This window comes from Flavobacterium denitrificans DSM 15936 (genome assembly GCF_000425445.1).
Classification (GTDB): Bacteria; Bacteroidota; Bacteroidia; order Flavobacteriales; family Flavobacteriaceae; genus Flavobacterium; species Flavobacterium denitrificans.
In genome coordinates this window covers 346029-403699 of sequence record NZ_AUDL01000004.1, presented here as the reverse complement: position 1 = coordinate 403699, position 57671 = coordinate 346029, and the positions used below count along the sequence as shown (strand labels likewise).

At 33.2% G+C, this 57671-nt stretch carries 47 protein-coding genes and 1 pseudogene (2 of these 48 cut by a window edge); 23 read left to right on the top strand and 25 right to left on the bottom strand.

Translation table 11 applies throughout. The features are described from left to right. From H600_RS0101775 to H600_RS23020, 14 genes and pseudogenes are all read left to right on the top strand, one after another. A protein-coding gene (locus H600_RS0101775; RefSeq protein ID WP_026727172.1) for an HlyD family secretion protein crosses the window boundary here: on the top strand, positions 1 to 1022 show its 3' portion. The gene continues 115 nt to the left of window position 1, outside the view; the window shows 1022 of its 1137 coding nt (coding positions 116-1137); its start codon lies beyond the left edge, outside the window; the stop codon is at positions 1020 to 1022. Between the two features lie 6 nt (positions 1023 to 1028). Further along, positions 1029 to 3179: a peptidase domain-containing ABC transporter gene (locus tag H600_RS0101770; RefSeq protein WP_026727171.1), complete on the top strand. Its 2151-nt coding sequence runs from the start codon at positions 1029 to 1031 to the stop codon at positions 3177 to 3179. Between the two features lie 141 nt (positions 3180 to 3320). After that, positions 3321 to 3449 (top strand): bacteriocin, encoded by a 129-nt coding sequence (locus H600_RS22660; protein ID WP_084157330.1) that lies wholly within the window; start codon positions 3321 to 3323, stop codon positions 3447 to 3449. A gap of 10 nt (positions 3450 to 3459) precedes the next feature. Continuing rightward, a complete protein-coding gene (locus tag H600_RS23220; protein ID WP_280648012.1) occupies positions 3460 to 3594 on the top strand; it encodes a hypothetical protein in 135 nt (44 codons plus the stop codon). A 164-nt stretch (positions 3595 to 3758) separates the two neighbouring features. Beyond that, positions 3759 to 4997, top strand: coding sequence for a hypothetical protein (locus H600_RS0101755; protein WP_157509863.1), 1239 nt, complete (start codon positions 3759 to 3761; stop codon positions 4995 to 4997). A 193-nt stretch (positions 4998 to 5190) separates the two neighbouring features. Continuing rightward, positions 5191 to 6261 carry an NADH:flavin oxidoreductase/NADH oxidase gene (locus H600_RS0101750; RefSeq protein WP_026727169.1) on the top strand — a complete coding sequence of 357 codons (1071 nt, stop codon included), beginning with the start codon at positions 5191 to 5193 and terminating at the stop codon, positions 6259 to 6261. Positions 6262 to 6451: 190 nt separating this feature from the next. Next, positions 6452 to 7492 (top strand): Gfo/Idh/MocA family oxidoreductase, encoded by a 1041-nt coding sequence (locus tag H600_RS0101745; RefSeq protein WP_026727168.1) that lies wholly within the window; start codon positions 6452 to 6454, stop codon positions 7490 to 7492. A 292-nt stretch (positions 7493 to 7784) separates the two neighbouring features. Beyond that, positions 7785 to 9005 carry an MFS transporter gene (locus H600_RS0101735; protein ID WP_026727166.1) on the top strand — a complete coding sequence of 407 codons (1221 nt, stop codon included), beginning with the start codon at positions 7785 to 7787 and terminating at the stop codon, positions 9003 to 9005. A 220-nt stretch (positions 9006 to 9225) separates the two neighbouring features. After that, the gene (locus H600_RS0101730; protein ID WP_026727165.1) at positions 9226 to 12042 is read left to right on the top strand and encodes a carboxypeptidase-like regulatory domain-containing protein; all 2817 of its coding nucleotides are present in this window, start codon (positions 9226 to 9228) and stop codon (positions 12040 to 12042) included. An 18-nt stretch (positions 12043 to 12060) separates the two neighbouring features. Then, entirely contained in the window at positions 12061 to 13401 is a 1341-nt protein-coding gene (locus H600_RS0101725; protein ID WP_026727164.1) for a DUF5689 domain-containing protein, read from the top strand. A 122-nt stretch (positions 13402 to 13523) separates the two neighbouring features. Then, positions 13524 to 14384 (top strand): hypothetical protein, encoded by an 861-nt coding sequence (locus H600_RS0101720; protein WP_026727163.1) that lies wholly within the window; start codon positions 13524 to 13526, stop codon positions 14382 to 14384. Positions 14385 to 14534: 150 nt separating this feature from the next. After that, a complete protein-coding gene (gene hflX, locus H600_RS0101715; RefSeq protein ID WP_026727162.1) occupies positions 14535 to 15764 on the top strand; it encodes a GTPase HflX in 1230 nt (409 codons plus the stop codon). A 75-nt stretch (positions 15765 to 15839) separates the two neighbouring features. Next, positions 15840 to 16424: pseudogene (locus H600_RS21760) on the top strand (ATPase). Next, on the top strand, positions 16411 to 16566 hold the full coding sequence (locus H600_RS23020) for a hypothetical protein (protein WP_167330289.1): 156 nt from the start codon (positions 16411 to 16413) through the stop codon (positions 16564 to 16566). The pseudogene H600_RS21760 and the gene H600_RS23020 overlap by 14 nt, the downstream one beginning before the upstream one ends. A 252-nt stretch (positions 16567 to 16818) precedes the next feature. On the opposite strand, the gene H600_RS0101700 is transcribed toward H600_RS23020, so the two are convergent. From H600_RS0101700 to H600_RS0101675, 6 genes are all read right to left on the bottom strand, one after another. Continuing rightward, positions 16819 to 17769 (bottom strand): DUF3078 domain-containing protein, encoded by a 951-nt coding sequence (locus H600_RS0101700; RefSeq protein WP_026727161.1) that lies wholly within the window; start codon positions 17767 to 17769, stop codon positions 16819 to 16821. 77 nt (positions 17770 to 17846) lie between these two features. Then, on the bottom strand, positions 17847 to 18356 hold the full coding sequence (locus H600_RS0101695; protein WP_026727160.1) for a DUF2480 family protein: 510 nt from the start codon (positions 18354 to 18356) through the stop codon (positions 17847 to 17849). Between the two features lie 162 nt (positions 18357 to 18518). Beyond that, the gene (locus H600_RS0101690) at positions 18519 to 18842 is read right to left on the bottom strand and encodes an SUF system Fe-S cluster assembly protein (RefSeq protein ID WP_012023258.1); all 324 of its coding nucleotides are present in this window, start codon (positions 18840 to 18842) and stop codon (positions 18519 to 18521) included. A 131-nt stretch (positions 18843 to 18973) separates the two neighbouring features. Beyond that, on the bottom strand, positions 18974 to 19399 hold the full coding sequence (locus H600_RS0101685) for a SufE family protein (RefSeq protein ID WP_026727159.1): 426 nt from the start codon (positions 19397 to 19399) through the stop codon (positions 18974 to 18976). Positions 19400 to 19401: 2 nt separating this feature from the next. After that, positions 19402 to 19827, bottom strand: a complete 426-nt coding sequence (locus tag H600_RS0101680; RefSeq protein WP_026727158.1) for a protein kinase family protein — start codon at positions 19825 to 19827, stop codon at positions 19402 to 19404. 6 nt (positions 19828 to 19833) lie between these two features. After that, positions 19834 to 21048: an aminotransferase class V-fold PLP-dependent enzyme gene (locus H600_RS0101675; protein ID WP_026727157.1), complete on the bottom strand. Its 1215-nt coding sequence runs from the start codon at positions 21046 to 21048 to the stop codon at positions 19834 to 19836. A 221-nt stretch (positions 21049 to 21269) separates the two neighbouring features. Between H600_RS0101675 and H600_RS0101670 the strand changes: the two genes are divergently transcribed. Continuing rightward, positions 21270 to 22619 (top strand): serine hydrolase domain-containing protein, encoded by a 1350-nt coding sequence (locus H600_RS0101670; protein ID WP_026727156.1) that lies wholly within the window; start codon positions 21270 to 21272, stop codon positions 22617 to 22619. A 156-nt stretch (positions 22620 to 22775) separates the two neighbouring features. Here the strand turns inward: H600_RS0101670 and sufD are convergent, their stop codons facing one another. The 8 genes from sufD to H600_RS0101630 form a co-directional block, all read right to left on the bottom strand. Then, positions 22776 to 24092, bottom strand: coding sequence for a Fe-S cluster assembly protein SufD (gene sufD / locus H600_RS0101665; RefSeq protein WP_026727155.1), 1317 nt, complete (start codon positions 24090 to 24092; stop codon positions 22776 to 22778). Positions 24093 to 24211: 119 nt separating this feature from the next. After that, on the bottom strand, positions 24212 to 24580 hold the full coding sequence (locus tag H600_RS0101660) for a four helix bundle protein (protein ID WP_012023264.1): 369 nt from the start codon (positions 24578 to 24580) through the stop codon (positions 24212 to 24214). Positions 24581 to 24627: 47 nt separating this feature from the next. Beyond that, the gene (gene sufC, locus H600_RS0101655; RefSeq protein WP_008466070.1) at positions 24628 to 25374 is read right to left on the bottom strand and encodes a Fe-S cluster assembly ATPase SufC; all 747 of its coding nucleotides are present in this window, start codon (positions 25372 to 25374) and stop codon (positions 24628 to 24630) included. 11 nt (positions 25375 to 25385) lie between these two features. Continuing rightward, complete coding sequence (locus H600_RS0101650; RefSeq protein ID WP_026727154.1) at positions 25386 to 25874, bottom strand: flavodoxin family protein; 489 nt, start codon at positions 25872 to 25874, stop codon at positions 25386 to 25388. A 6-nt stretch (positions 25875 to 25880) separates the two neighbouring features. Continuing rightward, entirely contained in the window at positions 25881 to 26153 is a 273-nt protein-coding gene (locus H600_RS0101645; RefSeq protein WP_026727153.1) for a Txe/YoeB family addiction module toxin, read from the bottom strand. Continuing rightward, positions 26144 to 26341, bottom strand: a complete 198-nt coding sequence (locus H600_RS0101640; protein WP_026727152.1) for a DUF2683 family protein — start codon at positions 26339 to 26341, stop codon at positions 26144 to 26146. The genes H600_RS0101645 and H600_RS0101640 overlap by 10 nt, the downstream gene beginning before the upstream one ends. Positions 26342 to 26355: 14 nt before the next feature. Continuing rightward, on the bottom strand, positions 26356 to 27804 hold the full coding sequence (gene sufB / locus H600_RS0101635) for a Fe-S cluster assembly protein SufB (protein WP_026727151.1): 1449 nt from the start codon (positions 27802 to 27804) through the stop codon (positions 26356 to 26358). A gap of 91 nt (positions 27805 to 27895) precedes the next feature. After that, positions 27896 to 28225, bottom strand: coding sequence for a HesB/IscA family protein (locus tag H600_RS0101630; RefSeq protein WP_026727150.1), 330 nt, complete (start codon positions 28223 to 28225; stop codon positions 27896 to 27898). 366 nt (positions 28226 to 28591) lie between these two features. On the opposite strand from H600_RS0101630, the gene H600_RS0101625 reads away from it, so the two are divergent. The 4 genes from H600_RS0101625 (at position 28592) to H600_RS0101610 (ending at position 33516) form a co-directional block, all read left to right on the top strand. After that, positions 28592 to 29512: a hypothetical protein gene (locus H600_RS0101625; protein WP_026727149.1), complete on the top strand. Its 921-nt coding sequence runs from the start codon at positions 28592 to 28594 to the stop codon at positions 29510 to 29512. Between the two features lie 79 nt (positions 29513 to 29591). Next, entirely contained in the window at positions 29592 to 30449 is an 858-nt protein-coding gene (locus tag H600_RS0101620; protein WP_026727148.1) for an MBL fold metallo-hydrolase, read from the top strand. A 277-nt stretch (positions 30450 to 30726) separates the two neighbouring features. After that, entirely contained in the window at positions 30727 to 31869 is a 1143-nt protein-coding gene (locus H600_RS0101615) for a hypothetical protein (RefSeq protein WP_026727147.1), read from the top strand. A 6-nt stretch (positions 31870 to 31875) separates the two neighbouring features. Continuing rightward, positions 31876 to 33516: a hypothetical protein gene (locus tag H600_RS0101610; protein WP_026727146.1), complete on the top strand. Its 1641-nt coding sequence runs from the start codon at positions 31876 to 31878 to the stop codon at positions 33514 to 33516. A gap of 60 nt (positions 33517 to 33576) precedes the next feature. Here the strand turns inward: H600_RS0101610 and H600_RS0101605 are convergent, their stop codons facing one another. From H600_RS0101605 to H600_RS23150, 5 genes are all read right to left on the bottom strand, one after another. Further along, on the bottom strand, positions 33577 to 34596 hold the full coding sequence (locus tag H600_RS0101605; RefSeq protein WP_026727145.1) for a DUF481 domain-containing protein: 1020 nt from the start codon (positions 34594 to 34596) through the stop codon (positions 33577 to 33579). Positions 34597 to 34735: 139 nt separating this feature from the next. Further along, positions 34736 to 35437: a fibronectin type III domain-containing protein gene (locus tag H600_RS0101600; RefSeq protein ID WP_026727144.1), complete on the bottom strand. Its 702-nt coding sequence runs from the start codon at positions 35435 to 35437 to the stop codon at positions 34736 to 34738. Positions 35438 to 35439: 2 nt separating this feature from the next. After that, complete coding sequence (locus tag H600_RS22455; RefSeq protein WP_051234344.1) at positions 35440 to 42075, bottom strand: T9SS type A sorting domain-containing protein; 6636 nt, start codon at positions 42073 to 42075, stop codon at positions 35440 to 35442. 175 nt (positions 42076 to 42250) lie between these two features. Continuing rightward, a complete protein-coding gene (locus tag H600_RS23275) occupies positions 42251 to 42325 on the bottom strand; it encodes a hypothetical protein (RefSeq protein ID WP_425337359.1) in 75 nt (24 codons plus the stop codon). Next, positions 42295 to 42663 carry a leucine-rich repeat domain-containing protein gene (locus tag H600_RS23150; RefSeq protein WP_026727143.1) on the bottom strand — a complete coding sequence of 123 codons (369 nt, stop codon included), beginning with the start codon at positions 42661 to 42663 and terminating at the stop codon, positions 42295 to 42297. The genes H600_RS23275 and H600_RS23150 overlap by 31 nt, the downstream gene beginning before the upstream one ends. Before the next feature lie 282 nt (positions 42664 to 42945). Here H600_RS23150 and H600_RS0101580 point away from each other — a divergent pair, with 282 nt between their 5' ends. Together H600_RS0101580 and H600_RS0101575 are read left to right on the top strand one after the other, a co-directional pair. After that, positions 42946 to 44580: a S8 family peptidase gene (locus H600_RS0101580; protein WP_026727142.1), complete on the top strand. Its 1635-nt coding sequence runs from the start codon at positions 42946 to 42948 to the stop codon at positions 44578 to 44580. Between the two features lie 62 nt (positions 44581 to 44642). Then, positions 44643 to 46523 (top strand): M1 family metallopeptidase, encoded by a 1881-nt coding sequence (locus H600_RS0101575; RefSeq protein WP_026727141.1) that lies wholly within the window; start codon positions 44643 to 44645, stop codon positions 46521 to 46523. A 61-nt stretch (positions 46524 to 46584) separates the two neighbouring features. On the opposite strand, the gene H600_RS0101570 is transcribed toward H600_RS0101575, so the two are convergent. Further along, positions 46585 to 47130 carry a DUF5683 domain-containing protein gene (locus H600_RS0101570; protein WP_035108244.1) on the bottom strand — a complete coding sequence of 182 codons (546 nt, stop codon included), beginning with the start codon at positions 47128 to 47130 and terminating at the stop codon, positions 46585 to 46587. Between the two features lie 108 nt (positions 47131 to 47238). Beyond that, entirely contained in the window at positions 47239 to 48177 is a 939-nt protein-coding gene (locus tag H600_RS0101565) for an L-threonine 3-dehydrogenase (RefSeq protein ID WP_026727139.1), read from the bottom strand. 567 nt (positions 48178 to 48744) lie between these two features. Between H600_RS0101565 and H600_RS0101555 the strand changes: the two genes are divergently transcribed. Then, positions 48745 to 49344, top strand: coding sequence for a hypothetical protein (locus H600_RS0101555; protein WP_026727138.1), 600 nt, complete (start codon positions 48745 to 48747; stop codon positions 49342 to 49344). Continuing rightward, the gene (gene mfd, locus H600_RS0101550) at positions 49341 to 52706 is read left to right on the top strand and encodes a transcription-repair coupling factor (RefSeq protein ID WP_026727137.1); all 3366 of its coding nucleotides are present in this window, start codon (positions 49341 to 49343) and stop codon (positions 52704 to 52706) included. The genes H600_RS0101555 and mfd overlap by 4 nt, the downstream gene beginning before the upstream one ends. A 157-nt stretch (positions 52707 to 52863) precedes the next feature. On the opposite strand, the gene H600_RS0101545 is transcribed toward mfd, so the two are convergent. The 4 genes from H600_RS0101545 to H600_RS0101530 all read right to left on the bottom strand — a co-directional run. Continuing rightward, positions 52864 to 53928: a helix-turn-helix domain-containing protein gene (locus tag H600_RS0101545; protein ID WP_026727136.1), complete on the bottom strand. Its 1065-nt coding sequence runs from the start codon at positions 53926 to 53928 to the stop codon at positions 52864 to 52866. A 48-nt stretch (positions 53929 to 53976) separates the two neighbouring features. Beyond that, complete coding sequence (locus tag H600_RS22450) at positions 53977 to 54615, bottom strand: hypothetical protein (protein ID WP_051234343.1); 639 nt, start codon at positions 54613 to 54615, stop codon at positions 53977 to 53979. Between the two features lie 301 nt (positions 54616 to 54916). Beyond that, positions 54917 to 57097, bottom strand: coding sequence for a glycoside hydrolase family 97 protein (locus tag H600_RS0101535; RefSeq protein WP_026727135.1), 2181 nt, complete (start codon positions 57095 to 57097; stop codon positions 54917 to 54919). A 48-nt stretch (positions 57098 to 57145) separates the two neighbouring features. Then, a protein-coding gene (locus tag H600_RS0101530) for an alpha-amylase family glycosyl hydrolase (protein ID WP_026727134.1) crosses the window boundary here: on the bottom strand, positions 57146 to 57671 show its 3' portion. Its footprint extends 857 nt past the window's final position; only the last 526 of its 1383 coding nucleotides appear in the window; its start codon lies off the right edge, out of view; it ends in the stop codon at positions 57146 to 57148.

The following is a 57671-nucleotide window of genomic DNA, read 5'->3' as shown; positions in this document are numbered from 1 at the left end:
TACTACCAATTATTAAAATCGATATTAGTAGTCAAAGCCGTGGCATAATTCGTAGTAAAACAGATAATGTTCCTGTTGCAACAATTGTGAGCGGAAGAGTGAATTGGATAGCTATAAAGAATAATACTTTTGTAAAAAAGGGCGACACACTTTTAAAAATCTCCAAAGAAAATCTTGAAAGTGATAAAAGAACTCAGGATATATTATCAAGTTCTGCTTCTTCATTGTTAAAAGATATTTCAAATCTGTTACAAAATCAAACTACACATTTGCTCACTTCTACAGCACGTGAAGATTTATTCAAATTTCAATCTGGAAAAAACGAACTGCAAAGTAAAATTTCGCAAGCACAAATAAATTACGATCGCAATAAAATTCTTTATGATAAAGATATTATTGCAAAAGCAGATTTTGAAAAACTGGAATACGAACTACGTTTAACTAAACAAGCGTTGCAAAGTTTTATAAGCCAGCAAAAATCAACTTGGGAAAACCAGAAAAGAGATTTAGAAGAGCGTTTGAAAAACTTGAATGGAACAGTTGCCAAAATAAAGGTTGAATCTAATAATTATGTTGTTATAGCGCCTATTTCAGGCACAATAGAGAATTATTCAGGAATTCAAGAAGGCTCTTTTGTAAATGCGTCACAATCAATAGCAACTATTTCTTCAGCTGATCATCTTATTGTTGAAAGTAATGTTTCTCCAAATGATATTGGTTTGATAAAGAAGAATCAAAAAGTAAAATTTCAGCTAGATGCTTTTAATTACAATCAATGGGGTTTTTTAGAAGGAAAAGTAATTGATATTGACCGCAATATTACGATGCAGGGCGATCAGGCTTTTTTTAAAGTGCGCTGTTCTTTGGATTCTAAAACATTGCATTTAAAATCAGGTTACAAAACCGATGTTTCAAAAGGAATGACTTTAACTACAAGATATATTATTACCCGCAGAAGTTTATTCGATTTGTTATTCGACAAAATGGATGATTGGTTAAACCCAAAACAAAATAGCAGATAAAAATAAATGGCATCAATAAAAATAAAACAACATGATATTAAAGATTGTGGCGCTGCTTGTCTGGCTTCTATCGGAAATCATTTTAAAGTTAATCTTCCTATAGCGAGAATACGCCAATACGCTAATACAGATAAACGTGGTACAAATGTGCTAGGGATTATTGAAGCAGCTGAGAAAATGGGTTTTACAGCAAAAGGTGTAAAAGGAGGATTAGATTCTTTAGATAAAATTCCGCTTCCTGCTATTGCTCATATCGTTACCAAAGAGCAACTTCATCATTATGTAGTAATCTACAAAGTTGAAAAATCTAAAATCACGGTTATGGATCCTGGTTTTGGAAAAATGCAAACTTATACTTTTGAAGAATTTCAAAAGGTATGGTCGGGCGTATTGATTCTTTTTGCTCCAAATGATGATTTTAAAACTCTAAATGAGAAAACGTCGCCCATAAAAAGATTTTGGAATTTAATTCAGCCACACAAAACTATTTTAGTTCAGGCTTTAGTTGGGGCAATATTATTTACAGTTTTGGGACTGGCCATGTCAATTTATATCCAAAAAATAACTGATTACGTTTTGGTTGATGGAAATAGAAATCTGCTCAATTTATTGAGTGTTTCTATGATTGCAGTTATTTTGCTCCAAGCCTATCTTGGTTCAAAAAAAAGCATTTTTGTAATGAAAACAGGACAGTTAATCGATGCCAGATTAATCTTGGGTTACTATAAACATCTGCTTCATCTGCCTCAGCGTTTTTTTGATACAATGCAAATAGGCGAGATTACATCTCGAATTAATGATGCTGTAAAAATTCGTTCTTTTATAAATGAAGTGGCAATCGAAATGATTGTTAATGTTTTTATTGTCGTTTTTTCATTTGTTTTAATGTTTACTTATTATTGGAAACTGGCTTTGGTTATTATTTTAGTTATTCCTTTTTACGCCTCTATTTATTTTCTTCTCAATAAATTTAACAAAAAGGTTGAGCGGAATATCATGGAGAATGCTGCCGAACTGCAAACTCAATTAGTAGAAAGTATTACGCATGTGAGAACTGTCAAGGAGTTTGGAATTGAAGAATTCTCAAATTTAAAAACAGAAAATAAATTTGTAAAACTTTTATTTACAACTTATAAATCAGGTTTAAATGGCATTTTTGCCACAACTTCAACACAGTTTCTAGCTTCAGTTTTTACAGTTGTTTTAATGTGGATTGGTTCAGGTTATGTAATCGATAGAGCTATTACTCCTGGAGAATTATTTTCATTTTATGCATTAATAGGGTATTTTACTTCGCCAGTTGCGTCGTTGATAAATATGAATAAAACAGCACAAAATGCATTAATTGCTGCTGACAGGCTATTTGAAATAATGGACTTGGAAAGAGAGGAAACAGAAAATAAAGTAGAATTGCAAAAAGAAAATGTAGGAGATATAAAATTCGAGAATGTTTCTTTTCGTTACGGTTCTAGATTAGAAGTTTTTAAAAACTTTAATGCAGTATTCAAAAGAAATAAAATGACTGCTATAGTTGGAGAAAGCGGAAGTGGGAAAACGACTTTAATTTCTTTACTTCAAAATTTGTATCCAATAAAAGAAGGGAAAATTTTAATTGGTGAATATGATACGAAATTCATTCATTACAAAAGTTTACGTCAAATAGTTGGAGTTATTCCACAACAGCTTAATTTATTTTCAGGAAACATTATCGAAAATATTGCTTTAGGAGATTCGTTTCCAAATATTCAAAGAATTTTGGATTTGTCAAAACAGTTAGGCATTACAGAGTTTGCAGAAAAACTGCCAAATGGTTTTGAAACGCAAATTGGAGAAAACGGAACAATGCTTTCTGGAGGACAAAAACAACGAATTGCTATTGCAAGAGCTTTATATAAAGATCCTGAAATTTTATTGATGGACGAAGCGACTTCATCATTGGATACCCACTCAGAAAAAATTGTAAAAGAAGTAATAGATAATTTTAAATCACAGGGAAAAACGATTATAGTTATTGCGCATCGTTTAAGTACAATTGCAAATGCTGATACAATCCTGGTAATGAAAGAGGGAAATATTGTCGAATCTGGAAATCATTCAGATTTATTGGAACAAAAATCAGAATATCATAATCTTTGGAACAAACAGAATTTACTTTAAAAATTATTAATGAAGAAAAATAAATGCGTTTAACTTCCGTCCAATTTTATTAGACGGAACTATGATAAGTTTGCTCTAATGAAAGCGTTCTCAAGAAAATGATTTTATTAGAAATTAATTAACCATTTAAATTTTAAAGTTATGAATTTAGAAGAATTGAATTTAGTTGAGTTAAAAGCTCATGAAATGGAAGAAATTGAAGGAGGATTTTTGTTAGAACTTCTTGCGGGAATTCTTGTTGGAGCAATTGCTTATTTACTTACAACTTAAAAAAAGTGCTATGATAGACTTGGATAAAATTGGTGTTGTAGAAATGTCAAAAGAACAACAAAAAGAAGTCTCAGGAGGTTTCATGTGGGGATTATTCTTTTTAGTGGCTTTGGGAACAAGAATCCTTTTGGATATGTTAGATTAATTTTATGAATTTCTAAAAACAGTATTATATACGATCTAATTTTTAGGTATTCAAATTTTAGAAAAAACTATTCAACATTTAAATAAGATTTTAGAAATAATGTTTATGCAAAACAGTTTTTTAATTTAAATGGTGAATAGTTTTAATTTTTTCGTTAGAATATTATGAAATATACTCTTAGTGTTGTGTTTTTTTTAGTAACAATTGTAAATAACGCTCAATCCAAATACTATAATTATAACCTCTACGATGGAAAGGATTATCTTTTTACAATGTCCCAAAGTAACGATTTAATGTTGAATTCGATTCGATATATCGGTCAAGAAATTAATAGCTCCTCAATTACTAAAAAAGAAGAAAAAATATATTCAACTAGTTTGTTGATATTTACATCCTTAATTGGACAGGCAATTACTCATGAAGCGGGTCATCAGTCAGTACTCTCTGAACTTGGAATTGGAAGTGTGAATAAACCTTTTTTAGATAAAAATTTTGTTGCCAAAGTAACAGGTGTGAGCAATGAAACTTTGATTAATTTACGAGATAATAATTTGCCAAACTACATAAGACTTCATACAGCAGGATTAGAGTCAGATTACGCATACTCCAGGAAATCTGATATGTATTTTAATTTTAATGAAGAGAGTTATAAGGTTCTTTATCCCGATTATTTGATGAGAAAATTAGGAACTCAATTATATTATTTTACTACCCTTTATAATTCAACAACAAGAATTAAGGAAGAAGACAGTAAAGAACTTGATAGAGATGTTGTTGGAAATGATATATATGGAATGATTCGTCATTTGCATAGGCCTTCAATGGAGTTTTATCGTTATACAGAAAGAAAGGACTTAACCGATGAAGAAAAATCATATGCAAAGAGAATAGGGTATTATTCATTAATCAATTTTTTGAATCCAAATGTTTGGAAGTTGGGAAATTATAAATTGTCAAAAGATGTAGTTGGGAATTTTTCAGTTAATTATTCTTTAGCCCCATTTGGATATTTTACAGAGCAAAATGCGTACTTACAAATAAAGGATAGATACAAATTGAATCCCTATTTTCGCCAATATTTTAATAAAAGCTACGCATTTTTTGCAGGAGGTATTGCTTTGCATAATTATACTTTTCATGATGAAAAATTTATATTGAATTCCACTTTGGATTTTTGGGAACAACCTAAAGATTTAGCATTTAGGGCAAAAGAAAATGAATTTGGAATTGGCCTGAAATCTGAATTTGCAATTAGATTTTCAAAAAGAAGTAATTCTACAAAACCATCTGCTTATTTTAATTTCGGAATGTCGTATAAAACAGATGGATTTATTCCTGAAGCGCCTTCGCTTTCAGAAGATTTTCAAATTCATATGGGAATTATTCTATCTCTAAAAAAATAGAATTTTAGAAAATTATTTAGATATTTGAAAATATAAAAGAACTTCAAATAAAGGAAGCAGAAAATAAGATTAATCTAAATGTTTGTTAATTAATAAACATTTAGATTTCTCCTTTTATAAGGATGCCGTAACTTTACTTTTTATAAGGCTGCTGTCTTCAATAGGTAGTCTAAAACCATTAAAAGTTACAAATATGGCTTCACAATTATTTTCTCCTTTAACAATAAAAAACACCATTTTAAAAAACAGAATTGTCATTTCGCCAATGTGTCAATATTCAGCCGAGGACGGATTTGCAAACAACTGGCATCTCGTTCATTTAGGAAGCCGTGCAAGCGGTGGAGCAGGATTGATTATTCAGGAAGCCACTGCAGTTTCTCCTGAAGCAAGAATTTCTCCAGATGATCTCGGAATTTGGAAAGATGAACATATCGCAAAACTCAAAGAAATCAACGAATTTATTGTTTCGCAAAATTCCATTCCCGGAATTCAATTGGCGCATGCGGGACGAAAAGCGAGTGTTTCTTCTCCTTGGCTTGGCAATAAAAAATTAGATTTCGCTCAAGGCGGATGGCAGACCGTTTCTGCAAGTGCGATTCCGTATCACGATGACGAACCGTTTCTTCCTGAAGCTTTAGATAAAAACGGAATTCAAAAAGTAATTTCTGATTTTAAATCGGCAACAAAAAGAGCTGTTGAAGCAGGATATCAGGTTTTAGAAATTCATGCCGCGCACGGTTATTTGTTGCATCAATTCTTATCACCTTTAACCAATGTGAGAACCGATGAATATGGAGGAAGTTTCGAAAATAGAATCCGTTTTACATTAGAAATTGTAGAAGCTGTTCAAACCGAATGGCCTTCAGATTTGCCTTTAATTGTTAGAATTTCGGCAACAGATTGGGCAGAAAGCGGATGGAATCCTGAAGAATCGGTACAGCTTGCTAAAATAGTAAAAGAAAAAGGAGTAGATTTAATCGATGTTTCGTCTGGCGGATTGGTTTCGCATCAAAAAATTGAAATTGGCCCCGGTTATCAAGTTCCTTTTGCAGAAAAAGTAAAAAAAGAAGCTACTATTTTGACTGGAGCTGTAGGTTTAATTACGGATGCAAAACAAGCAGAAGAAATTTTAGAAAAAGGTCAAGCCGACTTAATTTTGTTCGCTAGAGAATCATTAAGAAATCCGAATTTGCCTTTAGATTTTGCCAAAGATTTAAACGACGATATTCATTGGCCAAAACAATACGAAAGAGCTAAACTATAAATTTTATTAGCTACAGATTTTACAGATTAAACGGATTTTTTGTTTGCCACGAATTACACAAATTTTCACGAATTTATTTAAATTTTTGAGCACAACGATTTGTGTAAATTTGTGTAATTCGTGGCAAAAAATAGAAAAAAGAAATCCTATTAATCAGTGTAATCTGTGGCAGAAAAATAAACATAACAACATGCAAAAATTAAAAACAGCACTATTATCATACGGAATGTCAGGAAAAGTTTTTCACGCTCCGTTTTTAGATATTCATCCCGGTTTTGAATTATTAGGATCTTGGGAAAGATCTAAAAAATTAATTCAGGAAGATTATCCATACGTTAAAAGTTATTCTTCAATTGATGATTTATTGGCAGATGATGTCGATTTGGTAATCGTAAACACGCCAGTTGGAACACATTATGAATATGCTAAAAAAGTACTTTTGGCAGGAAAACATGCTGTTGTAGAAAAAGCTTTCACAACAACTGTGGCAGAAGCGGAAGAGTTGACACTAATTGCAAAAGAAAAAGGATTGAAATTAGCCGTTTTTCAAAACAGAAGATGGGACAGCGATTTTAAAACGATTCAGAAAATAATTCACGATGGTGTTTTAGGCGAATTGATTGAAGCAGAATTTCATTTTGACCGCTACAATCCTGTTTTAAGTCCGAAAGCGCATAAAGAAACTGCAAATGACGGCGCTGGAATTTTGAAAGATTTGGGTCCGCATTTAATTGATCAGGCAATTTGTTTATTTGGTTCGCCAAAATCAGTTTTTGCTGATATTCGCTACACGCGAGAAAATTCGTTAGTTGACGATTATATTGACTTATTGCTAATTTATGAAGTTTTTAGAGTACGTTTAAAAGCTGGATTTTTTGTTAGAGAAGCCAATCCAGCGTTTACGATTCACGGCAGAAAAGGTTCTTTCTTAAAACCGAGAGGCGATGTTCAAGAAGACGAATTGAAAATCGGGAAAAAACCAAACTTAGAATCGTGGGGAACAGAACCGGAAGAACTTCAAGGCCTTCTTCATACTGAAATTGACGGAAAAGTAATTCGCGAAAAAGTACCGACATTGCAAGGCAATTATTTCTCCTTTTTTGACGGCGTTTACAATTCAATTATAAACGATACGACAGAACCAGTTACAGGCCAAGACGGAGTAAAAGTGATGCAAATTATTGAAGCTGCAATCGCAAGTAATGCGCAGCGCACAGTAATTAATTTGTAATAATTATTGGCTCACGGATTGCACGGATTGAAACTGGTTTTCGCTGGTTTTGTTTTTTTAATCTTTGGTAAAATGGATAAAGAATAATCGTAGAGACGCACTGCTGTGCGTCTTTTTTTATGCGGAGAATTAAAAAAACATCGGCGTAAATCTGTTTAATCAGTCTAATCCGTGGGCCAAAAACACAGCAATTTATAAACAATAACGTTGTAAATAAAGGAACAATTTGAACCTTGAAAGAAATAGACAGCTTTTTTGTACTTTTATAGTATAATCCCAAAATGCATCGATTTTGATAAATTTCAATCCACTAGAACTATTTCAGACAAAAGGAAAAATCAAGAAAGTTTTCAGAGAAGCAAAAGCTTCTTATTTGAACCGAATTCGTTTTGCCGTTGGAATGTTTTATTTCGGAATGGGATTAAGTTTTGCAACTTGGGCAAGTCGAATTCCAGATATTAAAACCGCACTGCACTTAACCGAAGGCGACTTGGGATCGATACTTTTTGCCTTGCCAATGGGACAATTGGTCATTATGCCTTTTTCTGGAAAAATGGTAACCAAATTTGGAAGCCATCGCGTTTTAGTTTTCTCTCTAATTATGTATGTTTTGTGTCTGGTCAATTTAGGTCTGGCAACAACAGCGCTTCAATTGTCATTGGGTTTGTTTTTATTTGGATTATTTGGAAACTTAGCCAATATTGCTGTAAATACACAAGGTGTTTATACCGAAGTACTTTTTAGAAAAACAATCATGTCTTCGTTTCACGGAATGTGGAGTTTTGCTGGTTTTACCGGTGCTTTGGTTGGCCTCGGAATGTTAGCTTTAAATTTATCGCCATTGCATCACTTTATGATTGTAGCTGGTATAGTGCTTTTAATGATTGTATTTAATTTTAAATTTTTAGTCAAAGCCAAAGAAAAGAAAATCAAGAATAAAGGCGAGAAGAAAAAATTATTTACAAAACCAGACAGCGCTTTAATTTGGCTCGGCGTCATCGGATTTTGCAGCATGGCTAGCGAAGGCGTAATGTTTGACTGGAGCGGCGTTTATTTTAAAGATATTGTAAAAGCTCCCGGGCCGTTGGTAATTTTGGGATATACTTCATTCATGATTATGATGGCGAGCGGAAGATTTTTAGGTGATGGATTAATCAATAAATTTGGGCGCGAGCGTGTCATGCAGATAAGCGGTGTTATGATTTCTGCCGGATTATTTACGGCTGTTTTTCTTCCTTATTTAATTCCGTGTACCATTGCTTTTATGGCAGTTGGTTTGGGCGTGGCGACTATAGTTCCTACAGTTTACAGTATGGCGGGAAAAAACCCGACAGTTCCACCAGGTGAAGCTTTAACTATAGTTTCAAGTGTAAGTTTCTTAGGATTTTTAATGGGACCTCCTGTTATTGGTCATATTGCTGAGAATTTTGGACTTCAATTCTCTTTTGCTTTTATCGGAATCTTTGGAGTTCTGATTGCTTTTATGGTTTCTAAAATTAGAACTACGGCTTAAAAATAGGGCCAAAAAAACCAAAAAATAGACAAATCTATTGAATTAATTTCAAATTTCAATCAAAACATTAGTAAGAAAATATTTATATTTTTAAATATTTTCTTTACATTTGAATTTCATGATTTAAGAAATTAAATCCATTTACTTTTCCAAAAACCAATTTTATCTTTTGAATAGGATGAAAATCCTAAAACAATTTTCAGAAATAAATTGGAATTTAATGATAAAAAAATACTTCGGGTTTTTACTTCTATGCTCTTTTAATTTTGCCTTTGCACAAGAAACAATTTTTAGAGGGATTGTAATTGATGCTAAAACGCAAAATCCTCTCGAGAATGTTGTGGTTACAATTCAAAATACTTCCATAACAAAACTTACTTCAAAAACGGGTCAATTTGAACTGCATTCTGCTGTAAACGGAGAACAATTGCTGTTGATTCATAGTCAAGGTTTCAAAGATTTGCTTCTTAAAATTCGATCTAATTTTGGACAGATCGTTTATCTCGGAACACTGCAATTAGAAGATTTATATTCCGATGAAACCCCGGCCGCATTAATCACGCTTTTAGATACCGATTTGTCTGATGATAGCAGTTCGTCTGAAATGACTTCAGGACTTTTACAGTCTTCGAAAGATGCTTTTATGCAAGCTTCTGCTTTTAATTGGGGTCAAGCCCGATTTAAAGTTCGTGGTTTGGACAGTGAAAACGGAACTATGATGCTCAACGGCATGACGATGAATAAAATCTATGACGGACGGCCACAATGGAATAACTGGGGAGGTTTAAATAATATACTCAGAAATCAGGAATTTTCAGTAGGCGCAGCTGTTTCAAATTATACTTTTGGAGGAGTTTTAGGAACACAGCAAATTGCTACGCGAGCTTCTTTATACAGAAAAGGAGCCCAACTTACCTTTTCAGGAAGCAATTCAGCCTACACTTGGCGTGCCATAGGAACTTATGCTTCGGGAATGAACGCTTCGGGTTGGGCGTATGCCGTTTCTGCAGGAAAAAGATATGCGGAAGTTGGTTATTTTGAAGGAACGAATTTTAATGCAGATTCCTTTTTTATAAGTGTTGAGAAGAAATTAAACAGTAGACAATCACTTAATTTTACTGGGTTTTACACGCCAAATTCCCGTGGAAAAAATTCGCCAAATACGGATGAATCAATCGGTTTAATGGGTGAAAAATACAATTCGTATTGGGGATTTCAAAATGGTAAAAAACGAAATGCAAGGGTAAAAAATATTGAAGAGCCACTCTTGATGCTGAATCATTATTTTAGGATTGATGAAAAAAACAATCTGAATTCAGGAATAATGTATCAGTTTGGAAAAGTTGGAAATAGCAATATTGATTATCAAAATGCCAACAGTCCGGATCCCGTTTATTACCGAAAAATGCCAAGTTATTTCAGTTCTCTTTACGCCAAAGACCACGGCGAATTTTTAGGAGATTTTATGCCAGATTATGAAAATGCCGAAAAAAGTAAAGTGGCATTTTTAGCAGATCCTCAAATTGATTGGAACGCCATGTATTTGGCAAATCAAAAACCGGGTCAAAATGGTTATGAACCAGCACAAAGTCATTATGTTCTTTATGAAGACAGAACTGACGACAAAACTTTTGCATTCAATTCAACTTTAAATTCTCAGATAAACTCAAATCTTTCTTTTGATGGAGGAATCGTTTATCGGAATTTGAAATCACACAATTTTCAGTATTTACTAGATCTTCTTGGCGGAGAATATTTTGAAGATATTGATCCGTTTTACAAAGGAAATTTGGCACAATCTGATTTACTTCATCCAGATCGACAAGTAAAAGAAGGCGATATTTACGGTTATAATTATAATTTTTTAGCCAATACAATTGATGTTTTTTCACAGTTTAAATTTGCTTATAATAAAACCGAATTTTTTCTCGGGCAGTCATATTCGATTTCTAATTATCAGCGTGAAGGATTATATCAAAACGGAATTTATGCGAAGAATTCTCTAGGAAAAAGCAACAAAGTAACTTTTGAGGATTTTGGTTTTAAAGGTGGATTCACTTATAAAATTTCGGGCAGACAATGGTTTTTTGTTAATGCTGAACATATTACCAGAGCGCCTTCTTTGCGAAATACATTTTCAAATTCACGATTAAATAATAGCATAGTGAACGAAATTGAAAGTGAAAATGTAAGCAGTGCCGAAGCGAATTATGTTTATCGTTCACCAAAACTCAAATTGCGTTTTACAGCTTATTACACTTTGATAAAAAACACTTCTAAAACTTCTTTCTTTTACGCCGAAGGAATATTTGATAAAGGTATCGGCTATGATCCAACAGATGCTTTTGTTAGTCAGACTTTAACAAAGTTGGACAAGAAAAATACAGGAACAGAGTTGAGTTTTGAATATCAAATTTCGCCAACTTTCAAAACAACTTTTTCTGCGGCTTACGGCAATTTTATCTACAGCAGCAATCCAAATGTTTCGATTACAAATGATGCAAACGCATCTAGAGATGATCCTCAGACCATTTTTGATTTTGGACGTGCTTATCTTAAAAATTATAAACAAGCAGGTACGCCACAACAAGCGTATTCATTAGGTTTAGAATATCGTGATCCCAAGTTTTGGTGGTTGAGCGCGAATATAAATTATTTGACAGATAATTATATTGATGTTTCCCCAATTTCGAGAACATCCCAATTTTATATTAATCCAGTAAATGGATTTCCGTTTCCCGAAGCCACTTCTGAACGAGGAAATGAATTGTTGAAACAGGAAAAGTTTAATCCTGTAACCTTGCTTAATCTCAACGGAGGAAAATCTTGGCGTGTTCACAAAAAATATATCGCACTTTTTGCGAGCGTTAATAATGCATTGAATTTAGTATATAAAACTGGCGGTTTTGAACAAGCGCGGAATGCTAATTTCAGAGCATTGAATCAAGATATTTCGAGTGGAACGCCATCGTTTGGGCCAAAATATTATTACGGTTCCGGCCGAACTTATTTTCTAAATCTTACCCTAGGTTTATAATCTGAAAATTTATTTCTCATGAAAAAATTGCTTTTGTTTGTTATTTTATCGTTCGTTTTCTGTAGTTGTAGTTCGGAAATTGAAACTCCAAAATTAGTTTGCACACAGCCAGATTTTACAGCAAATAAAACTGTAGAAAAAGTCTATGAGCTTTCAAGCACAACGGCAAAACAATATACTTATGATGATATTGTTGAAGCTTATGTTGTCTCGAGTGATGAAGGCGGAAATTTTTTTAAAACCATCTCATTTCAGACAAAAGCTTCTGAGGAAAATTCAGCAATAGGATTTAGTGTTCCTATTGATGCTTCAAATACTTACATAGATTATAGGCTAGGAAACAAAGTTTACATAAAGCTTAAAAACCAATTTACCGATTTGTATTACGGCGGATTAAGAATTGGAGATTTATATGTAAGCAATGCAGGTGATCCTACAGTTGGAAGAATTTCGCAAAATGAAATAAAAAGTGTTTTGAATGCGTCTTGCACAATTATAGATGAAAATCAATTGGTCGAATCGCTTTCTATCGAAAAAGCATTAAATGACTCAAAATTAAATACTTTGATTGAGCTCAATAATGTTGAATTTACTGAAGAAGCATTGGGGCGTCATTATTTTGAAGAAAGTAATAATGTTGGCGGTTCGACGAATTGGAATTTAAGAGACAATACAGGAAATCAGATTATTTTTAGAACTAGTAGTTATGCCAAATTTGCTGATCACTTTGTGCCTGAAGGAAGTGGAAAAGTTCGTGGAATTTTAACCAAGTTTGGATCGGATTATCAGTTTATGGTCCGGTTTGAAAGTGATATTGAAATGAAAGGAAAAAGGAACACTCCATTTTTTGCCGAAGACTTTCAGTCCGTCAAAAACAATGTGAATTTTGCACTTCCGGGATGGAGTAATATCGTTGAAAAAGCTACAAAACTTTGGAAAAGTATGGTGTATTCAGGAAATGGATATGCTGAGTTTAATACCACAAGTACAACCGCTGCTGAGAATATTGCTTGGCTGATTTCGCCAAAAATTAATTTAACAGGTTATAAAAATGCGGTATTATCTTTTAGAAGTGCACAGCATGATTTAAAACTAGATTCTGCTTTGAATACTTTAGAGGTTTATGTGTCAACAAACTTTGACGGTTCAAACATAGCTAAAGCAAAATGGGCAAAATTAGAAGCAAAGGTCCCGTCGCTCGCCACGCCAACCCGACAATTTATAAGTTCGGGTGGAATAGATTTATCAGCTTACACAGGAAATATCAATATTGCATTTCGATATGTTGGCTCTGGAAAAGATAAAACGCTAAATGGCGCATTTATGGTTGATGATGTGAAGATTTTTGGTGAAAAATAGGCGATTATTTTTTTGATTTTGGAGAGGGAAAATTAAAAAGTAATTTGTTTTTTGAGATTTAAATTATTGGAATTTGTCAGAATTTTGTATTTTGGTCATCCCAAATTGAAACTAAGAACAAAATGAAAACCTACTTTATCGCCATCTTATTGATGGTATTCCCTTTCTTGATGCACAGTCAAGACGCTCCGGTTAAATTAAAGCAAATCAACATTGTAAAAACAAATTACCAAAATTCAAAAGATGGTGAAATTGTAAACAAAACAATTGTTTTTAAAGACGGAAAAATTGAAACCATTACAACTTCAGATGTTGTGCAGCATTTTTTTTATAACACAAAAGGTTTGTTGGATAAAACTGTAAAAGACAAAGTTGGAAGTGATTGGAAAGAAGCCGTGAATTATACGTATGATGCAGATAACAACATCATTAAGTTTGTAAAAAAATATCAAGAAGGATCTGACTATATTACAAAAGTAGTCACTTTTTTTTATGAAGGAGCAAGAGTAAAAGTAACGACTAAAAAGAGTACCAATCACCAGAATCTTGTTGATGATATTGAATATATTGTGGAGAACGGAATCATTGTGAGACGTACTTCTCGCGACAGAAATAAACAGATTATTGGCAAAATCGAGTATGTTTATGTAAATGATAATGTTTCAAAACACAAAGGTTTGGTTGGCGATAAAATCTCTAAATCATTTACTTATGATGATAAAAAATCGGTGGATCAGCTAATTGTTCAAAGCCTTTTTGGAGATAATTATAAAGTAATTGTTCCGATGATTTCGTATCATGAAGAGGAATTTCCGTTTGAGTCGATTTCATATAATAATGAAATGAATTTTAGTCCGTCTTCTACAGCTTTAGTAGCAGTAAGCAGAAAGTATAAATACAACAAATTGAATTTTCCAATTTCATGTTCTCAGATTGAAGAAAACGGGATTGTAAAAACTGAAAAAACATTTATTTACGAATAAACTGTTTTTGACAAAAATTTTGAAACCATTTATAAATCAAGTTTTATTGCTTGATTTATAAATGGTTTATTTTTTGAATTGAATTTAAAATTGAAATTCTATAATTGTAAGTAGTATACAAATGATTAAATTTGTAGCTTATTTTAAGATATGTTAGAGAAAGAAGTTATAAATTTTGAGAAAACGGCCATTGTTGGTATCGTAACTCAAAACCAAAGTGAAGAAAAACTTAACGAATATTTAGACGAATTAGAGTTTTTGACTTTTACTGCTGGCGGTGAAGTTATTAAACGCTTTTCGCAAAAAATGGAACGCCCGAATCCGAAGACTTTTGTTGGTACAGGAAAAATAGACGAAATCAATCTTTTTGTAAAAGAGAACGGAATATCGACAGTTATTTTTGATGATGAATTAACGCCTTCACAGCAAAAAAATATCTCAAGAATTATTGATGCAAAAATCTTAGACAGAACCAACTTGATCTTAGATATTTTTGCGCAAAGAGCCGAAACGTCTTATGCAAGAACACAGGTTGAACTTGCACAATGTATCTATTTATTACCAAGACTTTCCGGTTTATGGACACACCTTGAACGTCAAAAAGGGGGTATTGGTATGCGTGGTCCTGGAGAAACGGAGATTGAAACGGACAGACGTATTGTTCGTGACCGAATTTCGTTATTGAAAGATAAAATCAAAACGATCGACAAACAAATGAGTATTCAGCGAAGCAATCGCGGAGCAATGGTTCGTGTGGCATTGGTTGGTTACACAAACGTAGGGAAATCGACTTTGATGAATGCAGTTGGTAAAAGTGAAGTTTTTGTTGAGAATAAATTGTTTGCGACTTTAGATACAACAGTTCGAAAAGTGGTCATAAAAAATCTCCCATTTTTGTTGTCGGATACTGTTGGATTTATTAGAAAATTGCCAACGCAATTAGTAGATTCTTTTAAAAGCACATTGGATGAGGTTCGTGAAGCTGATTTATTACTACATGTGGTAGATATTTCGCATCCGGATTTTGAAGATCATATTGAATCTGTAAATCAGATTCTGCAGGATATTAAAGCGCATGAAAAACCGGTTATTATGGTTTTCAATAAAATCGATGCCTACAAACATTTGACTATTGACGAAGATGATTTGATCACCGAAAGAACCAGAAAACACTGGACACTGGACGAATGGAAACAGACATGGATGAGTAATGTTGGTCAGGATAAAACATTATTTATTTCGGCGACACAAAAACAAAATTTTGAGGAATTTAGAGAAATGGTTTACGAAGCGGTTCGCCAGATTCATATCACGAGATTTCCATATAATAAGTTTTTGTATCCAGATTATAAGGATGCAATTGAAAAAGAAGAGGAATAAAATAGAAACGGTTTTTGAATTATTTCAAAAGCCGTTTTTTTAAATTTGGCTGTTTTATTTTATATCTTTGTTAGAATGAGTAAGAATTTATATATAATTGCAGGTTGTAATTGAGCCGGCAAAACAACAGCATCCTTTACAATATTACCCGAAATATTAGATTGTAAAGAATTTGTCAATGCTGATGAAATTGCTAAAGGACTCTCTCCATTTCAGCCGGAAAAAGTTGCTTTTGAAGCGGGTAGAATTATGCTTCACAGAATAAATGAACTTTTGATTAATAATGAAGTTTTTGCTTTTGAAACGACTCTTGCAACTAAAAGTTATAAATCTAAAGTGAAAATTGCTCAAGAGAAAAAGTATAAAGTAGTGCTTTTGTTTTTTTGGTTGCAAGATGTTGACCTAGCAATGGAAAGAGTAAAAACAAGAGTGAAGGAAGGTGGTCATAACATTGAAAATGATGTAATTAAACGTCGATATGTAAATGGAATAGTAAATTTATTTAATATATATTTGCCGATAGTTGACGAGGCCATGATTTTTGATAATTCATTTGGGAAACCTGAATTAATTGCACAAAAAATGTTGGATACTGAGATTGATATAATCAACGAAATTAAATACGATAGACTTAAAAAGTTTTACAATGAAAACATATAAAAGATCAGCTACTCAAACTAAAATTTTAGATTCAATGGATCTTGTTTATGAAAAATTAATTGAGTTCAAAAAGAAAAACAACAGTGACTTAGTTGTTATGAAAGATGGTAAAGTGGTAAAAATAAAACCTCAATCATTATAAAAGAAACGGTTTTTGAATTATTTCAAAAGCCGTTTTTTATTTGCCACAGATTAAGGGATTTAAAAGCATTTTTTATAATCTTAATAATCCATTAATCTATGGCGTTTTTTCCAACTGTTTAAAAAAAGCCAATTGTTTGAATCTAGCCCCGATGGAGGCGTTATCCTTGCTTGCCCGAGAGGGCAACAGCGAGATATAGCCGAGAGCGGGAAACCATGTTTGTTGAAATGCCTTTTGTGTGGCTTCTGATCATTAGAATCCGAAGTTAATTCCCATACCGAAAACCTCTCTGGTTTGAAATCCTTGGAATGCATTGTCGTCATAAATCGTTTGGAATGAAAAATTTGCAGACAGAAATTTATTCACTTTCATGACAATGTTTAACGAATAATTGATGTCTACATTTTGTGGATCTTCTAAATAATTGGAATATAAATTCAACGTATTTTCAGCAGTTACATTGGTCATAATGGCCAGTTTGTAATAGACCGAAGCATAGAATCCGAGTTCGTATCGCATGCTTTTGCCGGCATCGACACCAAAATAATATCCGTCAGGATAAGGCAGGCCTGTTGCCGGATCGATAGCGGTCGTGTAGGCTTTGTCTACAAATGTGAATTTTGAGGTTAGTGGCGCAAAATTTATTTTGAGATTTTCATCTTTTGACCAGTAAATACCTGGACCTGTTGTTAAGTAACCCGGAGACATGAATTTAGTATTTTCAGTCCTGATTTCTTTTCCGTTTGCGTCTTGTCCGTAAATGTATCCGGTTGTAAATTGTGTTCTGAAGTTCAGGAAATAAGAGTAGTACCATTCTCCAAATGCTCTTTTACCGACAACTGAATTGAATTCAAAACGGTCATCGGTTTTCTTTTCGAAATCGGCATTTTTGGTTTGCAGTAAACCGTAATAAGCGAGAACTTTATTGTCCCAAGTAATGTCGTCTTTTTTGTAGTTGAAATCATAATTGATTCCGAGTGTTCCTGAGAAGCTGTCTTCACCTCCGGCGATCCAGTTATTGAAGCTTGACTGATTTAACAAAAGTGACACAGTTCCTTTTGCTTTCCAGCCTTCTTCTTCAATTGTATCATTGATTTTTTTGACGGCTTTTTCGGTATTTTGCGCTAGTTCTTTTTCTGTATTTTGGGCTTGTACAAAAGTAAGATTCGCTAAAACGAAGAGTAATAATAGGATCTTTCTCATGGTGTTTAGTTTAAGTGCATAGTCAAATATACTAAAAACCAATGAGATGTGAAGGTGTAGCCGATCGTTATTGAAGCTTATTTCTTGGATTCTTTGTATAAAGGCACTGCAGAGCATGCTTCGCCATACATGATGCTTCTTGCAAATGGCTGTAAATAAGTTGTGGCTAAAATATAAGCACGCATGGGAACAGGTTTTCTTGAACAGCCTTTTACAATAACGGGCTTACTTTTGTAAGCCGAATAATCTATGTTTTTTAAGATTTCTTCGTATAAACTAGCGTCTAAATCCTCTATCGTTCCGTTAACTACTTTTTTAGCAAAGGGCGCTAAATGAACACTTACTAAAATCAAGGCCCAAGCCGGAATAATGGCGTCTGTACTGCAATGTACCGCCACATATTGATCTTGATATTGCGACCAATCGTGATTTTTAAGATGTTCTCTAAAGTCTTTTTCTTTCAATAAAAATCCTTCCAAAAGCCATTGCGAAATGTCAATCTGGGTACGGATTCCTTTTGGATAATAATCCTCAAGATCAAAAACTTCTAAAGCACTATTGGCAACTTTATTGATGATTTCTTCCATTCTTTAAGTCTTAAAGTCGAAGGTCGAAAGTCATAAAGTCTTTTTACTTTCGACTTTATGACTTTCAACTTTATGACTAATTATTTTAATTCTTAAAGTCGAATGTCAAAAGTCATAAAGCTCTTAACTTTTAGACTTTCGACTTTTGACTTTACGACTAAATTAAAGCATTCCTAATTCTAACTTCGCTTCTTCGCTCATTAAATCTTTGCTCCAAGGCGGATCAAAAGTAATTTCTACGTCAACATCTTTAATGTTTTCGATTGTTTTTACTTTTTCTTCCACTTCTCTTGGTAAACTTTCCGCCACCGGGCAGTTTGGAGATGTTAATGTCATTAGGATTTTCACTTCGTAATCTGTGTTTACCATTACGTCGTAAATTAATCCTAATTCATAAATATCTACAGGAATCTCAGGATCGTAAATTCCTTTTAAAACTCTTACGATTGATTCTCCTAATTCGTTTGTGTCTATTTCTTGTTCCATTTTTATTTTTTGTTTTTACCATTAAGATATTAAGAAAATTAAGTTTTGCAGTACACTTAATTCTCTTCTAATTGCCAAGAAAATTAAGCTTAAAGCTTTATGAACCTTAATGCCTTAATGGTTTAAATTTTTTAATTTTTGTTTTTAGCATCAAAAGCCAAAGCGTACATTTTGATGTTTTTTATCATCGAAACCAAACCATTGGCTCGTGTTGCTGATAAATGTTCTTTCAAACCAATTTCGTCAATAAAATCAGTATCTGCATTTATGATATCAGATGCTTTTTGGTTGGAGAAAGCGCGAATTAAAATCGCGATTATTCCTTTGGTCAAAATCGCGTCGCTATCTGCTGTGAAAACAATTTTATCGTCGTTTTGTTCGCCTTGCAACCAAACTTTCGATTGGCAACCTTTGATTAAATTCTCGTCGGTTTTGTATTCTTCTTTAATTAACGGAAGACTTTTTCCTAGTTCGATGATGTACTCATAACGTTGCATCCAGTCGTCGAACATTGAAAATTCGTCTATTATTTCGTTTTGAATTTCTTTTATTGTCATAATTATTCTTTAGCAAAATCAACCAGCAAATTTACCAGTTTTTCTATTTCCTTTGGCGGAAAACCATTGTCAAAACCTTTGGTTTCGTAGGTTTTTTGATTTTGAGTTATTTTTAAATTTCCAATTGCGGCGCCGTCATAAAAACGTTTTTCTGTCGGAGCTTTCAAGTTTGGAATATTTTCTAAATTTATTTTCGAAAATTCAGCTACAATTTGTTTCCATTTTGCATCGTCGATTTTCTTTTCTACAGGTTGTGCGTTTCTACCGTTGGTAACTGTCACTGTTTTATTTTGAACAATTATCTTTTTAAAAAGACCTCTTGAAACAGCTGAATATTCAATTTGTGTTGAAGTCATATCTGCATTTTTTTGACTGGAACAGCTTGTTCCAATAAAAATCGTTAAGAGCAATAAAGATAATAGTCTCATATTTTTTTAGCTTAGCATTGTTTGCGCTTTCTTAACCGCTTCAACCATTTGATCGATTTCTTCTTTAGTATTATAGAAAGAAAACGAAGCACGAATCGTTCCCGGAATACAGAAGAAATTCATAATGGGCTGTGCACAATGATGTCCGGTTCTAACCGCAATTCCTAATTTATCGATAATCGAACCAATATCATAAGGGTGAATTCCATCAATATTAAATGAAACTACCGATGCTTTATTTTTTCCGGTTCCGTAGATTCTCAAACCTTCAATTTCTAGTAAACGTTTTGTCGCGTATTCTAAAAGTTCGTGTTCGTATTCTTGAATATTTTCGAAACCAATATTGTTTAGATAATCAATTGCAGTTCCTAAAACAATTCCGCCAGCGATATTTGGAGTTCCAGCTTCAAATTTATGCGGAAGATCAGCGTAAGTTGTTTTTTCGAAAGTCACTTCTTTGATCATCTCGCCACCACCCTGATAAGGAGGAAGTTTGTTCAGCCATTCTTCTTTTCCGTAAAGAATTCCTGTTCCAGTTGGACCGCACATTTTATGTCCTGAAAAAGCATAAAAATCACAATCTAATTCCTGGACATTTGGTTTTAAATGCGGAACAGCCTGCGCGCCGTCAATCAAAACTGCAGAACCAACAGCATGTGCTTTGTCAATAATATATTTAATCGGATTAATGATTCCGAGTGCGTTTGAAATATGATTTACCGTAACGACTTTTGTTTTTTCTGAAAGAAGTTTATCAAATTCTTCCAAAATCAATTCGCCATTTTCGTTCATCGGAATCACTTTTAAAGTAGCTCCGGTTTTTTCGCATAACATTTGCCAAGGCACAATATTACTGTGATGTTCCAATGAAGAAACAATTACTTCGTCGCCCGGTTTTAAAATTGAAGCAAAACCGTTTGTCACCAAATTGATTCCGTGCGTCGTTCCCGAAGTAAAAAGCACTTCGTGAGCATGTTTTGCATTAATATGTTCTTTGACTTTGCCACGAGAAATTTCGTAAGCGTCAGTAGCTAATTGGCTTAAAGTGTGAACGCCACGGTGAATATTGGCGTTGATTTCCTGATAATATTTTACTTCAGCATCAATCACAATTTGTGGTTTTTGCGAAGTGGCTCCGTTGTCGAAATATACTAAAGGTTTTCCGTTTACAGTTTGTGAAAGTATCGGAAAATCAGCTCTTATTTTTTGAATATCTAGCATGTCTTATTTAGAAAAAATCTATTTACAAAAGTACTAAAACTAAATTTGTTTATACAGGAATTCTATAATTTCCTTTTATGGCGTAATTGCGAGATGGCGTAATTGCTGATTCTTTAAAAAACTAATCGGTTTTCTGCATTATCCAAATTGTATTTGTGATTTGAGTTACAATATCGTGACCATAAATTATTTATATTGCGATAAAAATATCTGACATTGCTATGAAAAAATTTCTCAAAGTACTGGCGCTTGCCCTTGTTCTTGCCTTTTTGTATTTCGGATTTACAACTTATCCGAAACTTGATTTGATTTCTGGTTTTTCTGCCAAGAGTGTTGCCTCGGGACATTTTATGGATCATCGCTCTTTAGATTTAATTCAGAAAACCGATAATGATATTCATTTATTAGATCTCGCAACAAATACAATTAACGATGCCGGAAAATTTGCTACATCGGCGGTTTATGGTTTGAAAGAAAGAAAAGCGATTTACAGAGATGGTTTGGGTGCTTTATTAATTAATGATGATTATGATATTTCAAAACCGTATTTGCTTCCGAAAAGAACAAAATTAGAGAACAATCTTCCTTTTCCGTACGGAAATAACGAACCAAAAGATACCGCTTTCGCGAATGTGGATTATGCAAAATTGAAAAAAGCAATTGATGATTCATTTGATAAAGATGGCGGAAAAGCAAAACGCACGCGCGCCGTTGTTGTTTTATATAAAGACAAATTAATCGGAGAAAAATACGATACGGGATTTAATAAAAACAGTAAAATTCTGGGTTGGTCGATGACTAAAAGTATCACAAGTTCGGCTTTTGGCGTTTTAGCTAAACAAGGAAAAATTGATATTTACAAACCAGCTCCAATTAAAGAATGGCAAAATGATGAACGTAAAAATATTACGGTTAACGATTTGCTTCACATGAATTCTGGTTTAGAATGGGAAGAAAATTACAGTACGATTTGTGATGCCACACAAATGCTTTTTCAATCTGAAGATATGGGAAAAGTGCAAATGGATAAACCGGCGAAATATAAACCAAACACACATTGGTATTATTCGTCAGGAACAACCAATTTATTATCCCGAATTTTAAGAAGCCAATTTAAAACACAACAAGAATATCTTGACTTTTGGTACAGCGCTGTAATCGACAAAATCGGAATGAACTCGATGATTGTTGAGCAAGATATGAGCGGAACTTTCGTAGGCTCGTCTTACGGATGGGCAACGCCAAGAGATTGGTCAAAATTTGGGTTATTATATTTAAGAAAAGGAAACTGGAATGGGGAACAAATATTGGATGAAAGCTGGGTAAAATACACATCAACACCAACCAATACTTCTGAAGGGAAATATGGAGCGCAATTTTGGTTAAATTCCGGAGGGAAATTCCCGGATGTTCCGCGTGATATGTTTTATTGCAGTGGTTATCAAGGTCAAATGGTGGCGATTATTCCGTCTTTGGATATGGTAATTGTGAGAATGGGAGTAAAGGAAGAAGAACCTGGATTTGATTTTAATGGGTTTTTGAAAGGGATTATTGAAAGTGTGAAGAAATAAAAATTGTTCCCTTCCTGCAAGGTTTCCAAAACCTTGTAGGTATAGAAACGTAAATAATACCTACAAGGTTTTGGAAACCTTGCAGGAGTAGCAAACAAAAAAACCGATAAACTTTAAAAGCTTATCGGTTTTTTTATTGTTATAATTTAGAATTTTTTACAAATCAAATCCTAAATTCACGCCCAATTTCATGGCAATGATTTTAGTAATTCTTTGTTTTAGTTCTGGTATTTTGATGCTTTCGATAACGGCATTTGAGAATGCGTACATCAATAAAGCTTTAGCTTCTTTTTTCGGGATTCCACGAGATTGCATGTAGAACATTGCTGTTTCGTCAAGCTGACCAACAGTGCATCCGTGAGAACATTTTACGTCATCGGCAAAAATCTCTAATTGTGGTTTTGCATTGATTGTAGCTTTGTCACTCAATAAAATATTGTTGCTTTTTTGGAAAGCATTTGTTTTTTGAGCTTCTTTTTCTACCAAAACTTTTCCGTTGAAAACTCCTGTTGAACGATCAGAAAAAATTCCTTTATAATCCTGGAAACTTTCGCAATTTGGCGTTGCGTGGTTTACCAAAGTATAATGATCAACGTGCTGTTTATCATTTAAGATCGAAATTCCGTTTAGCGTACTTGTTAATCTTTCTCCGAAATGGTAAAAGTTTAAGTTGTTACGTGTCAAGTTTCCTCCAAATGAGAAAGTGTGAACAGAAGCGTGACTTTCCTGCTGTTGAGAAACGTAAGTGTTGTCAATTAAATTCGCTTCGCTATTGTCGTTTTGAATTTTGTAATAATCGACAATCGCGCGTTTTTGAGTAAAAATCTCAGTAACAGAGTTTGTTAAAACTGGATTTTCATTCAAACTTTGATGACGCTCAATAATCTGAACATGTGAATTTTCGCCCACAATAACCAAATTTCTTGGCTGAACCATTAAAGCTGCTTCATTTCCAGTTGAGAAATACATAATCTCAATTGGTTTGTCAGCTACTTTTTTCTTTGGAATATTGATAAAAGCACCTTCCATTGCAAAAGCAGTATTCAATGAAGTCAAACTATCATCTTTGCTTGCAATTTGATTGAAGTATGTATCAATAACCATTTTATATTTTGGTTTGGTCAATGCCGATGACATCAAACAAACATCGATTCCGTCATGCGTTGTAGAAGACAAATGCGAACTGAAAACGCCATCGATAAATACTAATTTGTAAGTATCAATTTCGTGTAAAAAGTATTTTTTTACCTGATTGAATTCGATTGCATTTTCTTGCTTTGGAAAAACCGTAAAGTCATTTTTTAAGATGGCATTTAGCGATGTATATTTCCAAGCTTCTTCTTTTTTGGTTGGGAAACCTTTATTTTCGAAGTTTTTTAAAGCATTTGTGCGTATGTCGTGTAAATCTGAATGTACATCGACACGCTCTTCAAAAGCCATAAAAGACGATACTAATTTTTCTTTTAAATCCATTGTTCTTTTTAGTCTTAAAGTCGAAAGTCGAAAGTCGAAAGACTTTGGATTGTCGACTGTTTTTGCCAAAAGGTTAAAAATTTAAAGTAATAAAGTTTATTGCTTTATTCCTTTCGACTTTATGACTTTGGGCTCAAATATTTAATGAAACCGCTTAATAATTTCGATATTTCTGTTATCGATTCTAAAAGCATTTCAAATTCTTCTTTTATAATATATTCTAAATCAAAAGCTAAATATAATTGAGATCTTACTTCTCCTGCTGAAGCTTTGGCAACATATAAAAAGTAAATAAACTCTTTGTCTGTATTTCTCTCAAAGCCTTCCGCTATATTAGATGATATAGAAAGTGATGCACGTCTAATTTGTCTAACAAAATCAAAGTCTTTTTTGAAATTAGAATTTTCAGTAATCAAATATATTTTCTTATTGAAGATTCGAGATTTTTGCCAAGAATTTATTTCCTCAAAAGATTTGAACTTACTCATCCTGTATTTCCGACTTTATAACTTTCGACTTTCGACTTTATGACTGACTAATTCTCTGCTTTAATCCAGTCGTATCCTTTTTCTTCTAATTCGTAAGCCAATTCTTTTCCTCCAGATTTTACGATTCTTCCGTTGTAAAGAACGTGAACGAAATCAGGAACGATATAATCTAGCAAACGTTGGTAGTGGGTGATAACAATGATTGCGTTTTTGTCGCTTTTTAATTTGTTTACACCATTTGCAACGATTCTTAAAGCGTCGATATCAAGACCAGAATCGGTTTCGTCAAGGATCGCTAATTTTGGCTCAAGCATTGCCATTTGAAAGATTTCGTTTCTTTTTTTCTCTCCTCCGGAAAAACCTTCATTTAAAGAACGAGATAAAAATTTACGGTCGATTTCTAATAATTCAGATTTCTCACGAATTACTTTCAACATTTCGTTAGCCGGCATTTCTTCTTGTCCGTTTGCTTTACGAGTTTCGTTGATAGCTGTTTTCATGAAGTTAGTAACGCTAACTCCAGGAATTTCTACCGGATATTGAAAAGAAAGGAAAACACCTTTATGTGCTCTTTCTTCTGGAGCTAGATCAGCAAGATCTTCTCCGTCAAGAATAACTTCTCCGTCTGTAACTTCGTAGTTTTCGTTTCCCGCAATAACAGCAGAAAGTGTACTTTTTCCAGAACCGTTTGGTCCCATGATAGCGTGAACTTCTCCAGCTTTAACTTCTATATTAATTCCTTTCAGGATTTCTTTATCACCAATCGCGGCGTGAAGGTTTTTTATTGATAACATTGTTTTTTATTTTATATAAATGTCAATTCTATTTTTGTTGTTTGGTTTAGGATGTTGGCATTAAAATGCGCGTGTCCTAAATATTCCATGCCTAAATAATCGGCAGATTTTTGAAACGGGATGTAAAAACTGTCTTCGATTTCATTATCGTGTGAATTTGTAATCACTCCAATTTTCTTTCCTCTTAGCTTTCTTCCGGTTTCTTTTTCAATTCGGATTAAATCTGAAATCCTGTCGAAAAAGACCTTCATAATACCGCTCATATTGTACCAATAAACCGGCGTTGCAAAAAGTAAGGTGTCGTACTCTTCCAGTATTCTTCTTATTAAAGGAAGAAAATCATCGTCTATATTTTTGCTTTCGTAATCGTAATACGAAATATTGTAATCACTTAAATTCACTACTTCAATGTGATGCTCCTTAGAAATTTCATCCACAATTTTTGTTGTGTTTCCATTTTTTCGGGATGAACCTAAAATGATGACTTTTTTATTTTCCATTAATACCTATTCGTAATGTCCTTTCAATGAAAGAATATTTAGTATTTCTATATTGCTTTCTTCTGTTATTCTGTAAATAATTCTATGCTCCTTATCAATTCTTCTTGACCATCTTCCAGATAATTCATATTTTAATTGTTCTGGTTTTCCAAGTCCTTCATAAGGATGAAGTAAAATGTCTTCAATTAAACTTGTGATCTTTTTCATTATTGATTTGTTTCCGGACTTCTTCCAAAAAAGAATATCTTTTTGTGCCTTTTCAGAATAAATTATTTCCACAAATCCTCAACTTTTATTTTAACTCCTTTTCCTTCTTCAATACTTTTTTCAGCATTAAGAATTTCTTTTACAAATTCTGGATTATATGGTTTCTCTGTTTCTTCAATAATTTCAAAACCAAGAGATTTTGCCAGCGATTTTAAAACCGGAAAATCTTTTTTCTTTACATTTTTTAAGATGATATCCATAATTGTGCTTTTTATTATCCTACAGAACCTTCTAAAGAAATCTCTAATAATTTTTGCGCTTCAACCGCAAATTCCATTGGCAATTTGTTCAATACATCTTTACTGAAACCGTTTACAATTAAGGCAATCGCTTTTTCAGTCGGGATACCTCTTTGGTTGCAATAAAAAACCTGATCTTCTCCAATTTTACTTGTCGTTGCTTCGTGCTCAATTTTAGCCGATGGATTTTTACTTTCGATATAAGGGAAAGTATGTGCACCACAATTGTTCCCCATTAAAAGAGAATCACATTGCGAAAAGTTTCTTGCATTCTCCGCTCTTGGCGAAATCTGCACTAAACCACGGTAACTGTTTTGTGATTTTCCAGCCGAAATACCTTTAGAAATAATAGTCGATTTAGTGTTTTTGCCTAAATGAATCATTTTAGTTCCGGTATCCGCTTGTTGGAAATTATTGGTAACGGCAATTGAATAAAATTCTCCTACTGAATTATCTCCTTTAAGAACACAAGAAGGATATTTCCAAGTGACAGCAGAACCCGTTTCAACCTGTGTCCAAGAAATTTTAGCGTTTGTTTCACATAAACCTCTTTTGGTTACGAAGTTGTAAACTCCACCTTTTCCTTCTTTGTTTCCAGGGAACCAGTTTTGAACTGTAGAATATTTAATTTCAGCATCATCCAAAGCGATTAATTCAACCACAGCAGCGTGCAATTGATTTTCGTCACGGCTTGGAGCAGTACATCCTTCAAGGTAAGAAACGTAACTTCCTTCATCTGCAATAACAAGAGTTCTTTCGAATTGTCCAGTTCCTGCCTGATTGATTCTGAAATACGTTGAAAGTTCCATCGGACATTTAACGCCTTTTGGAATATAACAGAAACTTCCGTCAGAGAAAACCGCTGAGTTTAATGCTGCGTAGAAGTTGTCTTTTTGAGGTACAACAGTTCCTAAATATTTTTTTACTAATTCAGGATGTTCTTTGATAGCTTCAGAAATTGGACAGAAAATAATTCCTTTTTCCGCCAATGTTTTCTTGAAAGTTGTTGCTACAGAAACAGAATCGACAACAATATCCATAGCGACATTGTTCATCATTTTTTGTTCGTCAACAGAAATCCCCAATTTTTTGTACATCTCTAATAATTCCGGATCAACATCGTCCAAAGTTTTGTTAGGATCTACTTGTTTTGGAGCTGAATAATAAGAAATCGCCTGAAAGTCTGGTTTTTCATAACGAACATTTGCCCATTCTGGCTCGATCATTTCTTTCCAGGCACGGAAAGCCTCGATGCGCCATTCGGTCATCCATTCAGGTTCTTCTTTTTTAAGCGAAATAGCTCTCACGATGTCTTCGTTTAAGCCAATAGGGAAAGTCTCAGATTCTATATTGGTATAAAATCCGTACTCATATTCTTTAGTTTCCAGTTCGATTTTTAAATCGTCTTCGGTGTATTTGCTCATTATATTTTAATGTTGTCTTAAAAAATTTAAAGTCATAAAGTCTGAAAGTAAATTTAGAGTCTTTGAAGGCTTTGTGACTTTCGGCTTTTGACTATAGAGAAAATGATTCTCCGCAACCGCAAGTTCTGCTTGCGTTTGGATTATTGAAAACAAAACCTTTTCCATTCAATCCGCCTGAAAATTCAAGAATTGTTCCGGCTAAATACAGGAATGATTTTTTTTCAACTGCAATTTGTATATCGTTATCTACGAATATCTTGTCATCATCGCCTTTGGTTTTGTCAAATTTCAAATCGTATGACAAACCAGAGCATCCGCCACTTTTCACTCCAACACGTACGTAGTCGTGAGCGGCATCAAAACCATCATCAGTCATCAGGTCGATGATTTTCTTTTTGGCTGTATCAGAAACTTTTATCATTGTTTTTATGGTATTTATCTTTTTCAACATTCCTTTAATATTTATTAAAAAGTAATTAAATTATTACATTTTAAAGTGCTGTCTGTCAATGTTGAAATGAAATTGTCTGCAAAGATACGACTTAAAAACCTTTTTCCATAACGCTTCACATTATTATAACAAATGTTAAAATAGATAGAAGTTATTTTCATGTTTAAAAATATAGGAAAGTGCCCATATTCTTTAGGAAATAAAAAGAAACTTACAAATTCAAGGGCTGTTTGTTGCTAAATTATTAAAGAGGATGTAAAAAACGTTAAATTCCCGTATTTATACCTATTTAAAGTTGGTAATTTTTGGTATTTTTGCAGTAAATTATGAGTATTTATGAAAAAAAATCACAAAGACGGCTGGATTAAGGTACTTTTTGGAATAATTTTTATATTTGGAATAGGAGCTACTTATTTAACTTTTAGCAACGAACCAAACAGCCTCATAGAAGAGCCTTCTGCTAATCGACTAGAGCTTATTGGCCCTGAAAGGGAGTCTATTGATCAAAAAAATATATTGGACTCTTTGAATAATTTGAAGCTGGCTTATGATGTTGCCATTTTCGAAAAAACCGCACTTTCTCAAGAATTGGAACTTGAAAAAAAGAATATTGAGAATTTGATGGAAATTATAAAAGCGTCAAAAAATCCGTCGATCGAACAAATCAAGATTTATCGAAAACAACTTTCAGATTTAAAAATTTCATTAGATGCCAAAGTAAAAGAGATCAAAAAACTAAAGTCTCAAAACAAAAATTTGCTAAGCGAAATTGAAAGCCAAAATGTGGTTATGTACAAGCAAAAAGCAGAGAATGATACCTTGATTTCAAAGCAAAAAAAATTGGAGTCGACTTTAAAAGATGCTTCGAAACTTTCTTTAGGTAATTTCAAAGTGATCGCTCTTCATGAAAAAAGCTCTGGCAAAGAACAGGAAACTACCAAAGCAAAAAATACCGAAAAGTTGAAAATTAGTTTTTCTGTAAACGGAAGTTCGATTGCAAAAACTGGAAAGAGAGTTTATTATATTCAGGTTTTGGATCAAAAAAATACTGTTTTAGGAGAAAACAAACTAATAGAGTTTGGCAACGACAAAGCGCTTGTTTACAGTTTTTTGGTTGGTGTTGATTACCAAGGTAAAATGGCAAATGTTTATGGTGTTTTAAATAATGACGTAAGCAAATTTAAAAAAGGCACTTATTTCGTGAATTTTTTCGACAAGCAGGAAATAATGGGCAGTTCTTCGATTACTCTAGAATAGTTTTTTAAGTTTTGTGTTGAATTTCTAGTTTAAGGAAGTTGGATTTCCTAGCTTTGTTTGCATACTAGAAATTAATTTTATGAAACTTTATCCAATAGAATCTGGAAATTTTAAGTTAGATGGAGGCGCTATGTTTGGCGTAGTTCCTAAAACAATCTGGAATAAAACGAATCCAGCTGATGCCAATAATTTAATTGATATTGCGGCGCGTTGTTTGCTTGTTGAAGATGGAAATCGCCTGATTTTGATTGATACAGGAATGGGCGATAAGCAGTCGGAGAAATTTTTTGGATATTATTCACTTTGGGGTTCGCATTCTATAGATAAATCGTTGGCAAAATATGGTTTCCATCGAGACGATATTACTGATGTTTTTATGACGCATCTGCATTTTGACCATTGTGGTGGAAGTGTTCAATGGAATTCTGATAAAACGGGATACGAACCGGCTTTTAAGAATGCAAAATTTTGGACAAATGAAAATCATTGGGAATGGGCCATAAAGCCAAATCTTCGTGAAAAAGCATCTTTTCTTTCAGAGAATATTTTACCAATGCAAGAAAGCGGTCAATTGAATTTTGTTGATCGACCAAAAACGGATTTTGGCTTCTCTAGCGAATTAGGTTTCGATATTTATTATGTCGATGGTCATACCGAAAAACAAATGATTCCATATATTAGGTATAAAGATAAAACGATAGTATTTTGTGCTGATTTATTGGCTACCGCAGGACATATTCCGCTTCCTTATGTAATGGGTTACGATACAAGACCTTTGCTGACCATGCCTGAAAAAGCAAAATTGCTAAACGCTGCAGCCGATCAAAATTATTATTTATTCTTAGAGCATGATGCTCACAATCAAATCATCACAGTTGAACATACTGAAAAAGGTGTTCGATTAAAGGATGTATTCACTTGCGAAGATATTTTTTAAAAAACTAAAAACATAAATTAGTAAACCTGTTTTTTTTTTAGAAAAAAGACAGGTTTTCTTTATGAGATTGATTAGGAAAAAACTGCAACGAATTGATTTAAAAGTAAGTTTTTTATCGTTAATAATCAAATAAGAAAATTCTTGTATTGTTCACTGTGCCAAAGTATAAGAATGTGTGAAATTTAACACAATCTTCTTTAGTTGATAGTCATATAAAGTTGTTTTTTAGAAATATTATAAATAGGTTTGTGCATCAAAATTTATTAATAATTAACCTATGAAAAAATTTATTGTTTTTGTTTTATTAATGTCTGTTTTTAGCTCCAAAGCTCAGAAAGTAGACCTTGATCGCTTTTATTTTGGCGTGAATTATCAAATTCTTCCTAAGGAATATGTTCCGTTTGAAAAAAGAACTTTTTCGTCAAGAGTAAAATTAGGCTCAGCATTGTATAGTTATGTAAATCCAGAAACTGCAAATGAAAAGGTTTATATAACAGGCTGGAAAAAAGTTGAAGAAAATGGTACTGTTGATATCGAACTTAACTTAGAAGATTTTGTTGAGAGAGGTGTTTCACCTAAATCAAGAGTTGAAGATGAGAAAAGAGATAAAGATGGTAAAGTTACATCGCCTCGAAAAGTTTTTTATTGGGTAGAAGCAACTTATGCGACAAGAGGTTATGCCAAAGTAAAAGGTCCGGTTACTGCGGCACCAGTTTCGGATAAACAAATCGAAGCAGATAAAGCAAAACAAGCAGCAGTGGCAAGCAATAGATTTTTGAAAAACGCAGTTGTGAAAAAAGATTCTACAGCATCAAATGAAGGCTTTAATGTTAATTTCAATGGAGAATTAAAATACACTTCAAAAGAAACTTTAGATCCATCAGCATCTATGAAAGAGTTTAACATAAACAGAACAGCTATTAAAGAACAAACTTTAAGAGATTTTGCCAATAATTCATTGAATACTTTTGGTAATAATATTGATAGAGTTTATGGCTTTAAACCTAAAAGCGATAACGAAATTCTATGGATTTTGGATGCGAAAAGCGACGAAGGAAAAACTCAGATCGAAGCAATTCAGGCTGTTAAGTCTTTATTTGCAACCATGAAAGCCGATGAGCCAATTGATGACTTGAAATCTAATATGCAGCCTCTTATCGAGTATTTTGATTCATTGAAAACAAAATATGCTGAGGACAACAAGGCTTCGCGCAAAATGAGATATTCAGCTTATTATAATCTAGCAGTAATTTACCTTATGTTGGATCAGCCTGAAAAAACTATCGCTGAATCTGAAAAATTAATCGCTAACGATTATGATAAGAGCGACGGAAAAGCATTAATTGAAAGAGCAAATAATTTGATTGCAAGCTTTAAGACATCAAAATTAAATACTACACATAACCCAGCCCTAAAATAAAAAACCATGAAGAAAATCACACAAGTTGTTTTATTGTTAATGCTTACAGGAATCAATCAGGTTGCCATTGGTCAAACCTCAGGTTGGTTTGGTAAAACAGTACTACAGAATCAATTGAATTTACGCGGACCTGTACCTCCAACAAATCTTGAATACGGAAAATACAAATCATACGAGATGATTTTAGATCTTGCACCTGGTTTGGAAAGCAGTATGAATAACAGAAAAATTCCTTATTCAGCAGAAAAATATTATGAGGCTTTTTCAATTTCTGGTTTGAAAAAACAAAAAGAAGGTGACTTTAAAGTAAAATATAATTTAACTCGTTTTGAACTTGTAAATGATGAAGATTATGTGCAAAATACCTATCAAAAAGCGCCTGCATATTACATTGGTTTAGAATCTAATCTTGAAATTACCGACAAGAATGGTAAAGTAATTTATAAAAGATATACAACTCCTAAAGTTTGTATGTATGTTATAAATCCATCTGAAACGTACGATAATTTGACTTATAAAATATTGACTGACAATTTCTACAGCATGCTTGAAGAATTTGAAGGATTCTATTTGTATGGACCTAAGATTACAAAATTGAAATATGCTGAGCTTGAAAAGAAGAAAAAATCAAAATCGACATTCAATTTAGATGAATTTAATCAGTCACTTGCGGTTATGCCAACTTTAGTTGATGTAGATAGAGAAAACTGGGGAGGTTTATTTGGAGAAGCTCAAACATATTGGAAAGAACTGGTTAATTTTCAAGATAAAGACGATGAAGATTTGGCTAAAAAAATCAGATTTGCTGCCAACTATAATTTAGCAGCAACATACATTCTTTTAGGAAATGTAGAAGAAGCTGCTAAATATTTGCCTGGAGTAAAAGAAAATGAAAAAAGTTTTTTAGGTTTAAGAAATGATTTTCCTTACATGACAACCTTAATTGAAGATGTTGATAAGTACAAAAAACTTACTGAAAAAGCATTTACTATTGAGGCAATTCCTCAAGAGCCAGTTTTGCCTTCATACAAAAAAGCAGCAACAGCATTTAGATATGCTGAATTTCCAGGAGAAGTTTTAGATACAGATTCTAAAGTTTGGAAAGGTAAAGTTAGAGTTATCAGCGATTATCCGGAGTTGGTAGATTTAAGAACAGAGCAAACTGTATCTGGATTAAGATCGATGATGGATGGAATTGGTTCTGAAAAAAGCAGTGTTTACATTTATGTTGAAGGACAGAAAAAACCAGAAAGAACGAATTTGAAAAAAATCGTTAATATTAAAGATGAAGAAGGAAGAATTTACATCATAGGTAAAACAGGTAGAGGAGTTTCTGCAATTTCTTTTGGAGACACGCCACCAACAAGTTCAAAAAGATATTCAATGTTTGAAGAAGTTAAAAAAGGCGGAAAAGTTTCTTTGTACCACGAATTCTTCCCACAAGATGCTTATACTTTGAAAAAATCAGTTGAAGACGAATTTTTCTCTCCTCCAATTTTCTTAGGAAGAAGAAAAGCCTTGAAAGAGTATTTCTCTGATTGTCCTAAAATGATCGAGAACATCGAGAAAGGAGCTTACGATTTTGAAAATAAAGAAACTTATATCAAAATGTTTGACGATTATACTGCATTATGCGGTAATTCATAATTTACTTTTTAAATTACAATTTGAAGAAAGAGCTGTCATTTTTGACGGCTCTTTTTTTTATTAATCCAATTTCCATCCAAACGTTGTTTGGAAAACATAATCATCTTTTGATGCTCCGGCTGTCGGTTTGTTGTCGTAATTGTAAACAAAGGAAAGTTTAATAAAAAAGTCTAAAGGCAAATCGTATTTTGTATCCAATGAAAAATCTGTACGAACCCTTTTGCTTTCTGTAATACTCGGAAAAACAGTTGCTTTTGTCTGAATGCTGAAATCGCCAATGTCATACAGATTGAAATCCGTTCCAATAAAAAGCTCTAAACTTTTGTTAGGCTCGCTGGTATCTTTGAATTTTTCGTGGTTAAAAGACAAGCCAGATGCAACTCCCCAATATCTTTTATTGCTATGCATTAGATATTTTCCATAACCTGCTTTTGAAATGACTCGCAAATCAATATCTTGTTCTGTATTTGACAAAGTACTTACTGATAATGGTATGAAATAATCTTTTGGGAGCAAATGAACGTAGCTCAATTCAGAATCAATCCTGCGAATAGGCTCGCTGTCATCTTGAATCGATTGCAGATGTTTGTACATTGCCGTGCCGTACCATCTTTTAGCCGTGTAGCCTAAGTTTACGTTTGCTGTTAATTGTTGCAGGTTTTGTGCTTTGGTCAATTTTATTCCCACATCAAAGCTAGCATCGAGGCGGTCCCAAAAACTGTCGTCAACAGGTTTTATGTAAACAATGTCAGAGAGGTCGATTATAGATTTAGTCTGCGTTTCGACATTTGTAATTTCGCATTTATTAGGCGCTTTGATTCTAGAAATTTTCCCATTCATTAAAACGCCATTGATCAGGCTTATAATATGGATTCTTGATGAGCCAATATTTTTTACATGTTTCCACTCCAGTTTAAAATCATCTTTGCTGTAATCGGTTTCAATTTGAATGACGCCCTTGTTCATTATTTTGATTTCACCAACAAGAATATCATTGTTTTTCAATACTAATGTATCTGAGGTTTGCGCACTGGCTTTAAAGAAAAATAAAAGAAAAAATAAAAATATGATTTTCTTCATAAAAAGTCTTATTTCTTTGGATTTCAGCTTGTAAGCTTAAAGTTAGAAATAAAAATGTAACAAGAGGCAGAATTATAAAAAAATCCCATTTTCAAATAAATGAAAATGGGATTTTTAAGGTTGGTTATTGTATTTTGGTTTAATTTGTTTTGAATTTCCAAACTTGGCCAACAGTTTCTCCTCCTTTATTGTCTTTTACAACAACTCTCCAGAAATACTGTTTTGCTGGTTCTATGGTAACATCAAGCGTATTGGTTGCTTTGTTTTCGCTTACCTTAGCAGTCGGTGGATTTGCCGTTCCAAAGTAAACATCATAAGTCAGCGCGTCTGCTGTATCAACGTCAGAGGCAGTCCATTTTAGCGTTGCCGTTGTGGTGCTTAAAGCTGCATTAATAATTGGCTGTACTAATTCTGGAGCAAAAGGCAAATGATTTACAACAGCATCTCCAGCAGTATAAAATTTGAAAGTAGCAGAGAAGGCACTCGCCAATCCTTTAGCGTCAGTCGCTTTTATTCTCCAGTAATAAGCAGTGTTTTTGCTCAATACAAAAGATGCTGCGTTATCTGCGCCATCAAAAGTTTTCTCGATTTGAGCAAACGAATTGTCTTTTGCCACCTGAATTTGATAGGTAATGGCATCATTTTCTGTATCTGTAGCTTTGTTCCATTGAAAAGAAACAGTATTGTCTAAACATAATTTATTATCAACCGGACCAACTAATGTTGGAACGGTTGGAGCTGTGTTTGCTGTTGGCGGAGGAGTGGGATCTGGATCATCAGAGCCACCACCGCAAGAAATAAAAACTATGCTGATTATTGATAGATATATAAAATTCTTCATCTTTATTTTTTTATGATTTTAATGAATTCAGGAGTTTCAAAATAGATTTTTGCCGCATAAATTCCTGAAGGTTGATTTTCAAGACTCAACTGTACCTTTCCATTTTCAATACTGTAGTTTTTAGCCGAAACCAATTGACCTCCGAAGTTGTACAATTCGATTGTTACTTCTTTATCTTGTGTTGGGATTTCAATTTCAAAACTTCCAGATGTAGGATTTGGATATGCTGCTAATGTTCCGAAAAGATCCAATGTTGCGATTTTTTTAGAATAAACTCCCTCGCAGGCTTTTGATGTCATGACTTCTAATAAAGCGCCTTTTTCTAGATCTAAAGAGAAATTAGAATCATTTGTTTCAAATTGTGCTTGACCATCAATAAATACGGTGAAAGGTGCAGTTCCTTCTGTAATTTCAACATCCACTTTTTTAGCACTTACACTAGATTTTCCAGTAATAGTTGCTCCTTTTTGAATTGTTACATTAAAACTTTGCTCGAAAATTTCGCCAGGAATTGTAACTGTAATTGTATAATTTCCTGGAGTTAGTGCAGCAACTTTTAAGGCATTATTAGTAAACGCAGTTGCTTTTCCGTTTATAGTTGCCACATATGCAAATGTTTGTTTTGCAGTAATGCTTATTTCACCATTATTTTGACCAAGGCAAGATTCCCCTTTGGTTTCAATCGCAAAATTGTTTGTAGGCAAAGTAAGTTCGCCCGTACATTCTGTATTGTACTTCGCAATTGCATCTTTTCCAAACCAATTGCTATTAGAATATACAACATCATCAACAAGAATACAGTATAATTTCGAGTTACCACGGACATCAAAGTAAGTAGAATTTATTAATGTATTTTTTCCATTTTTTAAATTCAGACTTGTTAACTGATTGCCGTTCAGATTTAAGTTTGTTATTGCTGGATTTTGAGATAAATCTAGTGTCGTCAACTTATTATCTGAGAATAATAAAAATTTCAAAGCTGTATTTTTAGAAAGATCAATCGTTGCAATTTTGTTAGATCGCAATTCTACTGTACCAAGTAACGTATTGTTGCTAACGTCTAAGCTTTCTAATTTGTTTGTATTTGCAAACAATGATGATAATAAAGTATTTTTAGAAAGATCTATACTTGTCAGTTGATTTTCGGTAATTGTTAAGGCAGCTAACTTTGTATTTTGTGAAACATCTAAAGACGTTAAAAGATTATTTGAAACTGTCACACTAGTTAAATTGACATTTTTAGTTAAATCTAAAACAGTTAATTTATTATTATTAGCTGACATTGTCAGCAAAGCTGTGTTTTTTGAAAGATCTAATGTTGACAGCTGATTATTATAAACAGACAAACTTGTGATATTGCTATTAGCTGAAAGATCAATTGTTGTTAAAGCATTATTAGAAAAATTCAATGACTTTAATTTGCTGTTTTTTGAAAGATCTAATGAAGTTAATTTATTATTTGAACAATCAAGGGTTATTAAATTTACGTTTTTAGAAACATCCAAAGTGGTTAACGCAGCAGAATAACAGAATAAAGTTTCTAATGCAGTGAAATCTTGAATACCTGTTAAATCAGCTACCTTCAAGGTAGTGTCATTTAGATTCAGATAAGTTATGTTTGAAATGCTTTCTGTTTTTACTTTTCCGTTTTCACCATCTTTATCGATGTTTCTGGCAATTAATAATTTTTCAAAATTTGGATCAGGAATCAAGGTGTATTGATAATTTGTTTCGCATACAGTTGTCGAATACGTTGCTGTTGCATCTTTGGCAATCCATTTGTCTTTTGAGAAATCGGCATCATCTACCTGAATGCAAAGTAAATTTGGATTTTTTGTCAAGTTTCCAAAAATCATATTTTGCATATTTGCATTATTTCCGTTTTTCAAATTCAGGCTGTACAAATCGTTACCAGCACAATCAAATTCTTTAAGAATCGTATTTTTTGAAACATCTAAAGCTTTCAATTTATTGAAGCTTGAACTAAGATTTGTAAGGTTTGTATTTTTTGAAACATCTAAAATTAAAATCTCATTATTGCTGCAATTTAAATTGCTTACAGACAGATTTTTTGAAATATCTAAAGCGTTCAGTTTATTATTGCTAACATTTAAGTTTGTCAAATAAGTGTTTTTTGCAATGTTTACTGTCGTTAGCAAATTGTTGCTTGCGTTTAAAGTAGTTAACAAATTAAAATCCTGAATTCCGGTTAAATCGGCAATATTACTTTTTGATACATCTAAAGTTGTCAAAGTTGCAATGCTCATTGTGGCAACCTTTCCGTTTTTGCCATCCTTATCAATTTGAAGATCGATTAATTTATCCTCAAATTTTGAGTCAGGAATTAAAGTGTAAGGAACAACAATCGGACAAGCTTCTAACGAAAAAGTAGCTGTGGCATCTTTTTTAGTGCTCCAGTTTTTATTAGAATAATCTACATCATCAACCTGAATGCAAGTTAAATCAGGGTTAACCGTAGCATTAATATCTGTCAATAAAGTATTCTTACCATTTTTTATATTCAGGTTTACTAATTTATTATTATAAACTACAATATCGCTTAGTTTTGTGTTTTTAGAAAGATCAAGTGTTCTAATGAAATTATTATGACAGTACACCACAGTCAATTCTGTATTTTTAGATAGTTCTAAAACGCTTAATTTGTTTTGTGGAGTATATAACTGTTTTAAAGCCGTATTGCTTGAAACATCAAGAGTTGTTATTTGATTCTTCTCTATGTTCAAATAAGTCAAAGCCGTATTTTTCTGCACATCGATATTGGTTAATAAGTTGTAAAATACATTTACAGTGGTTAAGGCAAGATTTGTAGAAAGATTTATGTTTTTTATCTGATTAGCAGAAGCTTGTAAGCCAGTTAATGCTGTATTACTAGACAAATTAAGGCTAGTAAGTGAGTTGTATGAAACATCTAAAGATTCTAATACAAAGTTTTCAGATAAATCAATATTCGTTAGTTGGTTTCTATATATAGTCAAATCTTTTAGAAGCGGGTTTTGAGACAGATTTATAGTAGATAATTGGTTGTTATGAACATACAATGCTGAAAGTTTTGGGTTTGCATCAACATTTAACGATGTTAGTTTATTTCCTGGTGCAGATAAAGTAGTTAAAGCGGTGTTAAGTGAAACATCTAAAGATGTTAAATTATTAGTTCCACAGTTTAAATTTTTTAATTTCAGGTTTTTTGTCACATCCAGTGCGGTCAATTTTCCTCCAGAGCAGGTTAAGGTTTCAAGATCGGTAAAATCCTGAATACCAGTTAAGTCGCTAATGATGTATTTTGAATTATAAGTATTTATTTGTTTTACTTTCGAAATACTTTCTGTTCTTACTTTACCATTTTGACCATCGATGTCAATTCCTAATGCGATTAATACATTTTCAAAATTAGGATCAGGGATTAGAGTATATTGATAGTTTTTGTCACAAGCCGTAGACGAATAAGTTGCCGTAGCATCTTTTGCGATCCATTTATCGTTAGAAAAAGCAGCATCGTCAACTTCGATACAAAGTAAATTTGGATTTTGTGTGAAATTTCCAAAAATTATATTTTGCATATTTACATTGTTGCCATTCTTTACATTTAGATTATACAAATCGTTTCCAGCGCAATCCAATTCTTTCAGACTTTTGTTTGCAGAAACATCCAAATATTGGATTTTGTTGAAACTAGCACTTAAGTTCGTTAAAGCAGTTATTTTAGTAAGATCTAAAGCAAGAATTGCGTTAGAACTACAGTTTAAATTATTTAATAATGTGTTGTTAGAAACATCTAAAATAGTAAGTTGATTTTTGCTTACATTTAATTTTGTCAAAGCACGATTTTTTGACAGATTAATTGTTTTCAGCTGATTGTTGTTGCATTCTAATGAAGTTAGTGAAACGAAATCTTCAATTCCTGTTAAGTCACTTATAGTGCTGTTTGAAATATTTAAATTAGTCAGATAGGCAATACTTTCGGTAGCAACTTTTCCATTTTTTCCATCTTTATCAATTTGAAGCGCGATTAATTTATCTTCAAAGTTAGCATCAGGAATTAGGGTAAAAGGTTCTACAACAGGGCAAGCTGTAGCAGAAAAAATGGCTCCTGCATCTTTTTTGGTTGCCCAATTTGCATTGGAAAAATTAACATCATCAACCAGAATACATTTTAACTCAGGGTTGTCGCTAAATCTTAAGCCACCATTTTGACCACCAAACTGAATGTTTTTTCCATTTTTAAGATTCAGATTTATTAATCTGTTATTATTACCCAATGCTTCAACTAATTTTGTGTTTTGAGAAAGATCCAGTGTTCGGATTTGATTTTCAAAACACCATAATTGAACTAATGAAGTGTTTTTCGTAAGATCTAAAGACACCAACACATTCGAATGTAAAAACAATGTACTTATTTTTGTGTTGAATGAAAGATCAATAGTTGGCAATAAATTATTTCCAGCGTCTAAATAGTTTATCGCTGTATTTTTTGAAAGGTCAATTGTGGTTAATTGATTATTGTCAAAAGCTAAATAAGTTAGAGCAGTATTTTGAGAAACATCAAGAGTTGTTAATTGATTTCCTCCAACTCTCAAAGTGGTTAATTTTGGGTTTTTAGTAACATCAACTGTCTTTAAATTATTACTGTATGCTCTTAATTCTGTTAAAGAGGTAAAATCTTTAATTCCTGTAATATCAGAAATTGAACTTGAAGAAATATCCAAATAGGTAATTCCTGAAATGCTTTCTGTTTTTACTTTTCCATTTAATCCATCTGTGTCGATCTTCAACGCAATCAGTTTTTCTTCAAATTTCGGATCCGGAATAAGCGTATAAACTGTACAGTCAAGATTAAAACTTGCTATTGCATCCTTAGTAACGGTCCAGTTTGAAGTTGCAGCGACATTAGCAACCTGAATACAAGTTAAGGAAGGGTTTGTTGCTACATTTAAAGTATTTAAGGCAGCATTTTTAGAAACGTCTAGTGATTTCAGCGTGTTATTAGATGCATTTAAATTGGTCAAAGAAGTAAAGTCCTGAATTCCTGTTAAATCAGTGATAGAACCACTTGAAACATCTAATGAAGTAAGGGTGTTAATGTTGGATGTTAAAACAACACCATTTAGACCATCTTTGTCAATTTGAAGCGTTATTAACTTCAGTTCGAATTTTGTATCTGGAATTTTTGTGTATAATCCACAATCTATTATAGAAAAGAAAGCAATATTACCTTTAAGCGAAGACCAATTTGTTTTTGAATACGTAACATCGTCTACCTGTATACAAAATAAATCTGGATTTTTTAGAAATGATGAATAACAAGGTACTGATACATCTCCAGAAAAAGAACGATATACAAGGGTTGATGTTGCTACAAAATTAGTATTGTTTCCATTCTTTAAATTTAATCTGTTTAATTTATTAGAATCACAGTTTAGAAAAATTAAAGCATTATTGCTGCTAAGATCTAATACTGCTATTTCATTAGAAAAGCAGCTTAATTTTTTTAGAAATTTATTTTTACTTACGTCTAAAGCTGTTAGCTTATTAGTATTAGCAAATACGGTTTCTAAAGCGGTATTTGATGATAAGTCTAAAGCGGTTAAAGTATTTCCACTACATTCTAAAAATTTAAGAGCAGTATTTTTTGTTAAATCAAGACTTGTTAAGCTAAGATTTTGAACATTAAGTTCTAACAAATTGGTATTTTGAGAAAGATCCAATGATGAAATGGTATTAGTTAGATTACCACTATTCCCAATTTGCAGATATTGAAGAGCTGTGTTTGCAGATACATTAAGATTTGCTAACGCATTACTTTTACAATCAAGAAATGTCAAATTCGTATTTTTAACTAAGTCTAAAGTTTTTATAGAATTGTTCGAGCAATCCAACAAAGTCAAAGCTGTATTATTGCTTATATCTAGATCAGTTAGTTTGTTCCCTTTACAATTTAGAGCAGTAAGATTTTTAAAATCGGCAATTCCTGTTAAATTAGTAATGTTCGAACTGGATACATCGAGCGTTTTTATAGTATTGATGTTGATTGTTGGTACTTGGCCATCAGTCGTTCCTGAATCAAGACCCAAAGCAATTAATTTTTTTTCAAATTCGATATCTGGAATACGCGTAAATTGTTCTGTTCCTTGAACATAAACCTGAACATCATCAATCAAAACATCGTAAGCGGCGCTATCAAAACTAAAAGTAGAAATGGATAAATTGTACGACAGGTCAGAATCTGCTGTAAAAGTAGTTGCTTTCTCGGTCCATAAATTATTGGTCGCAAAAGTACTGCTAGACAAAGTGCTTGCACTTCCGTTTTGAGAAATATTCAAAGCAATAGGATGATCTCCGCTATAATTATTACTAACATATTTGTACTTGTACTTTACAGTATAAGTAACCCCTGCTTTCATAGGAACAAGCGCACTAATTTTAGGAGATGTAGTCGTATAAGACAATTTTGCGCTATATTGAGAAGAGGTATAGTCATAATAGGAATTAACATTATTCGCTACAGTCCAATTTTGGATCAACCCGTTTACTGCATAAAAATCAGCGTTAGGAACCAGGTTAATTTGAGCATAAATAGAAAAATTTGCTAAAAACAGCAACAAAAGTAGTTTTGTTTTCATAGAAGGAATTTAAAATTTTGTCGTCGCAATTATAGTTGATTTAAAACGAAATTCCTTACGGAAAACCGTAACAGACGTTATTTTTAGTTAAAAAGATTAATGTAAAACGGATGTTAAATAAAAAGCTCCATTCTCAACTAACTGAAAATGGAGCTTTTACTCAGGACGCTATTTGTTATTCTACAACAATTTTCTTTGCTGAAGATGCATCTTGATTAATCAAGTACAGATAATAAATTCCTCTTGGCAATCCAGATAAATCAATTTGGTTATTATTATCTGAACATTTAAGTTAATCAGTTTTGTGTTTTGAGAAAGATTAATAGAGGTTAAGCTATTCTTAGTACAATATAAACTTTCTAAAGAAACAAAAGCTTCAATACCTGTCAAATCAGTAATTGAACTATTTTCAATACTTAGATAGGTTAAATTATAGATTTTGGATGTCAGTACTTGTCCATCAGTAGCGCCTGAATCGATTCCAAGTGCGATTAATTTTTTCTCAAAATTAATATCAGGGATCGCTGTATACTGAGCATAAATAGAAAAGTTTGCTAATAAAAGCAACAAAAGTAGTTTTCTCTTCATAAAAATAAGTTTATAGATAAGGTCGCGCAATTATATGTAATTTCTTCGGAGATTACTTACGGAAAACCATAACGGCACGATTTCAGAAATTTCAAAAAATAAAACAGCTATAATTATTTATAAGATTTTTTTTAAGTATTTGATACAAAGCGCCTTTTATTAACTTTCTGTTTCCTTAAAGTAAATTTAAATAATCATAACACAGTGTTAATCGTTAGCTTTTTGTAACAAAAAATCATAATTTAGGCCCATCTTTTAACTTTGACATTAAATTAAGATTACATGAATAGCATTAAACCGATTAAATTATCTGCTTTTGCCCTACTAGTTTTGGCAGGCTGCGGTACGACTATACAAGCACAATCTGCTGCTTCTAAAGAATTCATCAAGGCACCTTTAGCTGTTGTTAAAAAAGCGCCAGTTACTGAAAATGAATTGAAAAGATGGAGTCATCTTGATTTAGTAAAAGACTCTATTCCGGGAATGAGTGTTGACAGAGCTTATGCAGAATTACTGCAAGGGAAAAAAGGTGTAAAAGTAATCGTAGGAATTGTAGATTCTGGTATTGATATCGAGCACGAAGATTTGAAAGGAATGATTTGGACAAATCCAAAAGAAATTCCGGGCAATGGAATCGACGATGATAAAAACGGATTCATTGATGATATTCATGGATGGAATTTCCTTGGCGATGCCGTGCATGAAAATCTTGAAATGACACGTATTGTCAAAAAAGCCGATGATGGTTCAGCTCAATATAAAGCCGCTTTAGCTCAATATAACGAGAAATACGAAGAAGCTTTACAAAATAAGCAACAAGTTGATTTTTTATTGGAAGTTCATAAAACCATTCAAAAAGAACTTAACAAAAAAACGTATAAAATTGAGGACTTAAACACTTTAACTTCTACAGATCCAAAAGTAGCGAGATCTAAAATGGTTATGACTCAAATTTTTACAAATGCAGGCCCTACTTTTGATCCTGAGGCTGACTTTGAGGAATACAGAGCGCAAGTTTATGATGAGCTAAACTATAATTTGAATAAGGAATACGACGGAAGAAAAATCGTAGGCGATAATCCAGATGATATCAAAAACACTCGTTACGGAAACAATGTCGTGTACGGTCCTGACAAAGAAAAAGCATTGCACGGAACTCACGTTGCCGGAATTATTGCGCAAGTTCGTGGCAATAATTTAGGAGGAGACGGTGTTGCTAATAATGTTGAAATCTTGACGGTAAGAGCAGTGCCTGATGGAGATGAATATGATAAAGATATTGCATTGGCAATTCGATATGCAGTTGACAATGGAGCAAAAGTAATCAACGGAAGTTTTGGAAAAAGCTATTCACCGCATAAAGACTGGGTTTACGATGCGTTAAGTTATGCAGCCAAAAAAGATGTTCTAATTGTACATGCAGCAGGTAATGACGGTTATAATATTGATGAAACTAAAAACATCAATTACCCAAATGATTCTAAAGACAACGTAAAAGAGTTCACCAATAATGTAATCACGATTGGTGCAATCAACAAAGAATACGGCGAAAATGTAGTAGCAGGATTTTCTAATTTCGGAAAAATAAATGTAGACGTTTTTGCTCCGGGCGAAGAAATCTACGCGACGGTTCCAAACAACAAATACAAATATTTGCAAGGAACTTCTATGGCATCTCCAAACGCAGCAGGTGTAGCAGCGTTGATTCGTTCGTATTATCCAAAATTGAAGGCTACTCAGGTGAAGCAAATTTTAATGGATTCAGGAGTTGCGCTTCCTTCAAAAGTAGTTTTGGGTAAAAATCCAAATCTAGATGAAAAACCAAAAGCAGTTTCTTCAGCAGAATCTTCAAAAACGGCTAAAATGGTAAATGCTTACAATGCATTGCTCATGGCTGAAAAAATGTCTAAAAAATAATAAAATAAAAAATACTAATCCGACGGAAGAGTGGCAGCTCTTCCATTTTTACTAAAATAACCATGCGAAAAATAATACTATTATCCTTTCTGAGTTTGGGTTTAAACTCTGCTTTTGCACAAAGCGCTCCTTATTGGCAGCAGCACGTTGATTATAAAATGGAAGTATCGATGGACGTAAAAACCTATCAATACAAAGGAAAACAAGAATTAGTTTATACTAATAATTCTCCTGATACTTTAAGAAAAGTTTTTTATCACTTATTCCCAAATGCATTTCAGCCAGGAAGCGAAATGGATGCTCGCCTGCATTCTATAAAAGATCCAGATGCAAGAATGGTTAATAAAGTAAAAGATGCAGAAGGAAAAGAAGTAAAACAAAGCCGAATTGAAACTTTAAAGCCAAATGAAATTGGTTTCTTAAAAGTTGCTAATTTCAAGCAAGATGGAGTTGCTGCTCAAACAAGACTTTCATCTACAATTTTAGAAGTGACTTTGGCAAAGCCAATCTTGCCAGGCGCAAAAACTACTTTTACATTAGATTTTGATGGTCAAGTTCCGGTTCAAATTCGTCGTTCTGGACGAAATAACAAAGAAGGTGTAGAACTTTCAATGTCACAATGGTATCCAAAATTAGCCGAATTTGATTTTGAAGGATGGCACGCAGATCCATATATCGCGAGAGAATTTCACGGTGTTTGGGGAGATTTTGACGTAAAAATCACGATTGATAAAGATTATACAATTGGAGGTTCAGGATATTTGCAGGATAAAAACTCAATCGGACATGGTTATGAAGACACTGGCGTAACAGTAACTTATCCTAAAAAAACAAAAACTTTGACATGGCATTTCATCGCGCCAAATGTTCATGATTTTACTTGGGCAGCTGATAAAGCTTACACGCATGATATTGTAAAAGGACCAAACGATGTTGATTTGCATTTCTTCTACAAAAATGACGAAAAAACAACTGCAAACTGGAAACAACTTGAGCCTTTAATGGTAAAAGTAATGGACTATTACAACAACAGAGTTGGTGCATATCCTTATAAACAATATTCATTTATTCAAGGTGGCGACGGCGGAATGGAGTATGCAATGTGTACTTTGATGCTGGGAAGCGGTACACTTGAAGGAATTCTAGGAACTGCAACACACGAATTAGGACACTCTTGGTTCCAACATATTTTGGCTTCAAACGAATCAAAACATCCTTGGATGGACGAAGGTTTTACAACTTATATTGAAGACAGCGCTTTGAACGAATTAAAAGGAGACAAAAAAGAAGCAAATCCGTTTAAAGGAAATTATAATGCTTATTACAGTTTAGTAAATTCTGGAAAAGAACAACCACAAACAACTCACGGTGACCGTTATGATGAAAACCGTCCGTACAGTATTTCATCTTATGTAAAAGGAAGTATTTTCCTTTCGCAATTGGAATATGTAATTGGAAAAGAAAACGTTGACAAAACTTTAAAAAGATATTACAACGATTTTAAATTCAAACATCCAACTCCAAACGACATCAAAAGATCAGCAGAAAGAGTTTCTGGAGCTGAATTAGATTGGTATTTAGTAGATTGGGCACAAACAGCAAACACAATTGATTACGGAATTGCAGCTGTTGCTGATAATGCTGGAAAAACAACAGTTACTTTAGAGAGAATTGGAAGAATGCCAATGCCAATCGACTTAAAAGTGGATTATACAGATGGAACTTCTGAAACATTCTACATTCCATTGAGAATGATGAATTTCATTAAACCTAATCCAAATCCAAATGAGAAAAGAACAGTTTTAGAGGACTGGGCTTGGGCACAATCAAACTACAGTTTTTCAATTGATAAAAACAAAAATGCAATCAAAAAAATCACGATCGATCCAAGCGGATTAATGGCAGACGTGAAACAAACAAATAATGTTTTTGAAGTGAAGTAATCTTTCAAAAAAGAATAAAAAGAAAGTCCCGTTTAAATTAATAAACGGGACTTTTTTTGTTTTAAAATGTATAAATACAACTAATTATCACATCATTTCTTAAAGTTGTGTCTTTAATTATGAGAGGTTTAAATGCTAATCGATTGTTTACATTAAATTGTGATAAAGAAGCATCAATATTGGCATCAATAATATTTAAAGCATAAAAACCAACAGCACATAATAAAGATAAATCACTATTTCGTTTAAATTGTTTTTGCGCTGACATCAATTGGGATTCACTTAATCTCGATAAATATTCTGAATCGCTTTTATTTCCAGCAAGTCGATTTTTATATTCGTCTCTGTAAATATTGTATTGCTTTTGATTGTCAATATAAAAATACATGCTTGTGCCAATTGCTCCATAAACTAATGGAACTTTCCAATATTTTTTATTATAAATTTGACCAAGTCCGGGTAGCACTGCAGAATAAAAAGTTGCTTTGGCTGGACGCAATGGATCAAGAATTTGAGAAGCAAGAGAATCTTTTAATTTACTATTTGATGGAGCTTGGGCAAATAAGATTGAAGTGGTGAAAAAGAGAATAAAGATGTATTGAATCATTTAATTTGAAAGTTTTTTCCTTCAAATATAAGTTTTATTTTAAATAAAAAAGCATTTCTAAAAATCTAGAAATGCTTTAATTTTTTTATTGGAAATATCTCAAAATATTTAACTCAAATGCTCAATCATATCTTTTGTCATAGTTTCCAAATCAAACTTATGATTCCAGTTCCAGTCTTCTCTTGCAGAACTGTCGTCAATACTTGCTGGCCAGCTGTCTGCAATTTTCTGGCGGAAATCTGGATTATAAGTGATTTCAAATTCAGGAATATGTTTTTTGATTTCGGCCGCAATCTCAGTTGGAGTAAAACTCATTGCAGCCAAATTGTATGACGAATGAATTTTGATTTCTTCAGCCGGAGCTTTCATGATGTTGATGGTTGCATCGATTGCATCATCCATATACATCATCGGCATTTTGGTTTCAGAAGATAAAAAGCATTCGTATTTTTTATCGGCGATAGCCTTATAGAAAATGTCTACGGCATAATCAGTAGTTCCGCCGCCCGGAGGAGTCGACCAGCTGATCAAACCCGGATAACGAATACTGCGAACATCAACGCCATAAATATTATGGTAGTATTCGCACCATCTTTCTCCAGCTTGTTTACTAATTCCGTAAACTGTTGAAGGTTCCATTACGGTATATTGCGGTGTATTTTCTTTTGGAGTCGTTGGTCCAAAAACAGCAATACTTGAAGGCCAGAAAATCTTTTTGATTTTTTTTGCTTTCGCCAAATTTAAAACGTGAAAAAGAGAATTCATATTCAAATCCCATGCAAAAGCAGGATTTTTTTCAGCTGTTGCTGATAAAAGCGCTGCCATCAAATAAACATCCGTAATTTGATGTACTTCTACTAAATGTTCAATTTGGTTAAAATCTAAAGCATTGACCACTTCAAAAGGTCCTGAATTAACAACATCAGTATTTAATTTTCGGATATCAGAAGCAATAACATTTTCTGTTCCGTACAGCTTGCGTAATTTTTGGGTCAATTCGGTTCCAATTTGACCGCAGGCGCCAATGATCAATATTTTCGGATTCATCTGTGTGAGTTTTAGAGAGACAAATATAACGTTTTCGCAATTACGTACGTTTTTTAGAATCATAAATTATAAATTCAATAATGAAAAAGTTTGTTTGTTGGATAATTCTCTTTTTCAGAGGTGTGTCTTTGTGTCTGCAGGAGTGTGCCCTTGTGCCTTTGAAAAATTGGCAGAAAAGTTTATTTCTCTTGTTTAAATCGTAAAAAGAAAATCATTTTAATTCAGTCAATTCGATCTAACTTTCTTAACCTTAAAAAATAAATGCAAAACCTTAGCGCCTCTGCGCCTTTGCGTGCAAATTTCTGGTTGCTGAAACAAAAAGCTTTATGTTTAATCTCACAAAGTCGCAAAGTCGCAAAGTCGCAAAGATTTTAAAGAAAATCCTTTTTCAAATTATTCTTTCGATTTCCTCTAAGCATTGTTAAGTCAGCAATTCTTTATCAAAGTTCAGCGGTTTTCTTCAAATCTGTGGCAAAAAAATGACAATGATTTAGAGAATCTTTGGCAAAAATCAGAATTCGAAATTGTAAATTTACTTCGTAACTTTGCAGCTTAATGTTTTATCAAATGAAATATAAAATAGCGCTCTTTTTACTTTTGGTCTTTGTGCTGCAATCTTGTCAGGATGAAAATGCAAAACGCCTTGCAGAACAACAAAAAGTAGCCAAAAAGAATGAGAAAATCTTCAATAATATCAATAAAGCATGGATCTTTATTGACGAGCCAATTAATGAAGCTGCAGAAAAAAATGCCAGCACATGGAATGAATGGCGCGAATTTTTAAAAGAACTTGGAGAAAAACCACGAAGAACAATCGGTGCATTTCAAAAAAAGTCAAAAGCGATTTCAAAAAAGGCTATGGCTTTGAACAATAATATTCCGGCAGAATTAAATCAGCCGGCTATAAAAAGCCGAATTTCAATTTTGATTACCAAAGTTAAAATGATGGATTTATTTATTAATCTGAGTACAGTTCCAGATGATAAAGTAACTTTTTTAATTGGCGAAATTAACAAAGAGATCATTTCACTGGAAAGACAAATGGACAAAATTGTCGAGAAGGCCAAAATTCCAAAGGAGCAGGGAGAGGAAGATTTCCTTAGAATGTTAGATACAACAAGAGCAATTCCGAGCGCTAAAGTAGATCCAAATTTATCAGTAAATTGAGTAAAAACGCTTTATATACAACCTACGACAATTTGCCAAAAGCTCAGCAGATTGCAACTAGTCTGCTAGAAGGAAATCAAATCAAAATGAACCTAAGCGGATTGCTTGGTTCTGCCGTTTCATTTATAATTCGTTCTGTTTTCAAGAAAACCGAACTGCCTTTTTTGATTGTTTTAGACAATAAAGAGGAAGCGGCGTATTATTTGAATGATCTAGAACAAATGATAGGCGAGCAAGATGTTTTGTTTTATCCGGCTTCATTTCGTCGTCCGTATCAAATTGATGAAACGGATAACGCCAATGTTCTGCTTCGCGCTGAGGTTTTAAACCGAATCAATTCCCGAAAAAAACCAGCCGTAATTGTTACTTATCCAGAAGCGCTTTTTGAAAAAGTAGTTACGAGAAGAGAACTGGATAAAAACACTTTAAAAGTAGCTTTAAACGATAAAATTTCGATTGATTTTATCAACGAAGTTTTGTTTGAATATGAATTTAAAAGAGTAGATTTTATTACAGAACCCGGCGAATTTTCAGTTCGTGGGGGAATTGTCGATGTCTTTTCTTTTTCAAATGATCATCCGTATAGAATTGAATTTTTCGGAAACGAAGTAGACAGCATCAGAACTTTTGATGTTGAAACACAATTATCGGTCGAAACACACAAGAAGATTACGATTATCCCGAATGTTGAAAATAAACTTTTTCAAGAAAACCGTGAAAGTTTCTTAGATTATATTGCAGAGAAAACAGTTCTATTTATTCAAAATACCGAAGGACTTTTTAGTCAGCTGGACAAACAATTTGCAAGGGCAGAAGAAGCTTTTGAGAAACTTTCGAAAGAAATAAAACACGCTACGCCAGAACAATTGTTTTTGAATCAGGCGTCATTTATAAAAAGATCTTTGGATTTTTCAGTTGTAGAATTGGCTTCAAGACCTGTTTATAAAACCACTAAGAAATTCGAATTTCATATTCAGCCTCAACCATCTTTCAACAAACAATTTGATTTATTGCTGAATAATCTGAGCGAGAATCATTTTAATGGATATATAAATTATTTGTTCTGTTCGAATGAAACGCAGGCAAAACGCTTTCATGATATTTTTGAAAGTTTAGACGAAGCCAATTCAGAAAATATCCGAAAACAATATAACACCATTGTATTGCCTTTGTACCAAGGTTTTATTGATGAAGAAAACCAAATAACGGCTTATACGGATCATCAGATTTTTGAGCGTTATCATAAATTCAACATCAAAAACGGTTATTCTAAAAAGCAAAACATCACGCTTAAAGAATTGACCGCACTTTCCGTTGGCGATTATGTAACACATATCGATCACGGAATTGGAAAGTTTGGCGGCTTGCAGAAAATTCAGGTCGAAGGAAAAACACAAGAAGCCATTAAATTGGTTTATGCCGATAATGATATTGTGTATGTGAGCATTCACTCGCTTCATAAAATTTCCAAATACAACGGAAAAGACGGAACGCCTCCTAAAATCTATAAATTAGGTTCGAACGCCTGGAAAGTTTTAAAACAAAAAACCAAAGCGCGCGTCAAACATATTGCCTTTAACTTAATTCAGTTGTATGCAAAACGACGTTTGGAAAAAGGTTTTCAATTTGCACCTGATAGTTACTTGCAAAACGAATTGGAAAGTTCGTTTATTTACGAAGATACACCAGACCAAATGAAGTCGACAGCAGAAGTAAAAGCCGATATGGAAAGCGATCGCCCAATGGATCGTTTGGTTTGCGGTGACGTTGGTTTTGGAAAAACAGAAGTTGCGATTCGTGCTGCTTTTAAAGCGGTTGATAATAGCAAACAAGTTGCCGTTTTAGTTCCGACAACTATTTTGGCATACCAACATTACAGAACTTTTTCAGAACGTTTGAAAGATATGCCGGTTTCTATTGGTTATTTAAACCGATTCAGAACCGCAAAACAAAAAACGCAGACTTTAAAAGATTTAGCAGAAGGAAAACTTGATATTGTTATTGGAACACATCAATTGGTCAACAAAAATGTAGTTTTTAAAGACTTAGGTTTATTGATTGTTGATGAGGAACAAAAGTTTGGAGTAAACGTAAAAGATAAATTAAAAACCATTGCAGCCAATGTCGATACGTTGACATTAACGGCAACGCCAATTCCGAGAACGCTTCAGTTTTCATTAATGGCAGCGCGTGATTTATCGGTAATTACGACGCCTCCGCCAAACAGATATCCTATTGAAACGAATGTTGTTGGTTTTAATGAAGAAATTATCCGTGATGCGATTTCGTATGAGATTCAAAGAAACGGACAAGTTTTCTTCATCAATAACCGAATCGAAAATATAAAAGAAGTCGCAGGAATGATTCAGCGTTTGGTTCCAAATGCAAGAGTCGGAATTGGTCACGGACAAATGGATGGCGCCAAACTCGAAGAATTGATGTTAGGTTTCATGAACGGAGATTTTGACGTTTTGGTAGCAACTACAATCATCGAAAGTGGTTTAGATGTTCCAAATGCCAACACCATTTTCATCAACAATGCCAATAATTTCGGATTATCAGATTTGCATCAAATGCGCGGTCGAGTAGGACGAAGCAACAAAAAAGCATTCTGTTATTTTATCTGTCCGCCGTATTCTTCGATGACCGAGGATGCTAGAAAACGTATTCAGGCTTTGGAACAATTCAGCGAATTAGGAAGCGGTTTCAACATCGCAATGAAAGATCTTGAAATTCGTGGTGCTGGAGATTTATTAGGCGGTGAACAAAGCGGTTTCATCAATGAAATTGGTTTTGATACGTACCAAAAAATCATGAACGAAGCGATTGAAGAATTGAAGGAAAACGAATTCAAAGATTTATATCCGGAAGAAAATGATATCGATACAAAAGAATACGTAAAAGACATTCAAATCGATGCCGATTTCGAATTATTATTCCCAGATGAATATATCAATAACGTTTCAGAGCGTTTGGTTTTATACAACGAATTGGGCGCGATAAAAGACGAAACTGGTTTACAGGAATTCGAGAAAAAACTAATTGACCGTTTTGGTCCGTTGCCAAAACAAGCGGTTTCTTTATTGAACAGCATCCGAATAAAATGGATTGCAACGAAAGTCGGAATCGAGAAATTAGTCTTGAAACAAGGCAAAATGATTGGATATTTCGTATCCGATCAACAATCAGATTATTATCAATCGGTGAAGTTTAGAAATGTTCTGAATTTTGTTCAGAAGCACAGCAATATCTGCAAAATGAAAGAAAAACAAACCGTTAATGGATTACGTTTGTTATTGACTTTTGAAAATGTGAAGTCTATAAAACGTGCGTTGGAGTTGATGGAGTTGTTTGAGGAGTAGATTTAATTTACAGAAAGAAGAAAGAATCGTACTTGTCAACTCATCTAATAATATAGTTTTTTCAACAAAATATTTTTATAGTTTTGGATTATATTTTGATAATCATTTAAATTTGAAAAATAAAAAAGGGTATCTTTTTTAGATACCCTTTAAAATATTAATTCTTTAATACCTTAAGCTTAACTACTTTGTCATAATAAAAAATTTCATTTAAAATGTCTTTAGGTAAAGACATAGCAATTACAAAATCATCTTCATCAAAGAGTAGTTCGTTTTTAAATAATAAGTATCCATTTTTAAAACATTGAGGTTTGTCAATTGGAACTTCTACAGGTTCTTTTCTGTTAAATCCGTTTCTACTCATTTCTATCATAAAATAAGTATATCGATCATCGTTAATGCATTTTAAATCTTTTGCACGTCTAATAATAGAAGCCATTGAAGTTAGCCAATACCCTTTTAATTTAGCAACTTCACTCAATGTAATACCTCTTAAGGCGTTTTTAATTTCATTAGCAGGCATCAAAAACTCGCTTGCGAATTCATTTGCTTCCCTTTCTTTTGTTTTTTCATCCCTATAATCAGATATTGGGAAATTACTTTCATTATGTAAAAGAATGTGTCCTAATTCGTGAGAAATTGTAAATCTTTTCCTGTCATTTGAAAAGCTTTTATTTACTACGATCACGGCAAAACCCTTGTCGGTAAAAAAAGATATACCATCAAACTTGTCATAAGCATCAATTTCGTAAATAATAATTCCGTGTTTTTCTAGGAGTGAACAAATGTTATTAATTGGTTCATCTTTTTTGAGTCCCAAAACTTTACGATTATAATTTGCCGTATAACTAGGAGAATATCCTTCTTCTACATTTAAAGGAGATAAATTAAAGTCTGGCCATTCTATTGACTCAGACATTTCATCAATCAAATATCCTAATATCTTACATCTATTTTCAAATTTTAAAATATCTGATTTTGTAACTGAGGCTCTTTTTCTATAATTCCCATTTTCAATAGAGCTAGTAATTTTTCTATCAAAAAATTCAACAGGAAAATCTAAAAAGTCAATAATCTTTTTCTGCACTTCTTCTGACAATACAGATAATCCTTTTTCAAATTTAGACAAATTCGATTGGGATAAACCTTTAATTGAACTGGATAAGTCGGTTTGACTGTATCCTCTTAGCTCGCGAGCAAAAGTTAATTGTCTATGGTTCATATTTTTTTTAGTTTAATTAAGATTAACACAAGGGATATTGGTTATAAATTAATTTGCTTTTTTAATGTTAGTATTATTTTTAAGTGTTGGAGATACCCCAACTGGTTTATCATCAACTTTATTGACGTAAAGTCCTGAATCCATATCATCAGTTGATATTGAAAACTTAATTTCATTATCATCGATATAAATGAGTTGCGGATTTACATATTCGTTAAATCTGTTTTTTTGATAGCCAAAATATAATATTGGCTCATCATTGTAATCGCTATCCGCAAATAAATCAAGTACTTGATTTTGATTTAGAATAGATTGAACATTCACCGTTTTAATGTTCATAGGGTAGCCTTTGCTATTAAGTTTTTTGAATAAAATAAGATAGCCGTTAGCTCTTAAGACCAACCTCTTGTATTTACCATAAAAAGCTTTGTTTGCAAAGTTAGCTTGTAAATATTCTGCAAAATAGCTTTGCATTATAGAAGCCTCTAAAGTCCTTGACCTAAATTGCACCTTATAATTCAAAAGGTCTTCGCTTGTGCTTTTTAAAGCTGATTCAAAGGTTTTAAATAATAAACCCAGCTCTTTTGAAAGTTCTAATTTGCAATTGTCATAATCAGCAAGTAATCTTTTTCCTTGCATTCTTCTTGAAGAATTACTATCTTCGCCCAATAATTGTGTTTGTACCATAATTGTGTAAATTACATATCCCTTGTGTAACCTCTATCTCTGTTGACGCAGAGATTTTTTTTTGTATCTAGCAAAGATACGAAAAATAATTTAATATATAAAAAAAACAAAATATTGTATATAAAAAAAACAAAATATTGTACTTTTGAATTTGAAAACGGTTGCTTTCTTAGAATACGTATATAAGTTTCATATGGACTGGACAGGAAAGTTTAATAATTCTATTATCTTTTCAAAAAACAAAAAATGGCGCACGAAAATTTCATGTGCCATTTTTACTTACTACCTAACTAACCAAAATTTATAGTTTTTTCAATCCTTTTAACTCAGAAGCATTTCCTTCTTTAATACTGATGGCAACACCTCCGCCCGGAGCTAGATATTGCTTCAATTTAGTTTTTGAGTTTACAATAACTTTTGTAACGGTATATTTTTGTGGGTTTTCTTTCCAATTTGCTTCTTTAGCATCAGCATAAATTGTGGCGATGAAACTTTTTCCAGCAGGTAAATAATCAAATGAAATGTTTGCTGTTCTTGCATTTTCATCTGTAATTCCGCCAAGGAACCATTCGTCTTTACCCTTTGCTTTACGGGCAATCGTAATATAATCTCCCGGTTCGGCTTCTAGAATATAGCTGTTGTCCCAATCAACAGCAACATCTTTGATGAACTGAAATGCATCTGGAAAACGCTCATAATTCCCCGGAATATCAGCTGCCATTTGCAACGGACTGTACATCGTTACATAATAAGCCAATTGTTTAACCAAAGTTGTATTGACACGCTGCGTACTTCCAGTTCCGTAATACGAAAGATCAGTTTGGAAAATTCCAGGCGTATAATCCATTGGGCCACCCATTAATCTTGTAAAGGGTAAAATTGTAGTATGATCCGGAGCTAATCCTCCCATTGATTCAAACTCTGTTCCACGAGCAGATTCTTGAGCGATCCAGTTTGGGAAAGTTCTGTTCAAACCAGTTGGACGAACCGCTTCGTGGCTGTTGATCATGATTTTATAATCGGCTGCACGTTTTGCTACATTGATATAATGATTGACCATCCATTGTCCGTCGTGATGCTCTCCACGAGGAATAATTTGTCCTACATAGCCTGTTTTTACTGCATCATAACCGTTATCATTCATAAACTGAAAAGCACGATCCAGACGACGTTCATAATTGGTTGCAGATCCAGAAGTTTCGTGGTGCATAATAATTTTTACACCTTTTGAAGCTGCATAAGCATGAACTGCTTTTACATCAAAATCAGGATATGCGGTTACGAAATCAAAAACATCTTCTTTCCAGTTGCCAATCCAATCTTCCCAGCCAATGTTCCAACCTTCGATCAGAATCGCATCAAAACCATTTTTAGAAGCAAAGTCAATATATTCTTTTGCTCTTTCTGTTGTGGCGCCGTGTTTTCCATTCGGCGTAAGTTTGGTGAAATCATCCGTCATTTTAACGTTGTTTTCTTTTCCAAAAGCCCATGTACTTCTTCCTGCAACGAAATATTCCCACCAAATTCCGATGTATTTCACAGGTTTAATCCAAGAAACATCTTTATAACTTGTTGGTTCATTTAAATTTAAAATTAATTTCGAGGCTAAAATATCAGTTGCTTTATCGCTTACTACAATCGTTCTCCAAGGCGTTTGAGTATCAGTTTGCATGTAACCTTTGGCTCCAAGAACATCTGGCGCTAAATGACTTTTCATTTTGTTGTTTTGAGCATCAACTTCAAGATACATTGCCGGATAATTGATTAATCCTGCTTCGTGAATATTAATGTATAAACCATCATCAGATTTCATCATTGAAGGCGTTTGAACAGACAACTCTTTGATTGGACATTGCGCATTGATTTCAATAGTCGCTTTTTTCATCAAAGAAGGAATTTCCGAAATCTTTGAAGTTGTATACGCATATTCATTAGTATCATAATCTCCTGGAATCCAGAAAATTTTATGATTTCCGGCCAGATTAAATTCAGAACGTTCTTCTTTAATTACAAAATAACTTAAGGTGTTTTGCTTTGGAAATTCATATCTGAATCCTAATCCGTCGTTGAATAGTCTAAAACGGATTTTGATAAAACGATTGTTGTTTTTTGGCTGTGCCAAAGTGACAACCAATTCATTGTAATGATTGCGAATTGTTTTTTCTTCTCCCAAAACCGGATTCCAATTTTCATCAACAGAAGATTGTGCCGTATTGGTTACCGTAAAACCATCCATAAACGAAGCATTGTTTTGAAGTTCCAAACCTAAAGAACTCGGTTTAATAACGGCTTTCTGTTTGTAGGATAATTGATATGAAGGAATTCCGCCTTCTTTTAATTCAAATTTTAAAGAAAGATTTTTGTCAGGCGAAGTTATTTCTTGTGCTTGAAGCCAAAGTGAAGTGGCGAATGCAAAAAATAAAAGCGCTGTTTTTTTGCTCAAACGAACTTGAAGCGACATTTTGTGGGATTGAAAATTCATGTTATTTGGTTTTGTGCAAATTTAAATTTATTTAAAGTTGCTTTGGAATTAATTTTTCAATACTAAATATTGAAAAGGCTGAAGCGTTATTTCTGAACCAACAGTAACCGCAGTTCCTGTAAAAGCATCTTTCCAATTTCCTTTTAAAGTTGAAGGGACAAGATGTTTAACGGTTGAACTGGTTAAGTTAGAAAGAACAAAAACTTTTTCAGCGTCTTTTGTCATTGTAAAAGCACTTACTGCATCACTGCTGTAGCCATTAAATTCGCCTGTTTTGATGGCATTGCTCGTGTTTCTGAAAGCAATGATTTTTTTGTATTCGGCAAGCATTGAAGCATCTGCGGTTGACCAATCGATTGGTGTTTTTGCGAAGTAGTTTAATCTTTTGTCATAGCCAATTTCCTGTCCGTTGTAAATCATTGGAACCGATTTTAAATAGGAAGCAACAACAAATGTTGCAATAGATCCTTTTTTTCCTCCAAAAAGCTCTAAAGGTGTTCCTTCAGAAAGGTTTACGTCGTGATTGATAGTATATCTAACAATTCTGTTTTCAGTATGGTAATTGTTGGCATAT

Excerpts from the sequence above, each read along its gene's own strand:
- H600_RS0101770 (WP_026727171.1), top strand. The coding sequence starts at position 1,029 with ATGGCATCAATAAAAATAAAACAACATGATATTAAAGATTGTGGCGCT.
- H600_RS22660 (WP_084157330.1), top strand. The coding sequence starts at position 3,321 with ATGAATTTAGAAGAATTGAATTTAGTTGAGTTAAAAGCTCATGAAATG.
- H600_RS23220 (WP_280648012.1), top strand. The coding sequence starts at position 3,460 with ATGATAGACTTGGATAAAATTGGTGTTGTAGAAATGTCAAAAGAACAA.
- H600_RS0101755 (WP_157509863.1), top strand. The coding sequence starts at position 3,759 with ATGAAATATACTCTTAGTGTTGTGTTTTTTTTAGTAACAATTGTAAAT.
- H600_RS0101750 (WP_026727169.1), top strand. The coding sequence starts at position 5,191 with ATGGCTTCACAATTATTTTCTCCTTTAACAATAAAAAACACCATTTTA.
- H600_RS0101745 (WP_026727168.1), top strand. The coding sequence starts at position 6,452 with ATGCAAAAATTAAAAACAGCACTATTATCATACGGAATGTCAGGAAAA.
- H600_RS0101730 (WP_026727165.1), top strand. The coding sequence starts at position 9,226 with ATGATAAAAAAATACTTCGGGTTTTTACTTCTATGCTCTTTTAATTTT.
- H600_RS0101725 (WP_026727164.1), top strand. The coding sequence starts at position 12,061 with ATGAAAAAATTGCTTTTGTTTGTTATTTTATCGTTCGTTTTCTGTAGT.
- H600_RS0101720 (WP_026727163.1), top strand. The coding sequence starts at position 13,524 with ATGAAAACCTACTTTATCGCCATCTTATTGATGGTATTCCCTTTCTTG.
- hflX (WP_026727162.1), top strand. The coding sequence starts at position 14,535 with ATGTTAGAGAAAGAAGTTATAAATTTTGAGAAAACGGCCATTGTTGGT.
- H600_RS23020 (WP_167330289.1), top strand. The coding sequence starts at position 16,411 with ATGAAAACATATAAAAGATCAGCTACTCAAACTAAAATTTTAGATTCA.
- H600_RS0101700 (WP_026727161.1), bottom strand. The coding sequence starts at position 17,769 with ATGAGAAAGATCCTATTATTACTCTTCGTTTTAGCGAATCTTACTTTT.
- H600_RS0101695 (WP_026727160.1), bottom strand. The coding sequence starts at position 18,356 with ATGGAAGAAATCATCAATAAAGTTGCCAATAGTGCTTTAGAAGTTTTT.
- H600_RS0101690 (WP_012023258.1), bottom strand. The coding sequence starts at position 18,842 with ATGGAACAAGAAATAGACACAAACGAATTAGGAGAATCAATCGTAAGA.
- H600_RS0101685 (WP_026727159.1), bottom strand. The coding sequence starts at position 19,399 with ATGACAATAAAAGAAATTCAAAACGAAATAATAGACGAATTTTCAATG.
- H600_RS0101680 (WP_026727158.1), bottom strand. The coding sequence starts at position 19,827 with ATGAGACTATTATCTTTATTGCTCTTAACGATTTTTATTGGAACAAGC.
- H600_RS0101675 (WP_026727157.1), bottom strand. The coding sequence starts at position 21,048 with ATGCTAGATATTCAAAAAATAAGAGCTGATTTTCCGATACTTTCACAA.
- H600_RS0101670 (WP_026727156.1), top strand. The coding sequence starts at position 21,270 with ATGAAAAAATTTCTCAAAGTACTGGCGCTTGCCCTTGTTCTTGCCTTT.
- sufD (WP_026727155.1), bottom strand. The coding sequence starts at position 24,092 with ATGGATTTAAAAGAAAAATTAGTATCGTCTTTTATGGCTTTTGAAGAG.
- H600_RS0101660 (WP_012023264.1), bottom strand. The coding sequence starts at position 24,580 with ATGAGTAAGTTCAAATCTTTTGAGGAAATAAATTCTTGGCAAAAATCT.
- sufC (WP_008466070.1), bottom strand. The coding sequence starts at position 25,374 with ATGTTATCAATAAAAAACCTTCACGCCGCGATTGGTGATAAAGAAATC.
- H600_RS0101650 (WP_026727154.1), bottom strand. The coding sequence starts at position 25,874 with ATGGAAAATAAAAAAGTCATCATTTTAGGTTCATCCCGAAAAAATGGA.
- H600_RS0101640 (WP_026727152.1), bottom strand. The coding sequence starts at position 26,341 with ATGGATATCATCTTAAAAAATGTAAAGAAAAAAGATTTTCCGGTTTTA.
- sufB (WP_026727151.1), bottom strand. The coding sequence starts at position 27,804 with ATGAGCAAATACACCGAAGACGATTTAAAAATCGAACTGGAAACTAAA.
- H600_RS0101630 (WP_026727150.1), bottom strand. The coding sequence starts at position 28,225 with ATGATAAAAGTTTCTGATACAGCCAAAAAGAAAATCATCGACCTGATG.
- H600_RS0101625 (WP_026727149.1), top strand. The coding sequence starts at position 28,592 with ATGAAAAAAAATCACAAAGACGGCTGGATTAAGGTACTTTTTGGAATA.
- H600_RS0101620 (WP_026727148.1), top strand. The coding sequence starts at position 29,592 with ATGAAACTTTATCCAATAGAATCTGGAAATTTTAAGTTAGATGGAGGC.
- H600_RS0101615 (WP_026727147.1), top strand. The coding sequence starts at position 30,727 with ATGAAAAAATTTATTGTTTTTGTTTTATTAATGTCTGTTTTTAGCTCC.
- H600_RS0101610 (WP_026727146.1), top strand. The coding sequence starts at position 31,876 with ATGAAGAAAATCACACAAGTTGTTTTATTGTTAATGCTTACAGGAATC.
- H600_RS0101605 (WP_026727145.1), bottom strand. The coding sequence starts at position 34,596 with ATGAAGAAAATCATATTTTTATTTTTTCTTTTATTTTTCTTTAAAGCC.
- H600_RS0101600 (WP_026727144.1), bottom strand. The coding sequence starts at position 35,437 with ATGAAGAATTTTATATATCTATCAATAATCAGCATAGTTTTTATTTCT.
- H600_RS22455 (WP_051234344.1), bottom strand. The coding sequence starts at position 42,075 with ATGAAAACAAAACTACTTTTGTTGCTGTTTTTAGCAAATTTTTCTATT.
- H600_RS23150 (WP_026727143.1), bottom strand. The coding sequence starts at position 42,663 with ATGAAGAGAAAACTACTTTTGTTGCTTTTATTAGCAAACTTTTCTATT.
- H600_RS0101580 (WP_026727142.1), top strand. The coding sequence starts at position 42,946 with ATGAATAGCATTAAACCGATTAAATTATCTGCTTTTGCCCTACTAGTT.
- H600_RS0101575 (WP_026727141.1), top strand. The coding sequence starts at position 44,643 with ATGCGAAAAATAATACTATTATCCTTTCTGAGTTTGGGTTTAAACTCT.
- H600_RS0101570 (WP_035108244.1), bottom strand. The coding sequence starts at position 47,130 with ATGATTCAATACATCTTTATTCTCTTTTTCACCACTTCAATCTTATTT.
- H600_RS0101565 (WP_026727139.1), bottom strand. The coding sequence starts at position 48,177 with ATGAATCCGAAAATATTGATCATTGGCGCCTGCGGTCAAATTGGAACC.
- H600_RS0101555 (WP_026727138.1), top strand. The coding sequence starts at position 48,745 with ATGAAATATAAAATAGCGCTCTTTTTACTTTTGGTCTTTGTGCTGCAA.
- H600_RS0101545 (WP_026727136.1), bottom strand. The coding sequence starts at position 53,928 with ATGAACCATAGACAATTAACTTTTGCTCGCGAGCTAAGAGGATACAGT.
- H600_RS22450 (WP_051234343.1), bottom strand. The coding sequence starts at position 54,615 with ATGGTACAAACACAATTATTGGGCGAAGATAGTAATTCTTCAAGAAGA.
- H600_RS0101535 (WP_026727135.1), bottom strand. The coding sequence starts at position 57,097 with ATGAATTTTCAATCCCACAAAATGTCGCTTCAAGTTCGTTTGAGCAAA.